The sequence below is a fragment of the Salmonella sp. FC25216 genome (genome assembly GCF_057751355.1).
Genome location: NZ_JBDGON010000001.1, coordinates 692,060 through 740,482, shown reverse-complemented (window position 1 = coordinate 740,482; position 48,423 = coordinate 692,060). Strand labels below are relative to the sequence as shown.

At 52.4% G+C, this 48,423-nt stretch carries 41 protein-coding genes, 2 rRNA genes and 3 pseudogenes (1 of these 46 running past the window's edge); 31 read left to right on the top strand and 15 right to left on the bottom strand.

All coding sequences use genetic code 11. The features are described from left to right. Together AC3G3F_RS03390 and rrf are read left to right on the top strand one after the other, a co-directional pair. A 23S ribosomal RNA gene (locus tag AC3G3F_RS03390) occupies positions 1-383 on the top strand; the annotation flags it as partial. A 198-nt stretch (positions 384-581) separates the two neighbouring features. Further along, positions 582-697, top strand: a 5S ribosomal RNA gene (gene rrf / locus AC3G3F_RS03385). 272 nt (positions 698-969) lie between these two features. On the opposite strand, the gene AC3G3F_RS03380 is transcribed toward rrf, so the two are convergent. Next, complete coding sequence (locus AC3G3F_RS03380) at positions 970-1,407, bottom strand: acetyltransferase (protein WP_053529847.1); 438 nt, start codon at positions 1,405-1,407, stop codon at positions 970-972. Between the two features lie 156 nt (positions 1,408-1,563). Here AC3G3F_RS03380 and metA point away from each other — a divergent pair, with 156 nt between their 5' ends. The 4 genes from metA (at position 1,564) to aceK (ending at position 7,551) form a co-directional block, all read left to right on the top strand. After that, a complete protein-coding gene (gene metA, locus AC3G3F_RS03375; RefSeq protein ID WP_023246259.1) occupies positions 1,564-2,493 on the top strand; it encodes a homoserine O-acetyltransferase MetA in 930 nt (309 codons plus the stop codon). A 268-nt stretch (positions 2,494-2,761) separates the two neighbouring features. Beyond that, on the top strand, positions 2,762-4,363 hold the full coding sequence (gene aceB, locus AC3G3F_RS03370; RefSeq protein ID WP_053529846.1) for a malate synthase A: 1,602 nt from the start codon (positions 2,762-2,764) through the stop codon (positions 4,361-4,363). Between the two features lie 31 nt (positions 4,364-4,394). Continuing rightward, positions 4,395-5,699 carry an isocitrate lyase gene (aceA, locus tag AC3G3F_RS03365; RefSeq protein ID WP_000857887.1) on the top strand — a complete coding sequence of 435 codons (1,305 nt, stop codon included), beginning with the start codon at positions 4,395-4,397 and terminating at the stop codon, positions 5,697-5,699. Between the two features lie 100 nt (positions 5,700-5,799). Then, entirely contained in the window at positions 5,800-7,551 is a 1,752-nt protein-coding gene (gene aceK, locus AC3G3F_RS03360; RefSeq protein WP_088734573.1) for a bifunctional isocitrate dehydrogenase kinase/phosphatase, read from the top strand. Here the strand turns inward: aceK and AC3G3F_RS03355 are convergent. Genes AC3G3F_RS03355 through AC3G3F_RS03345 form a run of 3 tightly spaced genes read right to left on the bottom strand, consistent with a single transcriptional unit; the run spans position 7,515 to position 9,000 of the window. Continuing rightward, on the bottom strand, positions 7,515-7,922 hold the full coding sequence (locus AC3G3F_RS03355; protein WP_077918391.1) for an ASCH domain-containing protein: 408 nt from the start codon (positions 7,920-7,922) through the stop codon (positions 7,515-7,517). The two genes, aceK and AC3G3F_RS03355, sit on opposite strands and share 37 nt — an antisense overlap. A 10-nt stretch (positions 7,923-7,932) precedes the next feature. Then, on the bottom strand, positions 7,933-8,757 hold the full coding sequence (gene iclR, locus AC3G3F_RS03350) for a glyoxylate bypass operon transcriptional repressor IclR (RefSeq protein WP_053508341.1): 825 nt from the start codon (positions 8,755-8,757) through the stop codon (positions 7,933-7,935). Between the two features lie 48 nt (positions 8,758-8,805). Further along, positions 8,806-9,000, bottom strand: a complete 195-nt coding sequence (locus tag AC3G3F_RS03345) for a hypothetical protein (protein WP_071790738.1) — start codon at positions 8,998-9,000, stop codon at positions 8,806-8,808. 48 nt (positions 9,001-9,048) lie between these two features. On the opposite strand from AC3G3F_RS03345, the gene metH reads away from it, so the two are divergent. Both metH and AC3G3F_RS03335 read left to right on the top strand, forming a co-directional pair. Then, entirely contained in the window at positions 9,049-12,732 is a 3,684-nt protein-coding gene (gene metH, locus AC3G3F_RS03340; RefSeq protein WP_070804321.1) for a methionine synthase, read from the top strand. A 266-nt stretch (positions 12,733-12,998) separates the two neighbouring features. Beyond that, positions 12,999-14,630 carry a Na/Pi cotransporter family protein gene (locus AC3G3F_RS03335; protein ID WP_000956808.1) on the top strand — a complete coding sequence of 544 codons (1,632 nt, stop codon included), beginning with the start codon at positions 12,999-13,001 and terminating at the stop codon, positions 14,628-14,630. An 89-nt stretch (positions 14,631-14,719) separates the two neighbouring features. Here the strand turns inward: AC3G3F_RS03335 and pepE are convergent, their stop codons facing one another. After that, complete coding sequence (gene pepE, locus AC3G3F_RS03330) at positions 14,720-15,409, bottom strand: dipeptidase PepE (RefSeq protein ID WP_488394432.1); 690 nt, start codon at positions 15,407-15,409, stop codon at positions 14,720-14,722. Positions 15,410-15,480: 71 nt separating this feature from the next. Between pepE and AC3G3F_RS03325 the strand changes: the two are divergent. The 3 genes and pseudogenes from AC3G3F_RS03325 to rluF all read left to right on the top strand — a co-directional run bounded on the left by AC3G3F_RS03325 (position 15,481) and on the right by rluF (position 17,084). Then, positions 15,481-15,572, top strand: a pseudogene (locus tag AC3G3F_RS03325) (hypothetical protein). A gap of 55 nt (positions 15,573-15,627) precedes the next feature. Then, positions 15,628-16,167, top strand: a complete 540-nt coding sequence (locus AC3G3F_RS03320; protein WP_023246266.1) for a DUF2058 domain-containing protein — start codon at positions 15,628-15,630, stop codon at positions 16,165-16,167. Positions 16,168-16,214: 47 nt separating this feature from the next. Then, positions 16,215-17,084, top strand: a complete 870-nt coding sequence (gene rluF, locus AC3G3F_RS03315) for a 23S rRNA pseudouridine(2604) synthase RluF (RefSeq protein WP_023246267.1) — start codon at positions 16,215-16,217, stop codon at positions 17,082-17,084. On the opposite strand, the gene AC3G3F_RS03310 is transcribed toward rluF, so the two are convergent. The 3 genes and pseudogenes from AC3G3F_RS03310 to lysC all read right to left on the bottom strand — a co-directional run bounded on the left by AC3G3F_RS03310 (position 17,081) and on the right by lysC (position 19,199). Next, complete coding sequence (locus AC3G3F_RS03310; RefSeq protein WP_001207628.1) at positions 17,081-17,353, bottom strand: YjbD family protein; 273 nt, start codon at positions 17,351-17,353, stop codon at positions 17,081-17,083. The genes rluF and AC3G3F_RS03310 overlap by 4 nt on opposite strands. Before the next feature lie 137 nt (positions 17,354-17,490). Beyond that, a pseudogene (locus AC3G3F_RS03305) lies at positions 17,491-17,732 on the bottom strand (hypothetical protein); the annotation flags it as partial. A 117-nt stretch (positions 17,733-17,849) separates the two neighbouring features. Then, on the bottom strand, positions 17,850-19,199 hold the full coding sequence (lysC, locus tag AC3G3F_RS03300; RefSeq protein WP_053508350.1) for a lysine-sensitive aspartokinase 3: 1,350 nt from the start codon (positions 19,197-19,199) through the stop codon (positions 17,850-17,852). 388 nt (positions 19,200-19,587) lie between these two features. Here lysC and pgi point away from each other — a divergent pair, with 388 nt between their 5' ends. From pgi to psiE, 6 genes are all read left to right on the top strand, one after another. After that, positions 19,588-21,237 (top strand): glucose-6-phosphate isomerase, encoded by a 1,650-nt coding sequence (gene pgi, locus AC3G3F_RS03295; RefSeq protein ID WP_053508352.1) that lies wholly within the window; start codon positions 19,588-19,590, stop codon positions 21,235-21,237. 391 nt (positions 21,238-21,628) lie between these two features. Next, on the top strand, positions 21,629-21,871 hold the full coding sequence (gene yjbE / locus AC3G3F_RS03290) for an exopolysaccharide production protein YjbE (protein WP_024149520.1): 243 nt from the start codon (positions 21,629-21,631) through the stop codon (positions 21,869-21,871). Between the two features lie 63 nt (positions 21,872-21,934). Further along, a complete protein-coding gene (locus AC3G3F_RS03285) occupies positions 21,935-22,573 on the top strand; it encodes a YjbF family lipoprotein (protein ID WP_053508354.1) in 639 nt (212 codons plus the stop codon). After that, positions 22,570-23,307 (top strand): capsule biosynthesis GfcC family protein, encoded by a 738-nt coding sequence (locus AC3G3F_RS03280; protein WP_023246272.1) that lies wholly within the window; start codon positions 22,570-22,572, stop codon positions 23,305-23,307. The genes AC3G3F_RS03285 and AC3G3F_RS03280 overlap by 4 nt, the downstream gene beginning before the upstream one ends. After that, complete coding sequence (locus tag AC3G3F_RS03275; protein WP_220572945.1) at positions 23,307-25,403, top strand: YjbH domain-containing protein; 2,097 nt, start codon at positions 23,307-23,309, stop codon at positions 25,401-25,403. The genes AC3G3F_RS03280 and AC3G3F_RS03275 overlap by 1 nt, the downstream gene beginning before the upstream one ends. Before the next feature lie 141 nt (positions 25,404-25,544). After that, a complete protein-coding gene (psiE, locus tag AC3G3F_RS03270; protein WP_023246274.1) occupies positions 25,545-25,955 on the top strand; it encodes a phosphate-starvation-inducible protein PsiE in 411 nt (136 codons plus the stop codon). Between the two features lie 45 nt (positions 25,956-26,000). On the opposite strand, the gene xylE is transcribed toward psiE, so the two are convergent. The 4 genes from xylE to malE form a co-directional block, all read right to left on the bottom strand. Next, positions 26,001-27,476 (bottom strand): D-xylose transporter XylE, encoded by a 1,476-nt coding sequence (gene xylE, locus AC3G3F_RS03265; RefSeq protein WP_488394428.1) that lies wholly within the window; start codon positions 27,474-27,476, stop codon positions 26,001-26,003. 342 nt (positions 27,477-27,818) lie between these two features. Beyond that, on the bottom strand, positions 27,819-28,709 hold the full coding sequence (malG, locus tag AC3G3F_RS03260) for a maltose ABC transporter permease MalG (RefSeq protein ID WP_001252081.1): 891 nt from the start codon (positions 28,707-28,709) through the stop codon (positions 27,819-27,821). A gap of 14 nt (positions 28,710-28,723) precedes the next feature. Further along, positions 28,724-30,268, bottom strand: a complete 1,545-nt coding sequence (malF, locus tag AC3G3F_RS03255) for a maltose ABC transporter permease MalF (protein ID WP_023246276.1) — start codon at positions 30,266-30,268, stop codon at positions 28,724-28,726. A 186-nt stretch (positions 30,269-30,454) separates the two neighbouring features. Then, entirely contained in the window at positions 30,455-31,645 is a 1,191-nt protein-coding gene (malE, locus tag AC3G3F_RS03250; RefSeq protein WP_023246277.1) for a maltose/maltodextrin ABC transporter substrate-binding protein MalE, read from the bottom strand. 361 nt (positions 31,646-32,006) lie between these two features. On the opposite strand from malE, the gene malK reads away from it, so the two are divergent. The 5 genes from malK (at position 32,007) to ubiA (ending at position 37,293) form a co-directional block, all read left to right on the top strand. After that, positions 32,007-33,116 carry a maltose/maltodextrin ABC transporter ATP-binding protein MalK gene (gene malK / locus AC3G3F_RS03245; protein WP_000179169.1) on the top strand — a complete coding sequence of 370 codons (1,110 nt, stop codon included), beginning with the start codon at positions 32,007-32,009 and terminating at the stop codon, positions 33,114-33,116. A 173-nt stretch (positions 33,117-33,289) separates the two neighbouring features. Further along, entirely contained in the window at positions 33,290-34,648 is a 1,359-nt protein-coding gene (locus tag AC3G3F_RS03240; protein WP_023246278.1) for a maltoporin, read from the top strand. A gap of 163 nt (positions 34,649-34,811) precedes the next feature. After that, positions 34,812-35,729 (top strand): maltose operon protein MalM, encoded by a 918-nt coding sequence (malM, locus tag AC3G3F_RS03235; RefSeq protein WP_488394426.1) that lies wholly within the window; start codon positions 34,812-34,814, stop codon positions 35,727-35,729. Between the two features lie 180 nt (positions 35,730-35,909). Beyond that, a complete protein-coding gene (ubiC, locus tag AC3G3F_RS03230) occupies positions 35,910-36,407 on the top strand; it encodes a chorismate lyase (protein ID WP_000019219.1) in 498 nt (165 codons plus the stop codon). 13 nt (positions 36,408-36,420) lie between these two features. Further along, positions 36,421-37,293 carry a 4-hydroxybenzoate octaprenyltransferase gene (gene ubiA, locus AC3G3F_RS03225; protein WP_000455245.1) on the top strand — a complete coding sequence of 291 codons (873 nt, stop codon included), beginning with the start codon at positions 36,421-36,423 and terminating at the stop codon, positions 37,291-37,293. Positions 37,294-37,403: 110 nt separating this feature from the next. On the opposite strand, the gene plsB is transcribed toward ubiA, so the two are convergent. Continuing rightward, positions 37,404-39,824, bottom strand: a complete 2,421-nt coding sequence (gene plsB, locus AC3G3F_RS03220; RefSeq protein ID WP_488394424.1) for a glycerol-3-phosphate 1-O-acyltransferase PlsB — start codon at positions 39,822-39,824, stop codon at positions 37,404-37,406. A 170-nt stretch (positions 39,825-39,994) separates the two neighbouring features. Between plsB and AC3G3F_RS03215 the strand changes: the two genes are divergently transcribed. The 5 genes from AC3G3F_RS03215 to AC3G3F_RS03195 all read left to right on the top strand — a co-directional run bounded on the left by AC3G3F_RS03215 (position 39,995) and on the right by AC3G3F_RS03195 (position 42,919). Further along, complete coding sequence (locus AC3G3F_RS03215) at positions 39,995-40,363, top strand: diacylglycerol kinase (RefSeq protein WP_023246281.1); 369 nt, start codon at positions 39,995-39,997, stop codon at positions 40,361-40,363. A gap of 108 nt (positions 40,364-40,471) precedes the next feature. Beyond that, complete coding sequence (lexA, locus tag AC3G3F_RS03210) at positions 40,472-41,080, top strand: transcriptional repressor LexA (protein ID WP_000646079.1); 609 nt, start codon at positions 40,472-40,474, stop codon at positions 41,078-41,080. 173 nt (positions 41,081-41,253) lie between these two features. After that, the gene (gene dinF, locus AC3G3F_RS03205) at positions 41,254-42,585 is read left to right on the top strand and encodes an MATE family efflux transporter DinF (RefSeq protein WP_053508365.1); all 1,332 of its coding nucleotides are present in this window, start codon (positions 41,254-41,256) and stop codon (positions 42,583-42,585) included. Then, complete coding sequence (locus tag AC3G3F_RS03200; protein WP_077918392.1) at positions 42,575-42,688, top strand: hypothetical protein; 114 nt, start codon at positions 42,575-42,577, stop codon at positions 42,686-42,688. Before dinF ends, AC3G3F_RS03200 begins: the two co-directional genes overlap by 11 nt. A gap of 21 nt (positions 42,689-42,709) precedes the next feature. After that, complete coding sequence (locus AC3G3F_RS03195) at positions 42,710-42,919, top strand: CsbD family protein (protein ID WP_001030592.1); 210 nt, start codon at positions 42,710-42,712, stop codon at positions 42,917-42,919. Between the two features lie 97 nt (positions 42,920-43,016). On the opposite strand, the gene zur is transcribed toward AC3G3F_RS03195, so the two are convergent. Further along, entirely contained in the window at positions 43,017-43,532 is a 516-nt protein-coding gene (zur, locus tag AC3G3F_RS03190) for a zinc uptake transcriptional repressor Zur (RefSeq protein ID WP_023246283.1), read from the bottom strand. 246 nt (positions 43,533-43,778) lie between these two features. On the opposite strand from zur, the gene AC3G3F_RS03185 reads away from it, so the two are divergent. Together AC3G3F_RS03185 and AC3G3F_RS03180 are read left to right on the top strand one after the other, a co-directional pair. Further along, complete coding sequence (locus AC3G3F_RS03185) at positions 43,779-45,089, top strand: conjugal transfer protein TraF (protein WP_053529835.1); 1,311 nt, start codon at positions 43,779-43,781, stop codon at positions 45,087-45,089. Positions 45,090-45,545: 456 nt separating this feature from the next. Further along, positions 45,546-46,616 (top strand): zinc-dependent alcohol dehydrogenase family protein, encoded by a 1,071-nt coding sequence (locus AC3G3F_RS03180; protein ID WP_023246285.1) that lies wholly within the window; start codon positions 45,546-45,548, stop codon positions 46,614-46,616. A gap of 207 nt (positions 46,617-46,823) precedes the next feature. On the opposite strand, the pseudogene AC3G3F_RS03175 reads toward AC3G3F_RS03180, so the two are convergent. Further along, positions 46,824-46,913 (bottom strand): annotated as a pseudogene (locus AC3G3F_RS03175) (integrase); the annotation flags it as partial. A gap of 85 nt (positions 46,914-46,998) precedes the next feature. Here AC3G3F_RS03175 and dusA point away from each other — a divergent pair. Together dusA and pspG are read left to right on the top strand one after the other, a co-directional pair. Beyond that, the gene (gene dusA, locus AC3G3F_RS03170; protein ID WP_023246286.1) at positions 46,999-48,036 is read left to right on the top strand and encodes a tRNA dihydrouridine(20/20a) synthase DusA; all 1,038 of its coding nucleotides are present in this window, start codon (positions 46,999-47,001) and stop codon (positions 48,034-48,036) included. A 167-nt stretch (positions 48,037-48,203) separates the two neighbouring features. Further along, on the top strand, positions 48,204-48,423 hold the 5' portion of the coding sequence (gene pspG, locus AC3G3F_RS03165; protein WP_023246287.1) for an envelope stress response protein PspG. Its footprint extends 23 nt past the window's final position; only the first 220 of its 243 coding nucleotides appear in the window; the start codon lies at positions 48,204-48,206; its stop codon lies beyond the right edge, outside the window.

The window sequence follows — 48,423 nt, the reverse complement described above, 5'->3', positions numbered from 1 at the left end:
TGGGGCTGAAGTAGGTCCCAAGGGTATGGCTGTTCGCCATTTAAAGTGGTACGCGAGCTGGGTTTAGAACGTCGTGAGACAGTTCGGTCCCTATCTGCCGTGGGCGCTGGAGAATTGAGGGGGGCTGCTCCTAGTACGAGAGGACCGGAGTGGACGCATCACTGGTGTTCGGGTTGTCATGCCAATGGCACTGCCCGGTAGCTAAATGCGGAAAAGATAAGTGCTGAAAGCATCTAAGCACGAAACTTGCCCCGAGATGAGTTCTCCCTGAGACTTTGAGTCTCCTGAAGGAACGTTAAAGACGATGACGTTGATAGGCCGGGTGTGTAAGCGCAGCGATGCGTTGAGCTAACCGGTACTAATGAACCGTGAGGCTTAACCTTACAACGCCGAAGCTGTTTTGGCGGATTGAGAGACGATTTTCAGCACTGATTCAGAGTTGAGTACGCAATAATTTGCGCAGCAGCAAGGCGGCAAGCGAAGGAAAGGAAGGAGCATACAGAAGTATGTGACTGACTTTACGAATGCAGCCAACGCCGCTGATGCGATAAAGAATTGCGTACAGAGCACAAAAGAATTTGCCTGGCGGCACTAGCGCGGTGGTCCCACCTGACCCCATGCCGAACTCAGAAGTGAAACGCCGTAGCGCCGATGGTAGTGTGGGGTCTCCCCATGCGAGAGTAGGGAACTGCCAGGCATCAAATAAAACGAAGGGCCCTGTCGCAAGACAGGGCCTTCTGTTTTATCTGTAGTCTGTCGGTGAGCGCTCTCCTGAGGAGGACAAATCCGCCGGGAGCGGATTTGAACGTTGCGCAGCAACGGCCCGGAGGGTGGCGGGCAGGACGCCCGCCATAAACTGCCAGGCATCAAACAGTGAAGAAGCCCATCCTGACGGATGGGCTTTTTTGCGTCTGTGGCCGGGTATGCACTGCCGGATGGCGGCTCCGCCTTATCCGGCCTGCGATTCCATTAGCCATATGCCAGATTCAACAATGGATACGGTTTCCCAAGATCGTCCATCTCCGAACGTCCCGTCACCTTAAATCCCATTTTCTTATAAAATCCAACAGCTTGTGTATTCTGCTCGTTAACATTGGTTGTCAACCCTGGCGCCAGGGTTAACGCATGTTCAACCAACCTCTTACCGATACCCTGACCACGCACGTCCGGATCGATAAACAGCGCATCCATATGTTCACCGGTAAGCAGCATAAATCCTACCGGCTCGTCCTGATCGGTCACGGCAACCCATAGTGGCGCTTCTGGCAGAAAATCGCTCACCAGTTCTTCCAGTTCGGCCCGATAAGCGTCTGACAGAAAATCGTGTGTGGCATCGACTGAGCGACGCCAGATCGCAATCAGTTTTTCCCCTTCCCCATGCCTTGAACGGCGAATGTTAATAATCATCTTCACTCCTTTTTTGCTTACTTCTATTCTAATGCAAATGCTGTCGTGAAACTTTCTCACCTTGAACTTGCAGACTCGACATTCGCCTGATTTCTGCGTATCTTCAGCTATCTGGATGTCTAAACGTTTAAACGTATGTCGTGAGGTTATCAGGTTATGCCGATTCGTGTGCTGGACGAGCTGCCCGCCGTCAATTTTTTACGTGAGGAAAATGTCTTCGTCATGACGACTTCTCGCGCATCAGGACAGGAAATTCGCCCGCTAAAGGTACTTATCCTTAACCTGATGCCGAAGAAGATTGAAACGGAAAATCAGTTTCTGCGCCTGCTGTCGAACTCGCCATTGCAGGTCGATATTCAACTGCTGCGGATAGATGCCCGCGAGTCGAGAAACACGCCAGCCGAGCATCTGAACAACTTTTACTGTAACTTCGAGGATATCTGCGATCAGAACTTTGATGGGCTTATCGTGACCGGAGCGCCGCTGGGTCTGGTGGAGTTTAATGACGTGGCTTATTGGCCGCAGATTAGGCAGGTGCTGGAATGGGCGAAAGATCACGTCACTTCGACGCTATTTGTCTGTTGGGCCGTTCAGGCCGCGCTCAATATTCTTTATGGTATCCCTAAGCAGACCCGTACAGATAAACTTTCCGGCGTCTATGAACATCACATCCTTCATCCTCATGCTCTGTTGACGCGTGGTTTTGATGATTCGTTTCTTGCGCCACACTCACGTTATGCCGATTTCCCGGCGGCGCTGATACGAGATTATACGGATCTTGACATTCTGGCCGAAACAGAAGAGGGGGATGCGTACCTGTTTGCCAGCAAAGATAAACGTATTGCGTTTGTCACCGGTCATCCTGAATATGACGCTCATACGTTAGCGAGTGAATATTTTCGTGACGTTGAGGCTGGGTTAAATCCGGATATTCCGTACAACTATTTCCCGAAAAACGATCCGCAAAACATACCGCGCGCAACCTGGCGCAGCCACGGTAATTTACTCTTTACTAACTGGCTCAACTATTATGTCTACCAGATTACGCCATATGATCTGCGTCACATGAATCCAACCCTGGATTAATCTTCTGCTCCTGACGATCCTAAAGCGTTTCAGCATAACGAATCAAGCACCTTTGGGTGCTTTTTTCATTTGTGAAATCACCTTCACCTTCTGATTAAACTTTATATCCTTTTTTATCAATAGGTTAAATTTAATTTTCATTAAAAATGGAAATTGTTTTTGATTTTGATTTTTAATTGAGTAGTCTTAGTTGTGTTGAACGAAAAGCGCACAATGATCCTTCGTTCGCATTGGGGATGTATCTGGATCAACGACGAGGAGCAGCATGATGAATCCACAGGCAACCACAACTGATGAATTAACCTTTACCAGGCCGCAAGGCGAGCTGGAAAAGCAAGTCCTGACCGCTGAGGCAGTCGAGTTTTTGACGGAATTAGTCACACGTTTTACGCCAAAACGCAATAAACTCCTGGCTGCACGTATCCAGCAACAGCAGGATATTGATAACGGTAAGTTGCCTGATTTTATTTCGGAAACCACTTCCATTAGAAAAAGTAATTGGCAGATTCGTGGTATTCCTGAGGATTTACAGGATCGCCGGGTGGAAATTACCGGGCCGGTTGAACGTAAAATGGTAATTAATGCCCTGAACGCAAATGTGAAAGTGTTTATGGCGGATTTTGAAGACTCGCTGGCGCCGGACTGGAATAAAGTTATTGATGGTCAAATCAACCTGCGTGATGCGGTGAACGGCACCATTAGCTATACCAACGAAGCCGGAAAAATCTATCAGCTCAAGCCCGATCCGGCCGTATTGATTTGTCGTGTACGCGGTCTGCATCTGCCAGAAAAGCATGTTACCTGGCGGGGTGAAGCAATTCCCGGGAGCCTGTTTGATTTTGCTCTGTATTTTTTCCACAACTACAAAGCGCTGCTCGCTAAAGGTAGCGGCCCGTATTTTTACCTGCCGAAAACGCAAGCCTGGCAGGAGGCTGCCTGGTGGAGCGAAGTCTTCAGCTACGCCGAAGACCGCTTCAACCTGCCGCGCGGTACGATCAAAGCGACCCTGTTGATTGAAACCCTGCCTGCTGTTTTCCAGATGGATGAGATTCTTCATGCGCTGCGTGATCATATCGTCGGCCTCAACTGTGGTCGCTGGGATTATATTTTCAGCTATATCAAGACGTTGAAAAATCACCCGGATCGCGTCCTGCCGGACAGGCAGGTGGTAACGATGGACAAACCGTTTCTGAGTGCCTACTCGCGCCTGCTGATCAAAACCTGTCACAAGCGCGGCGCGTTCGCGATGGGCGGTATGGCGGCGTTTATCCCGAGTAAAGATGTTGAACGCAACAATCAGGTCCTTGCCAAAGTGAAAGCGGATAAAGCGCTGGAAGCTAACAACGGCCACGACGGCACGTGGATTGCGCATCCCGGGTTGGCGGATACCGCAATGGCAGTCTTTAACGAGGTACTGGGCGAGCACAAAAATCAGTTGTTCATTACTCGTGATGAAGATGCGCCGATTACCGCTGAGCAGTTACTGGAGCCGTGTGAAGGCGAACGTACAGAAGCGGGAATGCGCGCCAATATTCGCGTGGCAGTGCAGTACATTGAAGCGTGGATCTCCGGCAATGGCTGTGTACCGATTTACGGTCTGATGGAGGATGCCGCGACGGCGGAAATCTCACGAACCTCTATCTGGCAGTGGATTCACCATGAGAAAACACTGAGCAATGGAAAACCCGTAACGAAAGCGCTTTTCCGCGAAATGTTGGCGGAAGAGATGCGGGTAATCCAGGACGAACTGGGCGAGCACCGCTACAGCAGCGGGCGTTTCGACGATGCCGCACGTCTGATGGAGCAAATCACCACCTCAGATGACTTAATCGACTTCCTCACCCTGCCGGGCTATCGCTTACTGGCTTAATTCACCACATAACAATATGGAGCATCTGCACATGAAAACCCGTACTCAACAAATCGAAGAATTACAGAAAGAGTGGACACAACCGCGCTGGGAAGGCATCACCCGCCCGTACAGTGCGGAGGAGGTGGTGAAATTACGCGGCTCAGTTAACCCTGAATGCACGCTGGCACAGCTCGGTGCCGCGAAAATGTGGCGGCTGTTGCACGGAGAAGCGAAAAAAGGCTATATCAACAGTCTTGGCGCGCTGACCGGCGGTCAGGCGTTGCAACAGGCGAAAGCCGGTATTGAGGCGGTCTATCTCTCCGGCTGGCAGGTCGCGGCGGATGCCAACCTTGCATCCAGCATGTACCCGGATCAATCGTTGTATCCGGCAAACTCTGTTCCGGCGGTGGTGGATCGGATCAACAACACTTTCCGTCGTGCGGATCAGATCCAGTGGGCATCCGGTATTGAACCCAACGATCCGCGCTATGTGGATTACTTCCTGCCGATCGTTGCTGATGCGGAAGCCGGTTTTGGCGGCGTTCTGAATGCCTTCGAACTGATGAAATCGATGATTGAAGCCGGTGCAGCGGCGGTACACTTCGAAGATCAGTTGGCGTCGGTGAAAAAGTGCGGGCATATGGGCGGCAAGGTGCTGGTCCCCACGCAGGAGGCGATTCAGAAACTGGTTGCTGCGCGTCTGGCCGCTGATGTGATGGGCGTCCCGACGCTGGTGATTGCGCGTACCGATGCGGATGCGGCAGATCTGATCACCTCCGACTGCGATCCCTATGACAGCGGTTTTATTACCGGTGAACGCACCAGCGAAGGTTTCTACCGCACCCATGCGGGCATTGAGCAGGCGATCAGCCGCGGTCTGGCGTATGCCCCGTATGCCGATCTGGTGTGGTGCGAGACCTCTACGCCGGATCTCGAACTGGCGCGTCGTTTTGCCGATGCTATCCACGCGAAGTATCCGGGAAAACTGCTGGCCTATAACTGTTCGCCGTCCTTCAACTGGCAGAAAAATCTGGACGACAAGACCATTGCCAGCTTCCAGCAGCAGTTGTCGGACATGGGTTACAAATACCAGTTTATTACCCTGGCGGGCATCCACAGCATGTGGTTCAACATGTTCGACCTGGCGCATGCATACGCTCAGGGCGAGGGTATGAAACACTATGTTGAGAAGGTTCAACAACCCGAGTTCGCCGCGGCGAAAGACGGCTACACCTTTGTTTCCCACCAGCAGGAAGTGGGTACAGGTTACTTCGACAAAGTCACCACCATTATCCAGGGCGGCGCGTCATCCGTTACCGCGTTAACAGGATCGACGGAAGAATCGCAGTTTTGATTGATGCCCGGTGGCGCAGCGCTTACCGGGCCTACAGATATCGTAGGCCGGATAAGCAAACGCGCCATCCGGCATGACGTGGTGCCGGATGGGGGAAAAAATGCTGCGTTGCCTGGAATTACTGATTGCTCAAACCATCCTGCAAGGCTTTGACGCGCAGTATGGTCGATTTCTGGAAGTGACTTCCGGCGCGCAGCAGCGTTTTGAACAGGCCGACTGGCAGGCCGTCCAACAGGCGATGAAAAGCCGTATCCATCTCTATGATCATCATGTGGGTCTGGTGGTGGAGCAACTGCGTTGTATTACCGATGGCAAAAGTACCGACGCGGATTTCCTTTTACGCGTTAAAGAGCATTACACCCGGCTGTTGCCGGATTACCCGCGCTTCGAGATTGCGGAGAGCTTTTTCAACTCCGTTTATTGCCGGTTATTTGACCACCGCTCGTTAACACCCGAGCGGTTGTTTATTTTCAGTTCACAACCGGAGCGCCGCTTCCGTACTATCCCGCGTCCGCTGGCCAAAGACTTCTTTCCCGATCACGGTTGGGAGTCGCTGTTGATGCGGATACTCAGTGATTTACCGCTGCGTCTGCCCTGGCAGAATAAAAGCCGGGATATCCGCTATATCATCGCGCACCTGACTGAAACATTGGGCGAGGACGCGCTACCTCGCTGCCATGTCCAGGTGGCGAACGAGTTGTTTTACCGTAATAAAGCGGCCTGGCTGGTAGGTAAATTAACCACACCTGACGGTACGCTGCCGTTTTTATTGCCGATTCATCGCACTGATGAGGGCGAACTGTTTGTCGATACCTGCCTGACCACTACGGCAGAAGCGAGCATTGTGTTTGGTTTTGCCCGCTCTTATTTTATGGTGTATGCGCCGCTGCCTGCCGCGCTGGTTGAATGGTTGCGTGAAATCCTGCCGGGCAAAACCACCGCCGAGCTGTATATGGCGATTGGCTGCCAGAAACATGCGAAAACCGAAAGCTACCGCGAATATTTGTGTTATCTGGCTGAAAGCGATGAGAAATTCATTGAGGCGCCTGGCATCCGCGGCATGGTGATGTTGGTGTTTACTCTGCCAGGTTTCGACCGGGTATTTAAAATCATTAAAGACAAATTCGCCCCGCAGAAAGAGATGTCTGCCGCCCATGTGCGTGCCTGTTATCAACTGGTAAAAGAGCATGATCGCGTCGGTCGTATGGCGGATACCCAGGAGTTTGAGAATTTCGTGCTGGATAAACGGCAAATCGATCCGGCGCTGATGGCGCTGTTACGGCAAGAAGCGCCAGAGAAGATTACCGATCTTGGGGAACAGATCGTCATTCGCCATCTCTATATTGAACGTCGCATGGTGCCGCTCAATATCTGGCTGGAACAGGTAGAAGGCCAGCAGTTGCGCGATGCGATAGAAGAATATGGTAATGCGATTCGCCAGCTTGCCGCCGCTAATATTTTCCCCGGCGATATGTTGTTTAAAAACTTTGGCGTTACCCGTCATGGTCGCGTGGTGTTCTACGACTACGATGAAATTTGCTACATGACGGAAGTGAATTTCCGCGATATTCCGCCAGCGCGTTATCCGGAAGACGAACTGGCCAGCGAACCCTGGTATAGCGTCTCGCCGGGTGACGTTTTCCCGGAGGAGTTTCGTCACTGGCTATGCGCCGATCCGCGTATCGGGCCATTGTTTGAAGAGATGCATGCCGACCTGTTTCGCGCCGATTACTGGCGCGCGCTACAGACGCGTATTAAAGAAGGGCATATAGAAGATGTGTATGCCTATCGTCGTCGCCAGCGCTTTGGCGTACGCTACGGCGCGATCTCGAGTACGGCAAACTCTTCGTAAACCAGTTCCATCTCCGGGGACCAATTACCCTCGCGCTCAAAAAAGGCCCGGTGTGCCGTTTGCCAGTACGCCAGGCTAAGATCGCCTTCGCCTTCCAGTGCGGCGAGATCGGCGCTCATCTCGTTAAAACGGATCAGCCTGAGCGTCAGCGTGCGTATGACGCACACGGCGTCGCCTGTGCCGTTGAGCACAATGTGATATGCCCCGGGCGTGACAGGGGGCTGCTCTTTCTGATAGCTAACCAGCGAGCTACAGGTGCCACGCTTTTTACCGGCGACCACCAGCGCCGCCAGCTCGTCGGCCAGCGTCGGCGAATCACCGAAAGACCAACAGAAGGCCTGTGGGTACTTCTCCTGCCAGTATAATTTCAGGCTGCTCATTTCAGCGAACTCCACCATACGCCAGCGTCACTTCTTTTGCCGCTTTAATCACCATGGCGCCAAGTTCGGTGACGCGATCGTCGGTAATGCGTGAGCAGGGGCCGGAAATAGAGAGGGCCGCAAACGGTTCGCGGTGCTCGTCATAAATACACGAGGCCACGCAGCGCAGACCGAGCGCATGTTCTTCATCGTCAAAGGAGTAGCCGCGCTTGCGTGTCTGGGCGAGGTCATCTTTCAGATGGATCGGCGACACCAGCGTCGCATGGGTATAAGCGTGCAACCCCTTGCGGTGCAGCAGACTTGTAACCTGCTCCTCACTGAGCTGCGATAAAAACGCCTTGCCCGCCCCGGACGCATGCATCGGCAGTTTACCGCCAATAGGAGCGGACATGCGCATCAATTGCGTGCACTGCACCTGGTCGATAATAATTGCCTGATGGTCGCTCTGGTCGAGTACGGCAAGGTTTACCGTTTCGCCGGAGTCCTCCATCAGTTTGCGCAAAATCGGATGGACAATCGCCAGCAGATTACGGCTCTGCAAAAAGCTGCTGCCGACGATAAACGCGTGTGCGCCTACGGCCCAGTGGCCCAGCTCACCGACCTGGCGGACAAACCCCTGCTGTTGCATGGTGGTGAGTAGACGGTGAGTGGTGGAATTAGGTAAACCCGCCTGCTGCGCCAGTTCGGTCAGCGCGACGCTACCGTTGGACTCCGCAATCCACTCCAGCAGCTTAAGACCGCGGGTTAAAGACTGAACCTGCCCGGTTACGGGTGCAGTGGTAGCGGTAGGTTTTCTCCCGCGTTTCGCGGGAACAGGGGCAACCATGGCAGACTCCTTTTTCTGTATCGTGGAAATCATTTTCGTTTTATTTAATTATAATGCAAGAGTTCCTGAACTGATCGGATGAGTGACCGACAACAAGCTGCCTGATGGCGCTTCGTTTATCAGGCCTACCAGGGATCGTAGGCCGAATAAGGTGCTTGCGCCGCCATCCGGCAAAACAGAACCAATAGCGTCAGCAAGCTGAACATGTCTCATGTTGCCCGTTGTTCTCTTTTCCGCCAGCATGCTTTGTGCCAGTATGACTCGTTACGTGGAGCGTTGTCGGGAGCGAGTGTGAGCAGCAAAGTTGAACAACTGCGTGCGCAGTTAAATGAACGTATTCTGGTGCTGGACGGCGGTATGGGCACCATGATCCAGAGTTATCGTCTACATGAAGAAGATTTCCGCGGGGAGCGCTTTGCCGACTGGTCCTGCGACCTGAAAGGCAACAACGATCTGCTGGTACTCAGCAAGCCGGAGGTGATCGCCGCTATCCACAACGCCTACTTTGAGGCTGGCGCGGATATCATCGAAACCAACACCTTTAACTCGACAACCATTGCGATGGCGGATTACCGGATGGAATCCCTGTCGGCGGAAATTAACTATGCGGCGGCCAAACTGGCGCGCGCCTGCGCCGATGAATGGTCCGCGCGAACACCAGAAAAACCGCGCTTTGTTGCGGGCGTGCTTGGTCCAACTAACCGCACGGCCTCCATTTCACCGGACGTCAACGACCCGGCGTTTCGTAATATCACCTTCGATCAACTGGTGGCGGCCTACCGTGAATCCACCAAAGCGCTGGTGGAAGGTGGCGCAGACCTGATTCTGATTGAGACCGTTTTTGACACCCTGAATGCGAAAGCGGCGGTCTTCGCGGTGAAAGAGGAGTTTGAGGCGTTGGGCATAGACTTGCCGATCATGATTTCCGGCACCATCACCGACGCTTCCGGGCGCACGCTTTCCGGCCAGACTACCGAAGCGTTCTATAACTCGCTGCGCCATGCCGAGGCGCTCACCTTTGGCCTTAACTGCGCTCTGGGGCCGGATGAACTGCGCCAGTACGTCCAGGAGCTGTCGCGCATTGCCGAATGCTACGTTACCGCGCACCCGAACGCTGGCCTGCCAAACGCCTTTGGCGAATATGATCTGGACGCCGATACGATGGCGAAGCACATTCGCGAATGGGCGCAGGCGGGCTTCCTGAATATCGTTGGCGGCTGCTGCGGTACCACGCCGGAACATATTGCGGCGATGAGCCGCGCAGTAGAACACTTGCCGCCGCGTAAGCTGCCGGAAATCCCGGTCGCCTGCCGTCTCTCTGGCCTGGAGCCGCTAAATATTGGCGATGACAGCCTGTTCGTCAACGTCGGCGAACGTACCAACGTCACCGGTTCGGCGAAATTTAAACGCCTGATCAAAGAAGAGAAATACAGTGAAGCGCTGGATGTTGCCCGTCAGCAGGTAGAAAGCGGCGCGCAGATTATTGATATCAACATGGATGAGGGGATGCTTGATGCCGAAGCGGCGATGGTACGTTTCCTCAGTCTGATTGCCGGTGAGCCGGACATTGCCCGTGTGCCAATCATGATCGACTCCTCCAAATGGGAGGTTATCGAAAAAGGGCTGAAGTGCATCCAGGGTAAAGGCATCGTTAATTCCATCTCGATGAAAGAGGGGGTGGAAACTTTTATCCATCACGCGAAGCTGCTGCGTCGCTACGGCGCGGCAGTGGTGGTCATGGCCTTTGACGAACAGGGACAGGCCGACACCCGCGAGCGTAAAATCGAAATTTGCCGCCGTGCCTACAATATTCTGACCAAAGAGGTCGGTTTCCCGCCGGAAGACATTATTTTCGATCCAAACATCTTCGCCGTAGCGACCGGTATCGACGAGCACAACAACTACGCGCAGGACTTTATCGGCGCTTGTGAAGATATTAAACGTGAACTGCCGCACGCGCTGATCTCCGGCGGTGTCTCTAACGTTTCGTTCTCATTCCGCGGCAACGATCCGGTGCGCGAGGCGATTCACGCTGTATTCCTCTACTACGCCATCCGTAATGGCATGGATATGGGCATCGTCAACGCCGGGCAACTGGCGATTTATGACGACCTGCCTGCCGAACTGCGCGATGCAGTTGAAGATGTCATTCTTAACCGTCGCGATGACGGCACCGAGCGTTTGCTGGATCTGGCGGAGAAATATCGCGGTAGTAAAACCGACGAGGCCGCCAATGCCCAGCAAGCGGAATGGCGCTCCTGGGATGTCAAAAAACGCCTCGAATATTCGCTGGTGAAAGGCATTACCGAGTTTATCGAGCAGGATACCGAAGAAGCCCGCCAGCAGGCCGCACGCCCGATTGAGGTGATAGAAGGGCCGCTGATGGACGGCATGAATGTGGTCGGCGACCTGTTTGGCGAAGGGAAAATGTTCCTGCCGCAGGTGGTGAAATCCGCCCGCGTGATGAAACAAGCGGTGGCTTACCTGGAGCCGTTTATCGAAGCCAGCAAAGAGAAAGGTTCCAGCAACGGCAAGATGGTGATTGCCACCGTGAAGGGCGATGTTCACGACATTGGTAAAAATATCGTCGGCGTGGTGCTGCAATGCAACAACTACGAAATTATCGATCTTGGCGTGATGGTGCCAGCGGATAAAATCCTTAAAACCGCCCGTGAAGTGAACGCGGACCTGATCGGCCTCTCCGGGCTGATTACCCCGTCGCTGGACGAGATGGTTAACGTGGCGAAAGAGATGGAGCGTCAGGGCTTCACGATTCCACTACTGATCGGCGGCGCGACCACTTCGAAAGCGCATACGGCGGTAAAAATCGAGCAGAACTACAGCGGTCCGACGGTTTACGTGCAGAATGCTTCGCGTACCGTGGGCGTGGTGGCGGCGCTACTCTCCGACACCCAGCGCGATGATTTTGTCGCCCGTACCCGCAAAGAGTATGAAACGGTGCGTATTCAGCACGCCCGCAAAAAACCGCGCACGCCGCCGGTCACGCTGGAAGCGGCGCGCGATAACGATCTGGCATTCGATTGGGAACGCTACACCCCGCCGGTAGCTCACCGTCTGGGCGTGCAGGAGGTGGAAGCAAGCATCGAAACCCTGCGCAACTACATTGACTGGACGCCGTTCTTTATGACCTGGTCGCTGGCAGGCAAATACCCGCGCATTCTGGAAGATGAGGTGGTGGGCGAGGAGGCCAAACGGCTGTTTAAAGACGCCAATGACATGCTGGATAAACTGAGCGCGGAGAAACTGTTGAATCCGCGTGGCGTGGTTGGGCTGTTTCCGGCGAACCGCGTCGTCGATGACATCGAAATTTATCGCGACGAAACCCGTACTCATGTGCTGACGGTCAGCCACCACCTGCGCCAGCAGACCGAGAAAGTGGGTTTTGCCAACTACTGTCTGGCGGATTTTGTCGCGCCGAAACTGAGTGGAAAAGCAGACTACATCGGCGCGTTTGCAGTCACTGGCGGTCTTGAAGAAGACGCCCTGGCTGATGCTTACGAGGCGCAACACGACGACTATAACAAGATCATGGTGAAAGCGATTGCCGACCGTCTGGCGGAAGCGTTTGCCGAGTATCTACATGAGCGCGTGCGTAAGGTTTACTGGGGTTATGCACCAGGAGAGAGCCTCAGTAATGAAGAGCTGATCCGCGAAAACTACCAGGGGATTCGCCCGGCGCCGGGTTATCCTGCCTGCCCGGAACATACCGAAAAAGGCACTATCTGGCAGCTACTGGATGTCGAAAAACACACCGGGATGAAGCTCACTGAATCTTTCGCCATGTGGCCTGGCGCGTCGGTCTCCGGCTGGTACTTCAGCCATCCTGAGAGCAAATACTTCGCAGTGGCGCAGATCCAACGCGATCAGGTGACAGATTATGCTTTCCGTAAAGGAATGAGCGTTGAGGACGTTGAGCGGTGGCTAGCGCCGAACCTGGGCTACGATGCGGACTGATTCATAAAATCGTCACTTTTCCTTACAACTCACAGGACGTTCGTTGAGCGTCCTGTCTCTTTCTTACAATTAAACCCTTATACTGAAGGAAGGCTCTACGCTGAATTTGCCGGATGGCGGCGTAAACGCCTTATCCAGCTTATGGTATTGCGCATAGTAAGCCTGGTGACGGGCAATGCAAGTAGGCCTTAACGCTGTGCGCCATCAGGCAATTTATCGCAAGTGAGCTTCAGGAAAACGTATAACGATAAGGAGAACCTGACGCCGTGTTAACTTTGCTCCATCTACTTTCTGCCGTTGCGCTGTTGGTGTGGGGAACACATATCGTTCGTACTGGCGTAATGCGTGTGTTTGGCGCGCGTCTGCGCACTGTTCTCAGCCGCAGTGTGGAAAAGAAACCGCTCGCCTTTTGTGCGGGTATCGGTGTTACCGCGCTGGTACAAAGCAGTAACGCCACCACCTTATTGGTAACGTCGTTTGTCGCCCAGGATCTTGTCGCCCTGACGCCAGCGCTGGTGATTGTGTTGGGCGCCGATGTGGGTACTGCGCTAATGGCGCGTATTCTCACCTTTGATTTGTCGTGGCTATCGCCGCTACTAATTTTTATTGGCGTGATCTTCTTTTTGGGACGTAAGCAGTCCCGCGCCGGACAGCTTGGTCGCGTCGGTATCGGGCTTGGCCTGATTCTACTGGCGCTGGAGCTGATTGTGCAGGCGGTGACGCCGATCACTCAAGCTAATGGCGTGCAGGTAATTTTCGCGTCGCTGACGGGCGACATTATGCTGGATGCGTTGATTGGCGCGATGTTCGCCATTATCAGTTATTCCAGCCTGGCGGCGGTGTTGCTGACAGCAACCCTGACGGCGGCGGGGATTATATCGTTCCCGGTCGCGTTGTGTCTGGTTATCGGTGCCAACCTGGGATCGGGGCTGCTGGCGATGCTTAATAACAGCGCCGCCAATGCTGCCGCGCGTCGCGTGGCGCTCGGCAGCCTATTGTTCAAATTGATCGGCAGCCTGGTCATCCTACCGTTTGTCCATCCGCTGGCGAATCTGATGGATGAGCTACCGCTACCGAAATCAGAGTTGGTGATCTATTTCCACGTTTTCTATAACCTGGTGCGCTGCCTGGCGATGGTGCCATTTGCCGAGCTGATGGCGCGTTTTTGTAAACGGATTATTCGTGATGAGCCTGAACTGGATACCCATCTGAAGCCGAAACATCTGGATGTCAGCGCGCTGGATACGCCAACGTTGGCGCTGGCTAATGCTGCCCGTGAGGTGTTGCGCATTGGCGATGCGATGGAACAGATGATGGAAGGGCTAAAAAAGGTCATGCACGGCGAGCCGCGTGAAGAGAAAGCGCTGCGCAAGCTGGCGGATGACGTTAACGTGCTCTACACCGCGATTAAGCTTTATCTGGCGCGAATGCCGAAAGACGAGCTGGCGGCGGAGGAGTCCCGCCGGTGGGCGGAGATTATCGAGATGGCCCTGAACCTCGAACAGGCGTCGGATATTATCGAGCGAATGGGCAGTGAGATTGCCGACAAGTCGCTGGCGGCGCGTCGGGCATTTTCAGAAGAAGGATTGAAAGAACTGGATGCGCTTTACGATCAACTGCTCAGTAATCTGCAACTGGCGATGTCGGTCTTTTTCTCCGGCGATGTCACCAGCGCCCGTCGGTTGCGCCGCAGTAAACATCGCTTCCGTATACTTAATCGCCGATACTCACATGCGCATGTCGACCGCCTGCACCAGCAGAACGTGCAAAGCATTGAAACCAGCTCGCTCCATTTAGGGCTTCTGGGCGATATGAAGCGTCTTAACTCACTGTTCTGTTCGGTCGCCTATAGCGTACTGGAACAGCCGGATCAGGACGAGGAACGGGGCGATTATTAAGTGAAATGCCGGATGGCGGCGTAAACGTCTTCTGGTCTACGGAGAACATGCGTGTAGGCCCGCCATCCGGCATTCAATGTGGCCAGGGATTAAAAGCGATGACCCGCTTCCAGCGCCACCGCCTCTTCGCCCGCTTTAAACACCCAGGTGGTATTCGGGCCGCCGAGAACCGCCTGGCCGTTGTTCACCTGAATCCAGTTACCTTCCGGCAAACCAATCACTGTCAGTTCCGGCGCGACCACCAGCAGTTCACGAATACGCTGCTCGCGGGTCTCGCCCTTATGGCCTTCCGGCAAGGCGTTAGTGAAGTGAGGATTAATTTGCAGCGGGAACAGATCCAGCGCGTCGAAACCGTTTGGATCGACGATCGGCATATCGTTAGTCGTGCGGATAGTCGGGCAGGCAAGATTGGCGCCCGCGCTCCAGCCGATATACAGCGCACCGCGTTTTACCCTGTCCGCCACCGGCGCCAGCAGCCCGCGTTCACGCGATTCTTTCAGTAGCTGGAAGGTATTTCCGCCGCCGACAATAATGATTTCCGCTTTCTCAATCGCCGCAAGCGGATCGGCGACACGATGAATCCCTGTGACGTTTATGCCTAATGGCGCAAGCACCTCTGCGGTTTTATCCGTGTACTCATCCCATGTTTGCGTGACCCCGGCAAACGGAATAAACACGGCTGAGCGTCGACCGTTCAACTGATTCGCTATCAGCGGCAGAGCGTGTTCCAGCCAGGCTTTACCCGGCAGCGTCGAGTTACTTAATAAAAGCAGTTCCATTACTTCTCCACATCATCAGGAAATGTCAAAACGCAATAATGCTACCATTATCCATTTATTGCCTTACTGACATGGCTCATGATGTTGCGCGTGTTACGGGCAAAGCATGCGAAGCGCAGGGACGCTAAAAGTGAAACCAGGCCAGATCTGTCATCTGGTATAGCCTGAAAAATTACAGGTATAATCCGCAAAATTATTTAACGAGTTTAGAGACGAAAATGGCAAAACTGACCTTACAAGAGCAACTGTTACAAGCGGGATTAGTGACCAGTAAAAAAATGGCCAAAGTCCAACGCACGGCTAAAAAATCACGCGTTCAGGCTCGTGAGGCCAGAGAGGCGGTGGAAGAAAATAAAAAGGCGCAACTTGAGCGTGATAAACAACTCAGTGATCAGCAAAAACAAGCGGTTTTAGCGAAAGAGTTTAAAGCTCAGGTTAAGCAACTCATTGAAATGAATAGAATCAATGTATCTAAAGGCGATATTGGTTTTAACTTCACAGATAATAACGTCATCAAAAAAATAGACGTGGATAAGCTCACCCAGACGCAACTGATTAATGGTCGTCTCGCGATTGCGCGTCTGGTTATCGAGAATAGCGGGGAATGTGAATATGCGATTATTCCCGCGAGCGTCGCCGATAAAATTGCACAACGAGATGCGGACAGTATTGTCGTAAACAGTGCGCTGAGTCAGGAAGAGCAGGACGAAGATGATCCGTATGCCGATTTTAAAGTTCCCGACGATTTGATGTGGTAAGTCACATTACCAATGTTTATGTAGAAAAAATTTCTCAGAGAGTAAATATGCTGACCGACACATCTACCCGACTTAATAAATATATCAGTGAAAGCGGCATCTGTTCACGTCGCGAGGCGGACCGCTTTATCGAACAGGGCAACGTCTTTATCAACGGCAAACGCGCCGCTATTGGCGATCAGGTGGTCGCTGGGGATGTTGTTAAAGTAAATGGTCGGTTGATTGAGCCGCGAGAAGCGGATGATTTAGTGCTGATTGCGCTGAATAAACCGGTTGGCATTGTCAGTACCACTGAAGACGGCGAGCGCGACAACATCGTCGATTTTGTGAACCACAGCAAACGTATCTTCCCGATTGGCCGTCTGGATAAGGATTCGCAGGGGCTGATATTTCTGACTAACCACGGCGATCTGGTCAATAAGATTCTGCGTGCCGGTAACGATCATGAAAAAGAGTATCTGGTGACGGTGGATAAACCCGTTACCGACGAGTTTATTCGTGGTATGGGCGCGGGTGTACCGATTCTTGGTACTGTCACCAAAAAATGTAAGGTGAAAAAAGAGGCGCCGTTTGTCTTTCGCATCATCCTGGTACAGGGGCTAAATCGTCAGATCCGTCGTATGTGTGAACACTTTGGTTATGAAGTGAAGAAGCTGGAGCGTACGCGCATTATGAACGTCAGCCTGAGCGGGATTCCGCTGGGCGAGTGGCGCGATCTGACGGACGATGAGCTGATCGATCTGTTTAAATTGATTGAGCGTTCTTCTTCCGAAGCCAAAACAAAAACCAAAGCGAAGCCGAAAACCGCGGGCATTAAGCGTCCGGTCGTTGCGATCGAAAAAAGCAATGATAAAGCGCGCCCGGCATCGAGCGGTAAACGCTTTACCTCGCCGGGAAGAAAGAAGAAAGGACGTTAACGTCTGCCGCGCGTCGGCGTATTTGCCGACCAGGAGAATGACGCTTCCGTATCGGGTTTATACGCCTGCTTTTTCTTCAACTGGCGGGCTTTTTTCGCTTCAGCCTCACGCAGCGCCATCAGCTTATCGATGTACTCCTTTTTTACGCTGTTGGTCTCAGAATTGGTCAGCGGACGACCGTGCGCAATACGGGCGCGGTCCAGCAACGTTTTCAGTTCGCGTTGTTCGCGCTCGGTCATCTCTTTTTGGGTAATGCGGGGGAGTGCCATACGGGTGCCCTCAGTTAGCCGATGCATTTAGTCTACGGCAATACGGAACGGGCGGATAGCGTGTAGGCCGGGTAAGCTTGCGCCACCCGGCAATATTTTAATTTTCCTTTGCCGTTTCGCCCGATTTTTCAACAATCAGGCATCCTGAACAGCAATGCCAGCAGCCATGCCGCGAGCAACATCACCAGATAGTGCAGGAATATCCCTGCGGCGACCGGGGCTGGGCGGGAGAGCACGCGTTTAAAGCCGTCAACGTTAAGATGGACGCCCATACCGAACATAACAACATCAATAGTGTCGCGACCCACGGACCAACAGGGGTAAAGGTGGATAGTGTGTAATACGCAATGTTATGGTTTATCGCGTGAAGGAAGATTATTCAAATAAGTTATGCTCATGATCCACTATGGGCACACGACAGGCCGGATAAGGCGCTTACATCGCCATCCGGCAGCGTATTGTCTGATAGCGCTCACCCGCTGTCGTGTCAGGGCGATTATTCAAATAAGTTATGATGTAGCTTCTGTACCACCTGCTCGGCATCGTCTCCCGGCACGAGGAAGCACAGATTGTGGCTGGAGGCGCCGTAACAAATCATGCGAATGTTGAACGGTTCCAGGACACCGAACACCTCTTTACCAACGCCGCAAGCTTTTGACAGGTTGTTGCCAATCAGCGCGACCAGCGCCAGTCCTTCTTCGACTTCTACCCGACACAGTGCGGAAAGCTCCATCAATAAGGATTGTGTCAGTAACGTATCGCCCGTGGAGGTGGAGCCGGTAGTATCCAGCGTTAGCGCGATGCTCACCTCCGAAGTGGTAATCAGATCCACCGAAATATTATGCCGTGCCAGAATGCCGAACACTTCGGCCAGGAAACCTCGCGAATGCAGCATATTCAGGCTGTGCAGAGTCAATAGCGTTTGATTGCGGCGCAGCGCCAGCGCACGGAACAGCGGCGGGTTTTGGGTTTTATTGCACACCAGCGTACCGCCCGCTTGCGGATCTTTACTGGAGCCAACGAAGACCGGGATATCGCTGCGCACGGCCGGGAGCAAGGTGGCTGGATGCAGCACTTTTGCGCCGAAGGTTGCCATCTCCGCCGCTTCTTCAAAGTCGATTTCATCAATTCGCTGCGCGACAGGCACTACGCGCGGGTCGGTGGTGTAAATACCGGGCACATCTGTCCAGATATCAACCCGCGCGGCATGGAGCGCTTCAGCCAGCAATGCCGCCGTATAGTCGCTGCCGCCGCGTCCTAACGTCGTGGTGCGGCCTTTGCTTTCACTGCCGATAAAGCCCTGAGTAATGACCAACGTTTCGCTCAGGCGCGGGAGCAACTGCTGCGCGGCCAGTTCCGCAAGCGCTGTGACGTCCGGTTCCGCACGGCCAAAGCGAGCGCTGGTACGCATCACTTTGCGCACGTCGAACCAGTGGGCCTGCACATCGCGTTCACGCAGGATCTCAACAAATAGCAGGGTAGACATCAGCTCGCCGTGGCTGACCAGTTCATCGGTCAGGGCCGCCGATGTCGCCAGCGATGCCGCCTCCGCCAGAATAGTGATATTTTCCAGTAGGCGTTCAATCTCTTCGCGAATGACATTTGGATGACGCAGACGCTCAAGGATATCGAACTGGATTTTACGGATGGCGTCGAGCGTGGCGAAACGTTCGCCGGGCTCCATCCCTTCGGCCAGCGCTACCAGCAGGTTAGTGATGCCGGCAGAAGCGGAAAGCACGACTAAACGAACATTGGCGTCGGAAAGTACGATATCCGCGCTACGGTTCATGGCGGTAAAATCGGCGACGCTGGTACCGCCAAATTTGGAAACAACGATCTCTGTCATATCAACCTCGTGTCAGGAAATAAAAAACGCGACCATGGCACAAGGGCAGAACAGAAACCGGTGCAGGCGCAAATGCAAGTAACGTATTTATAAATAAAAGTTGTGGCCTGGACTGTCAACGTTGGGATTATGCGGATTTTTTATGCTGAGTTTAGGCTCAGTAACAGCGCTTATAACCACGATACCCGTCTGTAGGTATGTTGGCTTATCTGTGCGCCCGGAGACTCACTCACTTGCCGCCTTTCTGCACCTCGAATTATTTAGGGTATATACTTTTTATCCTCATTCGACAGTGCCTGGGGCAACGGCACTAAAACAATCACACTTTTCTGTGACTGGCGTTACAATCGACTCCAGTCACAATTCTCAAATCAGAAGAGTATTGCTAATGAAAAATATCAATCCAACGCAGACTTCTGCCTGGCAGGCGCTCCAGAAACACTACGACGAAATGAAAGACGTTACGATCGCTGAGCTTTTCGCGAAAGATAGCGACCGTTTCGCTAAGTTTTCCGCGACTTTTGACGATCTGATGCTGGTGGATTTCTCCAAAAACCGCATCACCGAAGAGACGCTGGCAAAATTACAGGATCTGGCGAAAGAGACCGATCTGGCTGGCGCGATTAAATCTATGTTCTCCGGCGAGAAGATCAACCGCACCGAAGACCGCGCCGTGCTGCACGTGGCGCTGCGTAACCGTAGCAATACGCCGATCATCGTGGACGGCAAAGATGTGATGCCGGAAGTGAACGCCGTGCTTGAGAAGATGAAAACCTTCTCGGAAGCGATTATCTCCGGTCAGTGGAAAGGCTACACTGGTAAGGCCATCACCGACGTGGTGAACATTGGTATCGGCGGTTCCGACCTCGGCCCGTTCATGGTGACCGAAGCGCTGCGTCCGTATAAAAATCACCTGAATATGCACTTCGTCTCTAACGTTGATGGTACCCACATCGCTGAAGTGCTGAAAAAAGTGAACCCGGAAACGACTCTGTTCCTGGTGGCGTCGAAAACCTTCACCACGCAGGAAACCATGACCAACGCCCACAGCGCGCGCGACTGGTTCCTGAAAACCGCAGGCGATGAAAAACACGTGGCGAAACACTTTGCTGCGCTCTCCACCAACGCCAAAGCGGTCGGCGAATTTGGTATCGACACGGCCAATATGTTCGAGTTCTGGGACTGGGTCGGCGGTCGTTACTCGCTGTGGTCTGCCATCGGTCTGTCCATTATTCTGTCCGTCGGTTTCGACAACTTTGTCGAGCTGCTTTCCGGCGCGCATGCAATGGACAAGCATTTCTCCACCACTCCGGCGGAGAAAAACCTGCCCGTTCTGCTGGCGTTGATTGGCATCTGGTACAACAATTTCTTCGGCGCGGAAACCGAAGCCATTCTGCCGTACGACCAGTACATGCACCGTTTCGCCGCCTACTTCCAGCAGGGCAACATGGAATCCAACGGTAAATACGTTGACCGTAACGGCAACGCCGTGGATTACCAGACAGGCCCAATTATCTGGGGTGAACCAGGCACCAACGGCCAGCACGCGTTTTATCAACTGATTCACCAGGGTACTAAAATGGTGCCGTGTGATTTTATCGCCCCGGCTATCACCCATAACCCGCTATCCGATCATCATCAGAAGCTGCTGTCTAACTTCTTTGCGCAAACCGAAGCGCTGGCGTTTGGTAAATCCCGCGAGGTGGTTGAGCAGGAATATCGCGATCAGGGTAAAGATCCGGCGCAGCTTGAACACGTTGTGCCATTCAAAGTGTTTGAAGGCAACCGCCCGACCAACTCTATCCTGCTGCGCGAAATTACGCCGTTCAGCCTGGGCGCGCTGATTGCGCTGTATGAGCATAAAATCTTTACTCAGGGCGCCATCCTGAACATCTTTACTTTCGACCAGTGGGGCGTTGAGTTGGGTAAACAGTTGGCTAACCGTATTCTGCCGGAGCTGGGCGATGATAAAGCTATTTCGTCCCATGATAGCTCTACCAACGGTCTGATTAACCGTTATAAAGCCTGGCGTGCCTGATGGCGCTTCGCCGCCATCCGGTAAAAAGAGAATAAGATAATAAAAAAGCCGATATTCACATCGGCTTTTTTTATAAGATAATTCCGCTTGTCCGTCTTTTCCCCTATAATTTTATATTGAGCTTAATCCTAAAATAACCAATAACCAGAAAATCACTCTGCGTTATTTTCAGATTATACGGATGTCGCCTTCTTTTTATATAATTTTAACTGATTGATTTTATTTGTTTGTTAATTAAATAAGGTGTGTATTGTTTCTTTAAAGTTTAATTATCCTAAAACATCGACTTTATTTCTCCCGGACATAATCCGCCTGCTTTGGTTGTGTATACTCGGTAGCGCCCGAAATTCTTTTGGGTAAATCTCCATTCATTCAATGAAGGGAAATTATGATGAAAAAAGTACTGTATGGCATTTTTGCCATAACCGCGCTTGCGGTGACATCTGTCTCGGCGGCCCCTGTTCAGGTGGGTGAAGCGGCAGGGTCGGCAGCGACGTCGGTATCGGCGGGAAGTTCTTCCGCCACCAGCGTTAGCACCGTAAGTTCGGCGGTGGGCGTCGCGTTAGCGGCAACCGGCGGTGGTGATGGTTCCAATACCGGGACCACGACCACCACGACCACCAGTACCCAGTAGTATCGGTACGTTTAACCATAACCACACTCCGGTGTGGTTATTTTGCCCCTCTGGAGAAGCGTCGTGAAGCGACCCGCACTTATCCTGATTTGCCTGCTATTACAGGCGTGTTCGGCCACCACTAAAGGCCTGGGCAATTCACTGTGGGACAGTTTGTTCGGTACGCCAGGCGTACAGTTAACGGATGACGATATTCAAAACATGCCTTATGCCAGCCAGTACATGCAGCTTAACGGCGGTCCTCAACTGTTTGTGGTGCTCGCTTTCTCGGAAAACGGGCAGCAGAAATGGGTGACACAGGATGGCGCGACGATCGTGACGCAGCATGGCCGTCTGGTCAAAACTCTGCTCGGCGGCGACAACCTGATCGATGTGAATAATCTGGCGGCTGACCCGTTGGCGAAACCAGGACAGATTATCGATGGCGCGACCTGGACTCGCACCCTGGGCTGGACCGAACATCGCCAGGTGCGTTACGCCACCGCCCGTTCCGTTTTTACATGGCAAGGGACTGATAGTGTTAGCGTCGGCAGTGAGGAAACCGCCGTGCGGGTGTTGGATGAAGAAGTGACGACCGCTCAAACGCGCTGGCGTAATCGCTACTGGGTTGATAGCGAAGGCCAAATTCGCCAGGCGGAACAGTATCTGGGCGCGAATTACTTTCCGGTGAAAACCACGCTGATTAAGGCGGCAAAATCATGATGAAAAGGACGATAAGCGCGCTGGCGCTGGCCTTTGTCGCGTCATCCGCCTTTGCCAGCGGCACTGTTACGGTTTTTACCAAAGGTAATAGTGAGCCTAAAACGCTGACAGACGCTGAGCGTCTGCTTGATTTAGTCGGACAGCCGCGCCTGGCAACGAGCTGGTGGCCTGCGGCGGTGATAGGCGAAGAACAGGCGACCGTGACGGCGCGTCAGCAGCAACAGGAACTCCTCGGGCGACTGACGGCGCTCAGCGCTGAGGAGGACGGCGATGCTGCGGCTGCGATAAACACGTTGCGTCAGCAGATTCAGGCGGTGAAGGTAACGGGCAGACAATTAGTGAATCTTGATCCTGACGTGGTTCGCGTGAGCGAACGTGGTAACCCGCCGCTGCAAGGTAACTACACGCTCTGGGTCGGACCGCAACCCACGCAGGTGACGCTCTTTGGCTTGATTAGCCAGCCGGGCAGCCAGCCGTTCGTCCCTGGGCGGGACGTCGCCAGTTATCTCGAGGATCAACGCTTACTCAGCGGCGCGGATCGTAGCTATGCCTGGGTGGTTTACCCTGATGGACGCAGCCAAAAAGCGCCGGTGGCTTACTGGAATAAGCGTCATATCGAGCCGATGCCCGGCAGCATCATTTTTGTCGGTTTTGCTGATTCCCTTTGGCGCGGCACACCGGAGGTGATGAATGCCGACATTCTTCATACCCTGACGCAGCGGATACCGGAATAATGAAAAAAACACATCTGCTCAGCGTGCTGGCGCTGGGTATTAGCGCGGCCTGCCATGCCGAAACATATCCAGCCCCTGTTGGCCCTTCACAATCTGACTTTGGCGGCGTGGGCCTGCTGCAAACGCCGACAGCGCGTATGGCGCGTGAAGGGGAGATGAGCCTGAACTATCGCGATAACGATCAGTACCGCTACTACTCGGCTTCGGTTCAGCTTTTCCCATGGCTGGAAACCACGTTGCGCTATACCGATGTTCGTACGAAAAAGTACAGCAGCGTGGAATCATTCTCCGGCGACCAGACATACAAAGATAAAGCGTTTGATGTGAAACTGCGGTTGTGGGAAGAGAGTTACTGGATGCCGCAGGTGGCGGTTGGCGCACGCGATATCGGCGGGACAGGGCTGTTTGATGCGGAATATATTGTCGCGAGTAAGGCCTGGGGGCCGTTTGATTTTTCATTAGGTCTCGGCTGGGGCTATCTTGGCACCAGCGGCAATGTGTCTAATCCTTTCTGTTCATATAGCGATAAATTCTGTTCGCGTAATAACAGCTACAAAGAGGCAGGTTCCGTCGACGGTAGCGATATGTTTCACGGCCCGGCTTCGCTGTTTGGCGGCGTGGAATACCAGACCCCGTGGCAACCGCTACGCCTGAAGCTGGAGTATGAAGGCAATAACTATCAGCAGGATTTTGCGGGTAAACTGGCGCAGAAGAGCAAGTTTAACGTCGGCGCCATTTACCGCGTCACCGATTGGGCCGACGTTAACCTCAGCTACGAGCGCGGCAACACCTTCATGTTTGGCGTCACGTTGCGCACCAATTTCAACGATTTACGTCCCGCGTATCATGACAATTCACGCCCGCAATACCGACCACAGCCGCAGGATGCCATCCTGCAACATTCGGTAGTGGCTAATCAATTAACGTTATTGAAATATAATGCCGGTCTGGCGGACCCGAAAATTCAGGTCAAAGGCGATACGCTGTACGTTACCGGTGAACAGGTGAAGTACCGCGACTCCCGTGAAGGGATCGTGCGCGCTAACCGGATCGTCATGAACGATCTGCCGGAGGGGATTCGCACGATCCGCGTGACGGAAAACCGCCTTAATCTGCCGCAGGTCACCACTGAAACCGATGTCTCCAGCCTGAAACGCCATCTGGAAGGTGAACCGCTGGGACATGAAACCTCGCTGGCGCAAAAACGCGTGGAGCCGATCGTGCCAGAGAGTACTGAACAGGGTTGGTATATCGACAAGTCGCGCGTTGATTTTCATCTCGATCCCGTGCTGAACCAGTCGGTAGGCGGCCCGGAAAACTTCTATATGTATCAGTTGGGCGTAATGGGAACTGCGGATCTGTGGGTCACGGATCATCTGCTCACCACGGGCAGCGTGTTTGCCAATATCGCCAACAACTACGACAAATTTAACTACACCAATCCGCCGAAGGATTCGCATCTGCCGCGGGTGCGTACGCATGTCCGTGAGTATGTGCAGAATGATGTCTATGTGAATAACCTACAGGCCAACTACTTCCAGTATTTTGGCAATGGTTTCTATGGGCAGGTCTACGGCGGTTATCTGGAGACTATGTTTGGCGGTGCCGGGGCGGAAGTACTGTATCGCCCGGTGGACAGCAATTGGGCGTTTGGTCTGGATGCCAACTATGTGAAACAGCGTGACTGGCGTAGCGCGCAGGATATGATGAAGTTTACCGATTACAGCGTGAAGACCGGACATTTGACCGCATACTGGACGCCGTCGTTCGCCCAGGATGTGCTGGTGAAAGCCAGCGTTGGTCAGTATCTGGCGGGCGATAAAGGCGGTACGCTGGAAATCGCCAAACGCTTCGGTAGCGGCGTCGTTGTCGGCGGTTACGCGACGATTACCGACGCGTCGCCGGATGAATATGGGGAAGGGGATTTTACCAAAGGCGTATATGTTTCCGTGCCGCTGGATCTCTTCTCGTCCGGCCCAACCCGAAGTCGTGCGGCAATTGGCTGGACACCGCTGACGCGTGATGGTGGTCAACAGCTTGGCCGTAAGTTTGGCCTGTATGATATGACCAGCGACAGGAGCGTAAATTTCCGTTAATACTCAAGCCGGATAAGGCGTTCACGGCGCTATCCGGCAAATCATCTTATTGAACAAAATATAAACATAAATAAAAAATATAGATGTTCGTCACATTTGTGCGTTATACAGAAACCTCGCCACAGAGAAAGAGGGGCTGTTATGATGTCATTATCTCGCTCACATCTTGAGCTCATCGCCACGATTTTACAAAACGTACTAAATTTGGGGCTGCTTACCCTTGGCCTGATCCTGGTCGTTTTTCTCGGTAAAGAGACGGTGCATCTGGCGGACGCATTATTCGTGCCTGAGCAAGCCAGTAAATATGAACTGGTGGAAGGACTGGTGATCTACTTTCTTTATTTCGAATTTATTGCGCTGATTGTGAAGTACTTTAAGTCTGGCTTTCACTTTCCTTTGCGCTATTTCGTGTATATTGGGATCACGGCAATTGTGCGCCTGATCATTGTCGATCATAAAACGCCGATGGATGTATTACTCTATTCGGCGGCGATCCTACTGTTGGTTATCACGTTGTGGTTATGTAATTCGAACCGACTACGGCGAGAATAGGCGTCGCCACACCGTAACGGACGTACGGCATGGCGATAAATCAGCTTATTGTATGGCGGTTTTCGGCGTTTTCTCTTCTGCTGGCGTCCATAACTCCTCAAGTTCTTCCAGCGTTTTGCCTTTGGTTTCCGGTACAAACTTCCACATGAATAGCGCCGCCAGAACGCCCATCACACCGTAGATCCAGTAGGAGAAACCGTTGTGGAAATGGGCGACCAGCCATGAGTTTTTATCCATCATTGGGAAGGTCCAGGAGACAAAGTAGTTCGCCAACCACTGCGCGGCGACAGCAATGGCGAGCGCTTTGCCGCGAATGGCGTTGGGGAAGATTTCCGCCAGCAATACCCAGCAGACCGGTCCCCAGGACATCGCGAATGCGGCGACGTAGAACAGCATTGATAATAGCGCCACGATGCCCGGTGCCTGAGTGTAAAAGGCGGTGCCGAGACTAAACATCCCTAAAGCCATACCCAACGCGCCGATAATTTGCAGCGGCTTGCGGCCAAATTTATCTACCGTCATGATGGCCAGAACGGTAAAGCTCAGGTTAATGACGCCGACAATAATCGTCTGTAACAGCGCGACATCGGTACTGGCGCCCAGAGTTTTAAAGACCTCCGGTGCGTAATACAGCACCACGTTGATGCCAACAAATTGCTGGAAGACGGACAGCATGACGCCAATCGCAATCACGCCTGCGCCAAACATCAGCAGGCGTCCGCCTGTTTTGCGACCATTCTCCAGCGAATGAGTGATTTCCTGCATCGCCTGGCTTGCCAGTGAAGCCCCCATAATTTTGCGCAAAATGCCTTCTGCTTGTTCATTTCTGCCGCGCGCCATCAACCAACGCGGGCTTTCCGGTACGGTATACAGCAACAGTAAAAAGAGCAGCGCCGGAATACATTCTGAGGCAAACATATATCGCCAGCCGTTCGAATTCAGCCAGATGGCGTCGCCGGATTTGGCAATAAAATAGTTCACACAGTAAACCAGCAGTTGTCCAAAAATAATGGCGAACTGGTTAAATGAGACCAGTTTTCCACGAATATGGGCAGGGGCCAGTTCGGCAATATACATGGGTGATAGCATTGAAGCTAAGCCGACGCCAATCCCGCCTATAATGCGATAAATGACAAATTCGGGGACGTATCCAGCCAAATAAACTGGTACGGCGTTATCAGGGTTAATGGTGGTAAATCCTAACTCCGGCCAGGCGGAACCTACGCCGGAAATAAAAAATAACAGGGCGGCGATTTTTAAAGAATCTCGACGACCAAAACGGTTACTACAGTAGCCGCCAATCGCGCCGCCGATGATACAGCCAATCAGCGCGCTGGCAACGCAAAAGCCTAGCAGTGAGTTGGCGGCGGATTCGCTTAACTGCTGCGGCGCGACAAAAACAGTGTTTAATGACTCGACGGTACCGGAAATAACAGCGGTATCATCGCCGAATAATAACCCTCCTAATGTTGCGACTAAGGTAATCGAAAAAATATAGCGGGAATTATATTGGGTATTCATCCAGACCTGCCTTAGATGATGCAGCCATTTTGTCAGTGTGGATGATGGTGGTTTTAACGGGCAGGGAAGACAATTATCATTTTTTACATTACCATTACGTTATATCTTTTCTGTGATCTTAATTCTGTTTAATGTGTCGAAAAAGAATTGGATGGTATATTTTCCGTGATAAGAAGCACAAAAGAAAATAATCATAACGGCATTATCAAATAACATAAAATCAGCCGCTATCCATAACGTATAAAAAAAGCGCTCCGAAGAGCGCTAAAATACGACCATTAGTGGGGATAACATAAGTTGAGGGCAGTGGCATTGCCCGTTGCCGGGCAGGTATAACAAAGATTAGCCTTTTACACCCCCTGCCGTCAGGCCGTTGACCAGCCAGCGCTGCGCCAACAGGAACACCAGGGTGATAGGAATAGCGGAAAGTACGGCGGCAGCGGCAAAGTCGCCCCACAGGTAGTTTTGCGGGTTAAGATATTGCTGCATACCAACGGCCAGCGTATAGCTGTCCACATCGCGTAGTAACAACGAGGCGACCGGGACTTCGGTAATCGCCGCGATGAACGACAGAATAAACACCACCGCCAGAATCGGTACGGAAAGCGGCAGTAGCACCAGACGGAATGCCTGCCACGGGGTTGCGCCATCCAGTGCTGCGGCCTCTTCCAGCGAGCTATCGATAGTTTCGAAGTAGCCTTTAATCGTCCAGACATGCAGCGCGATGCCGCCAAGATAGGCGAAGATCACGCCGCCATGCGTATTCAGACCGATAAATGGAATGTATTGTCCCAGTCGGTCAAATAACGCATACAGCGCCACCAGAGACAATACCGCTGGAAACATCTGGAAAATCAGCATCCCTTTAAGCAGTGTTGCTTTACCTGGAAAACGCATTCGTGCGAAAGCGTAGGCGCAGGTGGTGGAGAGCGCCACGATGCCGATGGCGGTAATACCGGCGATTTTCACCGAGTTCCACAGCCACAACAATACCGGGAAGGGAGGCGGCGTTACCCGGCCATCCGCATGTTCCACGCTGAAACCCAGCGCCAGCCGCCAGTGTTCCCAGGAGATTTTATCCGGGATCAGGCTCCCGGTGGCGAAGTTCCCTTCACGTAGCGAGATAGCAATGACCATCAGCAGCGGGAACATGATCGCCGCGATAAAAATCAGCAGTCCCAGGTGCGTGATGAAGAGACGTAATTTTTGAGATTTGGGTTGGACCATAGCCATTGTTATTATCTCCCTTAATCAAACTTCATACGCGTGGCTTTCAGGTTCACTATTGCCAACGCGCCTACCAACAGGAAGATCAGCGTGGCAATTGCCGCCGCCAGTCCGAAGTCCTGACCGCCGCCGCCTTCAAAGGCGATACGGTAGGTGTAGCTGACGAGCAGATCGGTATAACCGGCTGGCGTAGTGGTGCCGAGACGGTCTGGCCCGCCGTTGGTCAATAGCTGAATCAGCACAAAGTTATTAAAGTTAAAGGCGAAGCTGGCGATCATCAGCGGCGTCAGCGGCTTAATCAGCAGCGGTAAGGTGATTTTAAAGAAATTCTGAAACGGACCGGCGCCGTCCATTGCGGAGGCTTCGTACAGGTCGTCCGGAATCGCCTTTAGCAACCCCATGCACAGAATCATCATGTATGGATAGCCCAGCCAGGTATTCACGATAATCACCATTGCTCGCGCGGTGTTGGGGTCGCTGAACCAGGCAGGTTTAATGCCGAACAGCGCGCTCAGCATCATATTGATTTCGCCAAAGCTTTGGTTGAATAACCCTTTGAAAATCAGAATTGAGATAAACGACGGTACGGCGTAGGGCAGAATCAGTAGGACGCGGTAGATAGCTTTACCTTTCAGCGCCTCCCACTGTACGAGGCAGGCCAATACCATCCCAACCGCCACGGTTAACGCCACAGTGAGGACCGAAAAGACCACGGTCCAGACGAAGATAGCGAAAAAAGGCTTCTGGATCCCTTCGTCGGTAAAGACGCGCGTAAAGTTTTTCGCGCCGATAGTAACGGTATAACCGGGACTGAGTTTTTCATCACCCCAGCTTCCGTCGGCGTTGATCGACTGATAATAACCGCTATTGTTATTTGGCCGGTATTTTACGCCGCTCTGGTTATTGGTAAGCAGGCCGTCATCAGCCAGTGTGTAAAGCGGACGGGTACCGGAAAACTGACGTAGCGAACTCATAATCACTTTACTTTCATCCGGCAGGACGGCGGTTATCTGGTTCAGCGCCAGACGGTTCTGGGTGATTATTCGTAGATTAGCGCGTTCGCCGCCCGGCAGGGCATCGGTCTCTTTTAGCTGTAGTTTTTGTTCGTCGCCGAAGGAAAACGCATCAGACAGGTAATTTTTGCCCGTTTCCCCGTCGGTGAGGGCCAGTTGCCACTCGTCGCCGGCCGGGTAAAGACCAAAGTTATAGGTTTTTCCCGCCTGATAAGAACGGTCCATCAGCACTTGCTGGGCGCGTTCAAAGGTGAGTTGGTTGGTGCTGCTGTAGTTAGTAAAGGCGATGGCGATGGTGCAAACCAGCGGGAATAGCACAAACAGCCCCATTCCGGCGAGGCCAGGGTAAACGTAGCGCCAGGCGTAGGTTTTACGATTTGCGAAAATATACAGGCCAGCAGAGCTTAAAATCAGCGTCATGATGGCGAACAGATACTCCCCTTGTACGTACATTAAAACTACAAGGTAACCCACCAGCAGGCCCAGCAGACCAATTACTGACCATTTAAGCGGGTCGCTTTGCCACCAGTGTTTCTTTTTAATGACATCCATGGGGATCTTCCTCTTTACGCTTTATCCTTCGCACTACCTCTTTGTTGGCTGCGGAAGCTCACCCCAGTCACTTACTTATGTAAGCTCCTGGGGATTTGCCTCCTTGCCGCCTCGATGTAGCGCGAATGATTTCGCGTAACAACGTATTCAATAAACCTGATTCCCTAAAAAATAAGGGAAACCGTATTACTTGGTGATACGACCTTGTGCGTCTTTCAGCGCGGCATCCACGGTTTGACGGCCGCTGGCGGCGTTGATCACAGCCGTACGTACCGCATACCAGAAGGCGGACATCTGCGGAATATTCGGCATGATCTCGCCTTTCTGGGCGTTATCCATGGTGGCGGCGATACGCGGGTCTTTCGCTAACTGCTCCTGGAAAGATTTCAGCGCCACGGCGCCCAGCGGTTTATCTTTGTTCACCGCCTCCAGACCCTGATCGGTCAGCAGGTAGTTTTCGAGGAACTCTTTCGCCAGTTCTTTATTCGGGCTGGCAGCGTTAATCCCGGCGCTCAGCACGCCCACGAACGGTTTCGAGGGTTTACCTTTGAAGGTCGGCAGCAGGGTGACGCCGTAGTTTACTTTGCTCTTGTCGATGTTTGACCATGCCCACGGGCCGTTGATGGTCATTGCCGTTTCGCCTTTATTGAAGGCCGCTTCAGCGATGGAGTAATCGGTATCGGCGCTCATATTTTTGTTCTTGATCATATCGATCAGGAAAGTCAGACCCGCTTTCGCGCCGGCGTTGTCGACGCCAACGTCTTTCACGTCATACTTGCCGTTTTCAAATTTGAATGCGTAACCGCCGTCAGCGGCGATCAAAGGCCAGGTGAAATACGGTTCTTGCAGATTAAACATTATCGCCGATTTCCCTTTCGCTTTTAGTTTCTTATCCAGCGCCGGGATCTCTTCCCAGGTTTTCGGCGGGTTCGGGACGAGGTCTTTGTTGTAAATCAGGGAGAGGGCTTCAACGGCGATGGGGTAGGCAATCAGCTTACCGTTGTAACGTACCGCATCCCAGGTGAACGGATAGAGTTTGTCCTGGAACACTTTATCCGGGGTAATCTCCGCCAGCAGACCCGATTGCGCATAGCCGCCAAAGCGATCGTGCGCCCAGAAGATGATATCCGGGCCGTCGCCGGTCGCTGCCACCTGCGGGAACTTTTCTTCCAGCTTATCCGGGTGCTCAACGGTCACTTTAATGCCGGTATCTTGCTCGAATTTCTTACCTACGTCGGCCAGGCCGTTATAGCCTTTGTCGCCGTTTATCCAGATAACCAGTTTACCTTCTTCAATTTTGGCGAGAGCCGGGGCGGAAATCATCATCGTTGTGAGTGCGGATAATGCGAGGATGCCTACGCCAGTTTTAATCTTCATATCTCCCATCCTTTTTGGTGATTTACACAGAGGTGGTTTAACGGTCTCTAGTTTCTTTATACGACAACCTCTTTCCATCCTCCCCGCCCCTACGCCCCACCCCTGCTTTATGTGATCTGTGTTACATAAATGTGAGTAATGCGTGCTGGCGCACATAAAAACACGCCGATTTTTGCGGGCGACATCACGAAATTCCTTTTCTGTCCACGTCCGTGGTCTCAGGCGCTGTGTCCTCATCCTCCCGCCTCCTCCCCCATAAAAAAGCCGGGGGGTGGAGGATTTATCCCAGCCAGGGATCGCGCATAGTCAGGCCATCATGAATGTTGCTGTCAATGACAGGTTGTAACGAAGGGAGAAGGGCATGGCGAGCGTACAGCTACGAAATGTAACGAAAGCCTGGGGTGACGTGGTGGTATCGAAAGATATTAACCTCGATATCCATGACGGGGAATTCGTGGTGTTTGTGGGACCGTCAGGCTGTGGTAAATCGACCTTACTGCGTATGATCGCTGGCCTTGAAACCATTACTCGCGGAGATCTGTTTATCGGGGAAACCCGTATGAATGATATTCCGCCTGCCGAGCGCGGTGTGGGCATGGTGTTCCAGTCTTATGCGCTCTATCCCCATCTCTCCGTTGCAGAAAACATGTCTTTCGGCCTCAAGCTGGCGGGCGCCAAAAAAGAGGTGATGAATCAACGCGTCAACCAGGTGGCGGAAGTGTTGCAACTGGCGCATCTGCTGGAACGTAAGCCAAAAGCGCTTTCCGGCGGTCAGCGTCAGCGCGTGGCGATTGGCCGCACGCTGGTGGCGGAGCCGCGCGTGTTTTTGCTGGATGAACCGCTCTCTAACCTGGACGCCGCGCTGCGCGTGCAGATGCGCATTGAAATTTCTCGCCTGCATAAACGTCTGGGCCGCACGATGATTTATGTCACCCACGATCAGGTCGAGGCGATGACGCTGGCAGACAAAATCGTGGTGCTGGACGCCGGTCGCGTCGCGCAGGTCGGTAAGCCGTTGGAGTTATACCACTATCCGGCGGATCGCTTTGTTGCGGGCTTTATCGGTTCGCCGAAGATGAACTTCCTGCCGGTGAAAGTGACCGCCACCGCGATTGAACAAGTCCAGGTTGAACTGCCGAATCGCCAGCAAATCTGGCTGCCGGTCGAAAGTCGCGGCGTGCAGGTCGGGGCCAATATGTCTTTAGGCATTCGGCCGGAACACCTGCTGCCGAGCGATATCGCCGATGTCACCCTGGAAGGCGAAGTCCAGGTGGTCGAGCAGTTGGGGCACGAAACACAAATTCATATCCAGATCCCCGCCATCCGTCAAAACCTGGTTTATCGCCAGAATGACGTGGTGTTGGTAGAAGAGGGCGCCACATTCGCTATCGGCCTGCCGCCAGAGCGCTGTCATCTGTTCCGTGAAGATGGCAGCGCATGTCGTCGTCTGCATCAAGAGCCGGGTGTTTAAGGCCTCCATAAAAAACGAAACGCAAAGTCATTCGAGTCTGCATCGAGGCGGCAAGTGAATGAATCCCCGGGAACGTACACATAGTATGTGACCGGGGTGAAGGAACGCAGCCAACAAAGAGGCAGACCGAAGGGGGACGCGTTTAAAGAAAAGCAATGATCTCAGGAGATAGAATGATGATTACTCTGCGCAAACTTCCTCTGGCGGTTGCTGTCGCCGCGGGCGTCATGTCCGCTCAGGCAATGGCTGTCGATTTCCACGGTTACGCCCGTTCCGGTATCGGCTGGACGGGAAGCGGCGGCGAACAACAATGTTTTCAGGCAACGGGCGCTCAAAGTAAATACCGTCTCGGTAACGAATGTGAAACCTATGCGGAACTGAAACTGGGTCAGGAAGTGTGGAAAGAGGGCGATAAGAGCTTCTATTTCGACACCAACGTCGCCTATTCGGTTAACCAGCAGAATGACTGGGAAAGCACCGATCCCGCCTTCCGCGAAGCGAACGTGCAGGGTAAAAACCTGATTGAATGGCTGCCGGGTTCCACTATCTGGGCCGGTAAGCGCTTCTATCAGCGTCATGACGTACACATGATCGACTTCTACTACTGGGATATTTCGGGTCCTGGCGCGGGTATCGAAAATATCGATCTGGGCTTCGGTAAGCTTTCACTGGCGGCGACCCGGTCTACTGAAGCGGGTGGTTCTTATACCTTCAGCAGCCAGAATATTTATGATGAAGTGAAAGATACCGCTAACGACGTATTTGACGTACGTCTGGCTGGTCTGCAAACGAACCCGGACGGCGTACTGGAGCTGGGCGTTGATTACGGTCGCGCCAATACGACCGATGGTTATAAGCTGGCGGATGGGGCATCGAAAGACGGCTGGATGTTCACCGCCGAACATACGCAAAGCATGTTGAAAGGCTATAACAAGTTTGTCGTGCAATATGCCACCGATGCCATGACCACGCAGGGTAAAGGCCAGGCGCGTGGTTCTGACGGTTCTTCATCTTTCACCGAAGTATTACCTGATGGAACCAAAATTAATTACGCCAATAAGGTCATCAATAATAATGGCGATATGTGGCGTATTTTGGATCATGGCGCCATCTCGCTTGGTGACAAATGGGATCTGATGTACGTCGGTATGTACCAGAATATCGATTGGGATAATAACCTGGGTACCGAGTGGTGGACCGTGGGCGTACGTCCAATGTACAAGTGGACGCCAATCATGAGTACCCTGCTGGAAGTTGGCTACGACAACGTGAAATCTCAGCAGACCGGCGATCGTAACAATCAATATAAAATCACTCTGGCGCAACAGTGGCAGGCGGGCGATAGCATCTGGTCGCGTCCGGCTATCCGTATTTTCGCCACCTACGCGAAATGGGATGAGAAGTGGGGCTACATCAAAGACGGCGATAACATTTCCCGTTATGCCGCAGCGACTAACTCCGGCATTTCCACCAACAGCCGTGGCGATAGCGATGAGTGGACCTTCGGCGCCCAGATGGAAATCTGGTGGTAATACGACGGTCATCTGACGTAACGAGGGGCGTAAGCCCCTCTGAAACATCAGGTCTGATGATGCCTGTAAGCCGGATAAGGCGCCAGCCGCCATTCGGCGATATGTTTGGGTTGGCGCGCTATTGCCTGGCTACCGCTGAACCCGCCTTATTGAGGTGATAATAATGAAAATGAAGAAAAGTCTCGTCGCCCTCTGTTTAACCGCAGGGCTGTTCGCCAGCGTACCGGGTATCAGCCTGGCGGAAGTGAACTATGTACCGCAAAATACCAGCGCCGCGCCCGCTATTCCTGCTGCTGCGCTACAGCAATTAACCTGGACGCCTGTAGACCAGTCAAAAACGCAGTCTACCCAACTGGCGACTGGCGGCCAGCGCCTTGACGTTGCCGGCATTACCGGCCCGGTCGCCGCTTATAGCGTTCCGGCGAATATCGGCGAGCTGACATTAACTCTGACCAGCGAGGTCAATAAGCAAGCCAGCGTTTTTGCACCAAACGTGTTGATTCTTGACCAAAATATGACGCCTTCGGCGTTCTTCCCCAGCAGTTACTTTACTTATCAGCAGCCGGGTGTCATGAGCGCAGACCGGCTGGAAGGCGTGATGCGCCTGACCCCCGCGCTCGGGCAGCAGAAACTCTATGTTCTGGTGTTTACGACCGAAAAAGATCTTCAGCAAACCATCACGCTGCTCGATCCGGCAAAAGCCTATGCCAAAGGCGTCGGCAACTCTATCCCGGATATTCCCGATCCGGTTGCGCGCCATACCACTGACGGCGTAGTGAAACTGAAGGTGAAAACCAACAGCAGCTCCAGCGTATTGGTCGGGCCGTTGTTTGGCTCGTCCGGTACCGGGCCGGTAACGGTAGGCAATACCGCCGCGCCGGTCGCTGCGCCAGCGCCAGTCGCGCCGAAGAAAAGCGAACCGATGTTGAACGATACGGAAAGCTATTTTAATAAAGCGATTAAGGATGCCGTAGCGAAAGGCGATGTCGATAAAGCGCTGAAACTGCTTGATGAGGCCGAACGTCTGGGATCGACATCTGCCCGTTCCACCTTTATCAGCAGTGTAAAAGGCAAGGGGTAATCGTTTCCCCACAGTGCTGATTTTGCAGCAACTGGTGCGTCTCCTGGCGCACCTTTTTTTATCATTTTATGCGAATTGTTATTTTTTTGTTGCGCAACAGATCACTTAATTGTGATTACGCCCCCCGTAATGCCTTTTCTGAGATACAATGACTTTAGGTTATGAATCGGAGAGTAAGGCATGTCACACCCTGCGTTAACGCAACTGCGTGCGCTGCGCTATTTTGATGCGATTCCTGCGCTTGAGCCCCATTTGCTGGACTGGCTATTGCTGGAAGATTCTATGACCAAACGTTTTGAGCAGCAGGGAAAGCGAGTAAGCGTGACGCTGATTCGGGAAGCGTTTGTCGGCCAAAGTGAGGTCGAGGAAGCGTCAGGTTTACTGCCATCCGAATCCCGCTACTGGCTACGTGAGATACTTCTTTGCGCTGACGGCGAGCCCTGGCTTGCCGGACGTACCGTCGTACCGGAATCCACGCTGTGCGGACCTGAACAGGTCTTACAACATCTGGGTAAAACCCCGCTTGGACGTTATCTATTTACATCATCGACACTGACCCGCGATTTTATTGAAATTGGACGCGATGCAACGCTGTGGGGGCGCCGCTCTCGCCTGCGGTTGAGCGGAAAACCGCTGTTGCTTACCGAGCTTTTTTTACCTGCATCGCCGCTGTACTGAGAGGAAGATAAAGATGGAGTGGAGCCTGACGCAGAGTAAGCTGCTGGCGTTTCACCGCTTGATGCGTACAGATAAGCCTATTGGCGCGTTGCTGCTGCTCTGGCCGACGCTTTGGGCGTTATGGGTGGCGACGCCGGGTATGCCTCAGCTGTGGATTTTGGCGGTTTTTGTCGCCGGCGTGTGGTTAATGCGCGCGGCAGGCTGCGTGGTGAATGATTATGCCGATCGTAAATTTGACGGACATGTAAAACGTACTGTAAACCGGCCTTTACCCAGCGGCGCCGTGACAGAGAAAGAAGCGCGCAACCTGTTTGTGGTACTGGTGTTGCTGGCGTTTCTGCTGGTGCTGACGCTGAACGCCATGACGATTCTGCTTTCCGTGGCGGCGCTGGCGTTGGCCTGGGTTTATCCCTTTATGAAACGCTACACCCACCTGCCGCAGGTAGTGCTGGGAGCCGCTTTCGGCTGGTCAATTCCCATGGCGTTCGCCGCGGTGAGCGAATCCCTGCCGTTGAGCTGCTGGCTGATGTTCCTCGCCAATATTCTCTGGGCGGTGGCTTACGATACGCAATATGCGATGGTCGACAGAGATGACGATATCAAGATAGGCATTAAATCGACCGCGATTCTGTTTGGTCGTTATGACAAATTGATTATCGGAATTCTGCAGCTTGGCGTAATGGCGTTAATGGCGCTGATCGGCTGGTTGAATGGTCTGGGATGGGGATATTACTGGTCTGTACTGGTGGCGGGCGCGCTGTTTGTATACCAGCAAAAACTGATTGCGAACCGTGAGCGCGAAGCCTGCTTTAAAGCCTTTATGAACAATAACTACGTTGGCCTGGTGCTATTTTTAGGGCTGGCGATGAGTTACTGGCACTTCTGATGTCATGCCGGGCGGCGGCTACGCCTTACCCGGCCTGCAAACCCAAAATTTTCAATACGTCATATCAGTCGCCCGATAAGCTTGCGTCATCGGGCATTTCAGGCGCTGGCTTACTCGCCCTGCGTCGCGCTTTCAATCGTCAGACGGACATCAGAGGTAATCAGATCGGCAAGCATCTGATATATCTTCATCGTTTCTGCTGGTTCGGCATCGCCGGTATCACTGATATAGCCCTCATCCCGTAGCGTTAGCACTAATGAACTGAACACCGCCTTGTCGAAAAACTCCGGCGCGTTAATACCGTGCAGGACAGACAGACGTTGCGCCACGGTACGGCTTTCTTTCTCCAGCGTACTGCGGTTGATGGACGGATTGGCGCTCAACAGCCAGAACGTAATGGCATAACGCTGTAGCGTTTCGCGCGCGCCCGCCGCCAGCAGTTGCAGCGTACGGGAATGCGCCGGGTTGATATGCAGTTCGTCGTCCTGCACGGTAATCAGCCCCTGACGCTGCATTTCACTGGCCAGTGCGTCAATCACCGCAGCTAACTCCTCGCGCTCCCAGCGTAGGAACAGCTCCGCTTTTAACATCGGATAGAGCGCTTCAACATGCTGCTGCAACGCATCACGCGAAATGCGGCGATGCTGGGTGATAATCGCCGCCATCAGCGAAGGCATAATCAACATATGCGCGATGTTGTTGCGATAGTAGGTCATCAACACTGCCTGCTCGCGCGGCAGGATGATGATATCGCCAATGGTGTCTTTCTCGACCTCAAACTTATTCATCTGCAGCGCGTGAGCGATGAGCTCGTCAGCGCTGGCGGCAGGAACGGTTGAGTCCGTAGAATAAGGGACATTGCGCATCAGATCGAGATAACAATCGAGCTGCTCGGTAAGCTGCTCGCGGGTGAGCGAGCGCTGACGCGACGCCAACAGCGCGGTACAACACAGGTTCATCGCGTTTGCCGCGCCAGCGTTGTTAATACGCACCATCAGATCGGCGGCGATACTATTTACCGTCGGCGTCAGCCAGGCCGGGCGTATTGCCTCTATAGGGTCGATAGATTCGCGCCACTCCGGCACATGCTGATTCAGGTACGTCATAAGCGGCATCGGTTCGCCAAAGTTAACGTAGCCCTGACCCAGATTGCGCAGCTTGCTCAGACCGCGCAGCATCTGCGGCAGACTCTCTTTCTCTTTTGTCGCGCCGCGCAGTTCTTTAGCATAGGTTCCCACTTCCATGACGTGCTCATAGCCGATGTAAATAGGCACTAACGTAATTGGACGGGTACCGCCGCGCAGCATCGCCTGGATAGTCATCGACAGTGTGCCGGTTTTCGGATCTAACAAACGTCCGGTACGCGAACGTCCTCCTTCGACAAAATATTCTACGGAGTAGCCGCGGCTGAACAGCTCGCCCAGATATTCGCGAAAAACGGTGGAATAGAGTTTATTCCCCTTAAAGGTGCGACGAATAAAGAACGCGCCCAGACGGCGGAAAATCGGGCCAGCGGGCCAGAAGTTAAGGTTGATACCGGCGGCAATATGCGGCGGAACCAGTCCCTGATGGTACAGCACATAAGAAAGGAGCAAATAGTCCATATGGCTGCGGTGACAGGGCACATAGACGATTTCATGCCCGTCGTGCGCCAGTTGGCGTACGCGCTCGGCGTTATGCACGTTAATCCCCTGGTAAAGCCGGTTCCAGGTAAACCCCAAAATCCTGTCGGTCAAACGAATCATCTCGTAAGAGAAGTTCGCCGCGATCTCTTCCATCAGCGCAATGGCGTTTTGCTGCGCTTTTTCATGAGAGATTTTCTTACTGCGCGCTTCGTCTTCTACCGCGCGGGCGATAGCTTTCGAGGCCAGCAGTTTGTTAAATAGATCCTGACGGGCGGGCAGGCGTGGGCCAACAGCCGCCAGGCGCTGGCGAGCAAAGTGCATACGCGCCACGCGCGCCAGTTTCTGTGCGATGATTTTATCGGTGCCGTGTTCATCAGCCATGCGACGTAATGAGACGGACGGCGAGAATCGGACAAAGCTATCGCGACCCAGCCAGGAGATGGCAAAAAATTTCTGTACGCCGTTCATCATACGTAGAGGCGGGTTCTCTTCTCCCTTTTCACGACCCGGCGCGCGGCCAAACATCACGGAAACGGGCACCATCTGCACGTCCAAAGCCGGATTACTACGATGCAGATCGAGATAATCGTGAAAAAGTTTCACCGACTCTTCTTTTGGCGTGTAATACGTAAAGACGCGCGGTCCGCCGTGAATAAATACATAGCGCGGCAACAGCGCGCCGTCGATCTCCAGCGGCTCCAGCGGATCCGGGAGATCGTGCGCCAGACATTGAGCGCGCAGCGTCAGTAAGTCCGCTTTTGAGTTGTATGGCAAGACATACATAATGGGACGAGAAGTATCGAGTCCCAATTCCTGAGCGGGTTCCGCCGGAATAGACTTGCTTTTTACCAGTATGCTTAATGGTAAATTCAGTAATTTGTAGTAAATTCGTGGCCAGCCGGACATAAACGATGTAAAGCCTCTGGTTAATAATGCAAATGCGCTGCAAGGATATCAGAAAGTTTAGCGAATTTCTGTTGTATCCCGTCATACTTCGCGCTGCGTTACGGTAGTCCGAATCGTGCGGGGCAACCGTATAATGTCATTGACGTTAATAATGTAAAAAGGTTCTTTTGATGGCCAATAATACCACTGGATTTACCAGAATTATCAAAGCGGCAGGGTATTCCTGGAAAGGATTTCGCGCCGCATGGACTCACGAAGCTGCGTTTCGCCAGGAAAGCCTCGCGGTATTGCTGGGCGTCGTCATCGCCTGCTGGCTGGATGTGGATGCGATTACCCGTGTGTTATTGATAGGTTCCGTTTTACTTATCATGATTGTTGAAATCCTCAACAGCGCTATTGAAGCGGTCGTTGATCGCATTGGTTCTGAATACCATGAGCTTTCCGGCCGCGCGAAAGATATGGGATCGGCTGCGGTACTGCTGTCTATTTTCGTTGCCCTGATGACCTGGGGCATCCTGTTATGGTCACATTTTCGATAAAGGTTCCAAATTTTATAAATCTCTTGTTTTTTGCGCCGTTTGTGGTTCCAAAATCACCTTTAACTGTATATACTCACAGCATGACTGTATATACACCCAGGGGGCGGAATGAAAGCGTTAACGGCCAGGCAACAAGAGGTGTTTGATCTCATTCGGGATCACATCAGCCAGACAGGTATGCCACCGACGCGTGCGGAAATCGCGCAGCGTTTGGGGTTCCGTTCCCCAAACGCTGCGGAAGAACACCTTAAAGCGCTGGCGCGCAAAGGGGTGCTTGAAATCGTTTCCGGCGCATCGCGAGGCATCCGTCTGTTACAGGAAGAAGAGGACGGATTACCGCTTGTCGGGCGTGTCGCGGCGGGCGAGCCGCTTCTGGCGCAGCAGCATATTGAAGGCCATTATCAGGTCGATCCTTCTTTATTCAAACCCAGCGCCGATTTCCTGCTGCGCGTGAGCGGTATGTCGATGAAAGACATCGGTATTATGGATGGGGATTTGCTGGCGGTACATAAAACGCAGGACGTGCGCAATGGCCAGGTGGTTGTCGCTCGCATTGACGATGAAGTGACAGTAAAACGCCTGAAAAAGCAGGGCAATAAAGTGGAGCTGCTGCCGGAAAACAGCGAGTTTACACCGATAGTGGTGGATCTGCGCGAGCAAAGCTTTACGATTGAAGGGCTGGCGGTAGGTGTTATTCGCAACGGGGAATGGTTGTAATCTCTTAATCTCCTTGTACGCCGCCATCCGGCAATCTTGTCCTGATGGCGCTGTGCTTATCAGGCCTACGGGAATGCAGTTGCTGAAATGATTAATTTGTAGGCCGGATAAGGTGTTACGCTGCCATCCGGCAATGAGCACGTTTCGTTTAACTCCTTGTCAGGCTTTTCTCCATGCCGTTTTTTACCTCTTCTGATAAAGCTCTCTGGCGTCTTGCGTTGCCGATGATTTTTTCTAACATCACCGTTCCCTTACTGGGACTGGTCGATACGGCGGTGATTGGTCATCTGGACAGCCCGGTTTATCTGGGCGGTGTGGCGGTGGGAGCGACTGCCACCAGCTTTCTTTTCATGCTGCTGCTATTTCTACGTATGAGTACTACTGGGCTAACGGCGCAGGCATTTGGCGCCAAAAATCCACTGGCGTTAGCCCGGGCGCTCATTCAGCCGTTGTTACTGGCGCTGGGCGCTGGCGTGATGATTGTGCTATTTCGCACGCCGCTTATCGAGCTGGCTTTACATATTGTCGGCGGGAACGACGCTGTCCTGGTACAGGCGAGACAATTCCTTGAAATTCGTTGGCTAAGCGCTCCCGCGTCACTGGCGAATCTGGTGCTGCTCGGTTGGCTGTTAGGCGTCCAGTATGCGCGGGCACCCGTTATCTTGTTGGTCGTGGGCAATATCCTCAACATCACGCTCGACCTGTGGCTGGTGATGGGGCTTCATATGAACGTGCAGGGTGCCGCCCTGGCGACGGTCATCGCAGAATATGCCACGTTACTGATCGGCTTCATGATGGTGCGTAAAGTTCTCCATCTCCGCGGCGTGTCGCTGGATATGCTAAAACAGGCCTGGCGCGGCAACGTGCGCCGTCTTTTGGCGCTCAATCGCGATATCATGCTGCGCTCATTGCTCCTTCAGCTTTGTTTTGGCGCAATCACGGTGTCAGGCGCGCGGCTGGGCAGCGATATTATCGCGGTAAATGCAGTACTGATGACATTACTCACCTTTACGGCCTATGCGCTGGACGGCTTTGCTTATGCGGTAGAAGCGCACTCCGGTCAGGCTTACGGCGCGCGTGACGGTAGCAAGCTACTGGATGTCTGGCGAGCGGCGTGTCGCCAGTCAGGAATTGTGGCCTTGTTGTTTTCCACAGTCTATGCCCTGGCAGGCGAACATATTGTCGCGTTACTGACCTCATTGCCGCAAATACAGCTACTGGCGGATCGGTATCTTCTCTGGCAGGTGGTATTACCGCTGGTGGGCGTATGGTGCTATCTGCTTGACGGCATGTTTATTGGCGCGACGCGCGCCGCCGAAATGCGCAATAGCATGGCGGTCGCTGCGGGAGGATTTGCGCTAACGCTCTTCGCCCTGCCGGTATTAGGAAATCATGGTTTATGGCTGGCATTAACCGTGTTTCTGGCGCTTCGCGGTCTGTCGTTGGCCCTTATCTGGCGTCGTCACTGGCGCGAGGGTACATGGTTTGCCAGTCGTGACGGTTAAAAATTCTGAATATAAAACCGAAGTCCGAATTCCTGCCTACAATTACTATCACGTCCAGCAGAAATTGCAGTGCATTTGGGCGAATAACACTTGCTATTCCTAACCGAATGATGAGGACAAGATGATGAATAAAGACGAAGCCGGCGGTAACTGGAAACAGTTTAAAGGTAAAATGAAAGAACAATGGGGCAAACTGACCGATGACGATATGACCGTTATCGAAGGTAAACGCGATCAGCTGGTAGGTAAAATCCAGGAGCGTTACGGTTACCAGAAAGATCAGGCGGAAAAAGAGGTTGTTGACTGGGAAACCCGTAACAACTATCGCTGGTAATACGTTTTCCCCACCAGGAGTACATGGATGTGCTTCCCACTGTTTGCTTATGAATGCGGGCGGCACCCTCTCTATTGTCGCCCGTTTCCCGTTTTGGCTAGCGCGGTTTTTTCTTCACCAGCACCGAGTGATCGTGACTGCACTCACCCGGATGGCGGCACGCTTCCACTTCTACGCACTCGGGGCACAGACCGTGCGCCTCGATAACGTTATGTCGTAGCGCAAATCCCATTTTAGCCGCCAGCGTATGCATGATGTCTTCCACGCCCTCTGCACACTCTTCCTTCACCACGCCGCAACGATCGCAGATAAACATGGCCGAGCTGTGCGTTGGCTGATCGAACAGGTGGCAAACCACGTAACTATTGGTGGATTCCACTTTATGGACAAACCCCTGTTCAAGCAAAAAATCCAACGCGCGGTAGATGGTGGGCGGTTTGGCCTGTGGTTCCGTTTCGCGCAGCAAATCGAGCAGATCGTATGCGCTGATCGCGCCCTGCTGTTGGCTCATCAGGCGCAGCACTTCGAGGCGCTGAGGCGTCAGGCGCACGTTGCGCTGCGCACAGAGTTTTTCAGCTTGCGCCAGTAACTCTTGCGTTGTGGTCTTTTCCATGTAGCACCTCGAATGGCATGAAAGTCTAATCTGCTACTTTACCACGAGCTGCTTAAAACTCTGAAATTACCCCGCAACAATATATCGCCTGCTAAGCTTTTCCGGATCAGTATTCTCATCTATACATAATGAGGGCCGATATTATAACAACAGGCTTTAATATCACTATTTCACAGCAATAGTTCGCCTCTGCCCTGCAAGACGTGGCGGAGAGATTACTTCACCTGATAATAAAATGGGCTAACTGTGAACAAAGACGTCAAACTTTCACTAATTGCTATCGCGGTCTCGCTTTGTATGGCAAAGCAGGCGAGCGCCGCCAATACCTGGACAGAAGCGCGTAATGACGCAATGGGCGGGACGGGCGTAGCGTCCGCGAATTATGGCAGCGGAGTACTGTTAAACCCGGCATTACTGGCAAAAGCCAAACCGGAAGACAATATCACTGTTGTCCTTCCTGCAATCGGCGTCCAGATTACCGATAAAGACAATCTCCAGGATGAAATTGATGATATCAGCGATAAAGTGGATTACTACGATGAGGTCGTCGATAACCTTACGCTGGGGCAAATTCTGCTCAATCCGCGCGGCGTGCTGAATCAATTTCAGGGGGCCGCGCGCGATTTGGCCGATGAGCTGGAATATCTCAACGGAAAAACCGCCCGTGCCAATGCCGGCGCCGGGTTGGCGGTAAGTATTCCAGGACAAACGCTTTCCGTGGCGTTTATCGCCAAAGGTTATGCGCATGGGCGCGTGAGTTCGTCCATTGATCAGAACGATATTCAGTATCTGCGCGATATCCAGCATGATGAAAGTATCGCGCTTCGTGAAGCAGGACGCGCTGCCCTGCTGGGGTCTGATGAAATTACAAAGCATTTAAACTCTACCGCGTCGGGGCGGGTAGCGATTGTGTCTGACTACGGTATTGCGCTGGCGAAGCAGTTTGCGGTGGGCGACGTGCCTGTTTCCATTGGCGTTACGCCAAAACTGCAAAAAACCTGGCTCTATAACTACACCACGTCAATTTATAACTACGACAGTAGCGACTGGAATAGCAGCCGTTATCGTAATGACGACACTGGCTTTAACGTTGATGCGGGGCTTGCTGCCGATGTCGGTGAAAACTGGACGTTGGGGCTGAGCGGGCAAAATCTGGTATCTCGCGATATCGATACGAAAGATATTTATATTACCAATGGTATGACGGGAGAAACTACCAACTATAAAGATACATACCAAATCCGCCCCCTGGTCACTGCGGGCGTCGCATGGCATAACGATTTGCTGACCGTAAGCGCCGATGGCGATCTGACGGAAACGAAAGGCTTTAAGAGCGAAGACAATTCACAGTACGTTGGCGTTGGCGCTGAAGTCCGTCCGTTATCATGGCTGGCAGTGCGCGCAGGGTATCGTGCGGATGTGAAAAATAATGATAGCAATGTGGTTACTGGCGGTCTTGGCTTTGCGCCCTTTAACCGCGTACATCTCGATTTAATGGGGCTGTACGGCGAAGATGAAACCTGGGGGGCGGGCGTGCAGCTTACGATGACATTCTGAGGCGTTTTCACCGGAGGTGTAATGCCTCCGGTTTAGCGTTATGCCATAGCAGAGCTTTTTTCACCGCATAATCTTTATTCGCCGTGTGGCTACTGTATCTATTAAGGACTATTGTCTTCAACATGACGAATATGCAGCACAATTCTATCTTATAAAATAAGAAACACATCTTGCATAGTATGAGCAAATGAATAGTTAATATTATCTCTTTGTCATTCAGGTTGCGCTATCTGGTGAAGTGGATTCTTTATAATTTAATGAGTTATACGCTATCATTACTTGAATGATTGTCTTGTCGTTTAAAAATGCCCGCTAACCACACTCCCCATAGTATCAACAGATTATAAAAATAGAATAAGTTTCGACAGATTTTTTTCAAAGTTAGGGGGCTTCCACAAAAGTCTTATAAATTAACCATTACAGTACAATTTTGCAACAACCAAAAGGAGTATTTCCATGAAAGCGATGGTCTATTATGGCGAGCATGATATTCGTTTTGAAGAGCGTCAAAAGCCGCAGCTCCTTAATTCGGGTGATGTTATTATCCGGATGGTTAAGACCACAATCTGTGGGACAGATCTTGGAATACTTAAAGGAAAAAACCCTGAGATTCAGGAGATCGCACTGAACAAGTTCGGCACGTTTAATGGTCGAATTCTGGGGCATGAGGGTGTGGGTGTTATAGAAGAGATCGGATCATCTGTAACAAAATTTAAAAAAGGAGACAAAGTTATTATTTCCTGTATCAGTCGGTGTGGTTCTTGTGAAAATTGCCAGAAACAACTTTATTCTCACTGTCAAAATGAAGGGGGGTGGATCATGGGTTATATGATTGATGGAACGCAGGCGGAGTATGTCCGTGTCCCTTATGCAGATAACTCATTATATTTATTGCCCGAAAACCTTAATGAAGATACTGGTGTTTTGTTATCTGATGCCTTACCAACAGGGCATGAAATCGGCGTTTTAAATGGAGAGATAAAACCAGGCGATACGGTAGCTATAGTTGGGGCTGGCCCTGTAGGGATGAGTTGTCTGTTAACCTCACAACTTTACTCTCCTTCTAATATAATAATGATAGATATAGATGATAACCGTTTAACAATGGCTAAAGAAATGGGGGCTCATTATACGATAAATCCAGCGAAGGAGGATGCTATTAATAATATTATGGCATTGACCCAACAGCGTGGCGTTGACTGCGCCATTGAAGCTGTAGGTATTGAGCCAACCTGGAATATTTGCCAAAGTATTATTAAGGAAGGCGGCAATTTAGCTAATGTTGGTGTTCACGGAAAACCTGTTAAATTTTCTATAGAAAAACTGTGGAGTAAAAACATGACGATCACAACGGGTTTAGTCAATACCAATACGATAGGTTTACTGATGAGTAATTGTTGTTCAGGAAGGCTCCAGACAGAAAAACTGGTAACGCATCATTTTAAATTTAACGCTATTGAGAAAGCCTATGATGTTTTTAAACATGCAGCTAATGAAAAAGCGATAAAGGTAATCATTGAGTTCTAAACAAAATATTACTGGAATCTTCGTGATACCAATGGAAGGGGTAGAGGGTACGTGACGAGGCTTCGAGATATTTCGATGCAGAACGGGAAAGCCGTAGGTTCCAGTTAGTTAACCCGAAAGGATATCTGTGACGATTTTTTCACCCCGAAACGCCTGTTATTCTCCGGGCTGAACAGCATATTTTTGCGGTAAATCGTGAGCAGTTATGATGACGCTTTTCTCCTTGAGCAACGCTGTGCTGGGGTAGCATGGCTCATCATCGGATTTCAGTCGTTTCTCTATGTTATAGTATGCCATTCCAGTATCTCACTCTTTCCGTTTCCCATGCGTATGACCGTTTGGGCAGAAACCGGATACGAGAAATAAACGTAAATGTCAAAAAATGCACGGTAATCTTGAAATGCTAAAAACCAGCCAAACCAGCGCACTATCTGAAAATACTGACAATCACTGGAGTGGCAGGTTTAGTGTGGCTCCTATGCTCGACTGGACGGACAGACATTGCCGCTATTTCCTGCGTTTACTGTCTCGCCAGACGCTGCTCTACACCGAAATGGTGACCACAGGCGCGATTATTCACGGTAAGGGTGACTATCTGGCTTACAGCGAAGAAGAGCATCCGGTCGCCTTACAGCTTGGTGGAAGCGATCCGGCTCAGCTTGCGCATTGTGCAAAGCTGGCGGAAGCGCGTGGCTACGATGAAATTAACCTCAACGTGGGGTGCCCCTCCGATCGCGTGCAAAATGGTATGTTTGGCGCCTGTTTGATGGGCAATGCGCAACTGGTCGCAGACTGTGTTAAAGCCATGCGTGATGTCGTCTCGATTCCGGTGACGGTGAAAACCCGCATTGGTATTGACGATCAGGACAGTTATGCTTTTCTGTGTGATTTCATCGATACGGTTTCTGGTCAGGGCGAATGCGAGATGTTTATTATCCATGCGCGCAAAGCCTGGCTTTCTGGCTTAAGCCCGAAAGAAAATCGTGAGATCCCGCCGCTGGATTACCCGCGCGTATATCAGCTAAAGCGGGATTTTCCGCATTTGACCATGTCCATCAACGGCGGCATCAAATCGCTGGAAGAGGCGAAGGAGCACCTGCGCCATATGGATGGCGTAATGGTTGGCCGCGAAGCTTACCAGAATCCGGGTATACTGACCGCGGTGGATCGGGAGATTTTTGGCGCCGATACCACTGATGCCGACCCGGTTGCGGTGGTTCGCGCTATGTATCCCTATATTGAGCGTGAATTGAGCCAGGGAACGTATCTGGGGCATATCACTCGCCATATGCTGGGGTTGTTCCAGGGCATTCCAGGCGCGCGGCAATGGCGTCGCTACTTGAGCGAAAACGCCCATAAAGCTGGCGCGGATGTTGTTGTATTGGAACAGGCGCTAAAACTGGTGGCAGACAAGCGTTAAAAGTTCGCCAAAAATTAGTCAATCTCACCACGATCTGTACCCATTTGCAGAGAGTTTTCTTTATATATCAATAATATAAATATTGGCATGGTTTTTGCTTTAATTTTCCTGAGTAGACCCGGTAAGCGCCGTGCCGCCGGGCAATTCCATCTTTATGGGGAGCGACTATGCTGGAACTACTTTTTGTGCTTGGCTTTTTTCTGATGCTAATGGTGACTGGCGTCTCCTTGCTGGGCATTCTGGCCGCGCTGGTCGTGGCGACTGCCGTTATGTTCCTGGGCGGGATGTTCGCCTTGATGATCAAGTTGTTACCGTGGCTACTGCTGGCGGTAGCTGTGGTGTGGGTGATCAAAGCAGTAAAAAGGCCAAAAATCCCACAGTATCAGC

Coding starts and splice junctions, on each gene's coding strand:
- dusA (WP_023246286.1), top strand. CDS start 46,999: ATGCACGGTAATCTTGAAATGCTAAAAACCAGCCAAACCAGCGCACTA.
- AC3G3F_RS03240 (WP_023246278.1), top strand. CDS start 33,290: ATGATGATTACTCTGCGCAAACTTCCTCTGGCGGTTGCTGTCGCCGCG.
- AC3G3F_RS03310 (WP_001207628.1), bottom strand. CDS start 17,353: ATGGCACTCCCCCGCATTACCCAAAAAGAGATGACCGAGCGCGAACAA.
- aceB (WP_053529846.1), top strand. CDS start 2,762: ATGAATCCACAGGCAACCACAACTGATGAATTAACCTTTACCAGGCCG.
- malF (WP_023246276.1), bottom strand. CDS start 30,268: ATGGATGTCATTAAAAAGAAACACTGGTGGCAAAGCGACCCGCTTAAA.
- metA (WP_023246259.1), top strand. CDS start 1,564: ATGCCGATTCGTGTGCTGGACGAGCTGCCCGCCGTCAATTTTTTACGT.
- lexA (WP_000646079.1), top strand. CDS start 40,472: ATGAAAGCGTTAACGGCCAGGCAACAAGAGGTGTTTGATCTCATTCGG.
- AC3G3F_RS03180 (WP_023246285.1), top strand. CDS start 45,546: ATGAAAGCGATGGTCTATTATGGCGAGCATGATATTCGTTTTGAAGAG.
- lysC (WP_053508350.1), bottom strand. CDS start 19,199: ATGACAGAGATCGTTGTTTCCAAATTTGGCGGTACCAGCGTCGCCGAT.
- rluF (WP_023246267.1), top strand. CDS start 16,215: ATGCTGACCGACACATCTACCCGACTTAATAAATATATCAGTGAAAGC.
- malM (WP_488394426.1), top strand. CDS start 34,812: ATGAAAATGAAGAAAAGTCTCGTCGCCCTCTGTTTAACCGCAGGGCTG.
- zur (WP_023246283.1), bottom strand. CDS start 43,532: ATGGAAAAGACCACAACGCAAGAGTTACTGGCGCAAGCTGAAAAACTC.
- AC3G3F_RS03380 (WP_053529847.1), bottom strand. CDS start 1,407: ATGATTATTAACATTCGCCGTTCAAGGCATGGGGAAGGGGAAAAACTG.
- AC3G3F_RS03320 (WP_023246266.1), top strand. CDS start 15,628: ATGGCAAAACTGACCTTACAAGAGCAACTGTTACAAGCGGGATTAGTG.
- AC3G3F_RS03345 (WP_071790738.1), bottom strand. CDS start 9,000: ATGCTGGCGGAAAAGAGAACAACGGGCAACATGAGACATGTTCAGCTT.
- aceK (WP_088734573.1), top strand. CDS start 5,800: ATGCTGCGTTGCCTGGAATTACTGATTGCTCAAACCATCCTGCAAGGC.
- AC3G3F_RS03215 (WP_023246281.1), top strand. CDS start 39,995: ATGGCCAATAATACCACTGGATTTACCAGAATTATCAAAGCGGCAGGG.
- ubiC (WP_000019219.1), top strand. CDS start 35,910: ATGTCACACCCTGCGTTAACGCAACTGCGTGCGCTGCGCTATTTTGAT.
- malK (WP_000179169.1), top strand. CDS start 32,007: ATGGCGAGCGTACAGCTACGAAATGTAACGAAAGCCTGGGGTGACGTG.
- plsB (WP_488394424.1), bottom strand. CDS start 39,824: ATGTCCGGCTGGCCACGAATTTACTACAAATTACTGAATTTACCATTA.
- aceA (WP_000857887.1), top strand. CDS start 4,395: ATGAAAACCCGTACTCAACAAATCGAAGAATTACAGAAAGAGTGGACA.
- ubiA (WP_000455245.1), top strand. CDS start 36,421: ATGGAGTGGAGCCTGACGCAGAGTAAGCTGCTGGCGTTTCACCGCTTG.
- AC3G3F_RS03275 (WP_220572945.1), top strand. CDS start 23,307: ATGAAAAAAACACATCTGCTCAGCGTGCTGGCGCTGGGTATTAGCGCG.
- pgi (WP_053508352.1), top strand. CDS start 19,588: ATGAAAAATATCAATCCAACGCAGACTTCTGCCTGGCAGGCGCTCCAG.
- AC3G3F_RS03280 (WP_023246272.1), top strand. CDS start 22,570: ATGATGAAAAGGACGATAAGCGCGCTGGCGCTGGCCTTTGTCGCGTCA.
- xylE (WP_488394428.1), bottom strand. CDS start 27,476: ATGAATACCCAATATAATTCCCGCTATATTTTTTCGATTACCTTAGTC.
- malE (WP_023246277.1), bottom strand. CDS start 31,645: ATGAAGATTAAAACTGGCGTAGGCATCCTCGCATTATCCGCACTCACA.
- yjbE (WP_024149520.1), top strand. CDS start 21,629: ATGAAAAAAGTACTGTATGGCATTTTTGCCATAACCGCGCTTGCGGTG.
- malG (WP_001252081.1), bottom strand. CDS start 28,709: ATGGCTATGGTCCAACCCAAATCTCAAAAATTACGTCTCTTCATCACG.
- psiE (WP_023246274.1), top strand. CDS start 25,545: ATGATGTCATTATCTCGCTCACATCTTGAGCTCATCGCCACGATTTTA.
- pepE (WP_488394432.1), bottom strand. CDS start 15,409: ATGGAACTGCTTTTATTAAGTAACTCGACGCTGCCGGGTAAAGCCTGG.
- iclR (WP_053508341.1), bottom strand. CDS start 8,757: ATGGTTGCCCCTGTTCCCGCGAAACGCGGGAGAAAACCTACCGCTACC.
- AC3G3F_RS03195 (WP_001030592.1), top strand. CDS start 42,710: ATGAATAAAGACGAAGCCGGCGGTAACTGGAAACAGTTTAAAGGTAAA.
- dinF (WP_053508365.1), top strand. CDS start 41,254: ATGCCGTTTTTTACCTCTTCTGATAAAGCTCTCTGGCGTCTTGCGTTG.